Below are 57,441 nucleotides of genomic sequence, written 5' to 3'. Positions count from 1 at the left end.
AGCATAAAGAGGGCTTTTGCGAGCCAGGAACATTGCCTCAGGCACTGAAATTCCTTGATACCATTTTAACGGGTCAGGACGACTGATATATTCGTCAGCATGTGTGATCCAAATCTATTTGTTCGACGTATAACGTGTGTAGAAATAAAAAATCCGTTTTTAAACTTCCATTATGTATGGATGTGAGCTAATGATAGAAAAAAGCCGTCAGCAAAGTACCGAAACGCCACAGGGGTCAGTTATGAAAGACGTTGCTGCTACACAAACTTCGGAGCAACGTCTGCTCAGTCCCGAGCAACAGGCGCAGTTGTGCGACTGGATGCACCGCATTGCCAAACAAAGGGACAGAAAAGCATTCGCCTGTTTATTCAAGTGGTTTGCACCCAAGGTGTTGCACCTGGGTCGCCAACGCTTTGGCGATGCAAGCCAGGCACAGGAGCTGCTTCAGGAGAGCATGGCTAACGTGTGGCGAAAAGCCCATTTGTTTAATGCCGAAAAAGGCGCTGTAACCACTTGGATTTATACTCTGGTGCGGAATCAGTCCTTCGATATGCTGAGAAAGATGCAGACCAACCGCGAGGACAATCTTAGTGAGGACATCTGGCAGCAACATAGCAACGAGCGCGATGACAGTGCTGAATTTTCCGATCATTTGTTGGACAGGCAGCTCGTAGAGTATGTAGAAAAGCTACCTGAAGAACAAAAAAATGTAGTGAAAGGCATTTATTTTCAGGAGTTGAGTCAGGAAGAGCTGGCAAATCAACTTGGCATACCTTTGGGCACCGTAAAATCCCGACTGAGACTGGCACTGGGCAAACTGAAAGCACATATGGGGGAGCACCATGATTAAATATCACCCATCCGAACACATTCTTCAATCTTATGTTCAGGGAGAACTGTGCGCGTCACTCAGTGTGGCTGTGAGTATGCACGTGGCTATGTGCCCGCAATGCCAGCTGCTGACTAGTCAGTTTGAAGCAAGCTGTGCGCATAGCTTTGCTGGTGAAGATATGGATCTGCAAGGTGACGAAAACTGGGACGATTTAATAGCTCAGATTACAGAAGACACGCAGTTTACAGACCAGCCTGCTCCTGCACCTCTTGAAATTGAAGTGAAAGGAGAGCAATTTGTGTTGCCATCCAGTCTGCAGAATGTTGGATTGAGTGGTTGGTTGAAGTTGGGCAAGCTTTCTCGCTCACGGCTCAATCTGGGCGACGGTAAGCTGCATGCCAGTTTGTTGCACATTGAAAAGGGCGGCAGTGTACCTCAGCATACCCACAAGGGCTTTGAGCTGACATTACTGCTTTCCGGTACATTCAAAGATGAAATGGACAGTTACGTTCCGGGCGACTTTATTATGCTAGATGGTAGCCATGAACATTCACCTGTTGCGACTGAGTCTTGCTTGTGCTTTACACTTGCCGACGATGCGTTGCACTTTAGCCAGGGCCTGAGCCAATTGTTTAACCCCATAGGTAAGTTGATCTACTAAATCAGCATTAAGTCTTATTTTAATTCCTCCTTCGACTTGAGCACAAAGCCAGCCTTTGTGCTTTTTTCATTTATAGGGTGCTGATTTCAAGCGCTTTATCAGAAAAGCTGCTAATGTTCTAGGAATAACTTGTGCGTCCATCTGATATCAGCCGGTATCAGCGTAAAAGGTTACCCCAGACTCAGAGAGTTTGATCTGATGTCAGTCTGACCCCGTATAACAAGGCATAGTATCAAAAAGGACAAAGTAATGACCGAACAACCAGACTGGCTAAGCAACTTTGTAAGGATTTACAATAAGCTGGACAAAGAAACCTTGCACTTGCTGGAAGAAATTTATCACCCTGATATCCAGTTTAGCGATCCGCTACATGGCATTAATGGACTGAGCAACCTCAGCACATACTTTTCCGATATGTACAGCAATGTGATCAGCTGTCAGTTTGATATTCACCATAGTCTGTCGCAAGGCGACCAGGCCGCGCTTTACTGGACCATGCGCTATCGGCATAACCGGTTGGGAAAAGGCCGGGAGATAAGCGTAGAAGGCCATTCTTACCTAAAAATACAGGACGGCAAAGTGATTCTACATCGAGATTACTTCGATGCAGGCAGCTTGCTGTACGAACATATCCCATTGATGGGAGTGGGTGTACGTTGGCTCAAAGCCCGTATTTCTGGTGAGCAAACCAGCGGTGTAAACAACAAAGGAGCACAGGCATGCCCGAAATTTTGATAACGGGGGCAAGCTCCGGAATAGGGCTCGCGCTCGCCAGACGCTATCTTAATGCTGGCTACAAAGTGCATGTGTGTGGTCGTAGTAAAGAAAAACTTCAATCGGTTCTGCCTGAATCTGAACAAGTCCGACATGTATGTTTTGACCTTAATGATAAGGCTGCCATTTTTGAGGTGGCAGACAAACTGCCACACCTGGATGGGATTATCCTTAACGCCGGTGGCTGTGAATACATAGACGACGCGAAACAATTCGATTCTGAACTGTTCGAGCGGATCATCCGCGTTAACCTGATCTCAGTCGGCTACTGTCTGGATGCCTGGCTTGGCAAGCTACGTGACCCTTCCTTTTTGGTGTTTGTCAGTTCATCGGCAAGTTTCCTGCCTTTACCTCGTGCTGAGGCTTACGGTGCTTCAAAATCGGGACTTACCTATCTTGCTAAGACACTCGATGTGGATTTGGCCGGAAATGGCATTCAGGTCAGCGTCGTACACCCCGGCTTTGTTGATACCCCGCTAACACAAAAAAACGACTTTCCAATGCCTTGTCAGATAACCAGCGAACAAGCCGCGGAGCGTATCTTTCAAGGGGTAGAAAACAAACAGTTTGATATTCACTTTCCTCGCAGGTTTACCTACCTGCTTAAATTTTTTGGTTGGTTGCCGCATAACGTTTGGCGACATGTTGCGGCAAAATGGATAAAAAGATGAAAAAAATAGCCGTCATTGGTAGTGGCGTTTCAGGTATGGTCTGTGCACGTTTGCTCAGTACCCAACACGACGTACATTTGTTTGAAAAAAGAGACCGCCTTGGTGGCCACACTGCCACAAAAGAGGTTGAGTACCAGGGCCAAACCTATCAGGTTGATACCGGGTTTATTGTTTATAACGACCGAACTTATCCAAACTTCATTAAGTTAATGGACAAGCTGGGGATCCAGGGCAAGGCCACTGAAATGAGTTTCAGTGTGCATAATAAAGACACCGGGTTGGAATACAACGGTCACGACCTTAATACCTTGTTCGCCCAACGGCGTAACTTAGTTCGCCCTAAATTTTGGCGCCTGATCCGCGAAATCGTACGCTTCAATAAAACGGCCAAACAGCGCTTCGCGGATGATGACTTTTCTGCGAACGAAACACTGGGTAGTTTTCTTGACGAGCAAAACTTCAGCGAATTTTTTGCTGAACATTATATTTTGCCGATGGGCGCTGCTATCTGGTCTACCAGCTTACAGAAAATGAAGGAATTCGAGCTCAAATTTTTTGTCCGCTTTTTTTATCATCACGGCTTACTCAATATCAGCGACAGGCCCCAGTGGTATGTGATCCCAGGTGGCTCCAAGCAGTATATTGCGCCGCTGTTAAGTGGCCTGGAGGCCAATATCCATCTTGATGCAGACATCAAAAAAGTGACCCGAGAAAACGGCCGTGTTCAGCTGCACTTCGCTGATTCCGTCAGTGAGTTTGATGAGGTGGTACTGGCGTGTCATAGCGATCAGGCGCTCAACTTGCTCGGCGATGCCAGCGCAGAAGAGCGCAGTGTGCTGTCGGCGATCCCTTACGCAAAAAACAGCGTGATTTTGCATACTGATACGGGATTGCTGCCGAAGCGTCGTCTAGCCTGGGCTGCCTGGAACTACTTGCTCGACAACAATGAATCTCGCCCTGCGGCAGTGACATATAACATGAACATATTGCAGGGTATCGAGGCGCCATGCACCTTTTGTGTGACGCTGAATCAGCCGATCGATGAAGACAAGGTGATCGGTCAATATCAATACGCGCATCCGGTGTTTAATACCCAAAGTATGGCGGCTCAACAGCTTCGCAAGGAAATTTGTGGACTTCAGCATACTCATTTTGCGGGCGCCTATTGGTACAACGGTTTTCACGAAGACGGCGTGCGCAGTGCGGTTGATGTGGCAGCACGGTTCGGCATTAGCCTGGATGACCTGTAATGAGTGACACGCAGCACAGTTCGCCCTTATATGTAGGCCAGGTCAGGCATCGGCGCTTTGCTCCTGTGCCTCATGGCTTTTCCTATCGCCTTTATATGCTGTGCCTGGATCTGGATGAAAACACCTTTGTGCAAAAAGGTAGAGGACTCATTGGTCCCCAGTGGTATCGGCCCATTCGTTTTTGCCAACAAGACTACCTAAAAGGTGATCCTGGCACACTGCAACAACGTATAAAAAACAAAGTCATAGAACTTGGCGGGCAATGGCCCGGAGGTCGCGTAAAAGCACTGGTTCAGGGGCGTTGTCTGGGATTATATTTCAGCCCGCTTAATGTGTACTTTTGTTACGACGAACAGGGCAAATGTAACCTGATGCTGGCAGAAGTAAGCAATACCCCATGGAATCAGCGACATTATTATCTGGTCGATATCAGTCAGGCACACAGAACCGACAAGGTATTTCATGTGTCGCCATTTATGACTCTGGATATGCAGTATTTGTGGCGTGTTAGTGCACCGCCAGCACAAGGGTCGGGGCGATTACTTGTGCACATAGAAAACCACGCTACGGCCGAACATGAGTATAAGCAAAAGGGCGCTTTACAAGACGACAAGCTGTTTGATGCCACTATGGCACTCAAGTCAACACCTTTGTCGGTTAAAAGCCTGTTGGGTCTGGGCCTGTGTTTGCCCTCTATGACATTGAAAATATGCCTGGCGATTTACTGGCAGGCACTCAAACTTTGGGTGAAGCGTGTACCTTTCATACCGCACCCTGAAACGCATTCTAACTGTAATAAAGCGAAGTGATACATGGAACAAAATAGCCAAACCATCTCTAAGCCTGCCACGGTATCTTGGTGGCACCAGTTGATGATTAATAAAGCCAGAGCGTTCATTTTTAAGCTACTGAAAAATCTCGAGCATGATCGGCTAGAGATCATAGAAGGAAGCGAGAAAGTGTTACTGGGTGCGATGCAACCACGGCTCCAGACGACCATCTTCGTGAGCGATCCCAGCTTTTATATTGATGTGCTCAAAGGGGGGGGGATCGGTGCGGCTGAAGCTTTTATCGATGGAAAGTGGGACGCCCCGGAGCTGACCAAAGTGATCCGTATATTTGCCTGCGCTCAGTCTCAGTTAGATGAGCTAGAGGGGAAAATGTCTTGGCTTACTTCGCTTAAAAATAAGGTATTTCACCTTGGCAACCGCAACAGCGAATCAGGCTCTAAGCAAAATATCCTTGCCCATTATGATTTGAGCAACGATTTGTACCAGGCTTTCCTGGATCCAACCATGATGTACTCCAGTGCTGTGTTTGAGACGTTGGATCAGTCGCTTGAGCAGGCCCAGCACAACAAACTGAAGGTCATTTGTGACAAGCTTGAACTGAGCCCTGAAGACCATCTGTTGGAGATTGGCACTGGCTGGGGCGCACTGGCCATATTTGCAGCACAAAATTACGGCTGTAAAGTTACAACCACTACCATCTCAGATGCCCAGCACGATTTTACCGCACAGCGAATTAAAACGGCCGGTCTGGATGCGCAAATTACTTTGCTGAAGCAGGATTACCGGTTGCTGGAAGGTAAATTCGACAAACTGGTGTCTATTGAGATGATAGAAGCGGTCGGACATAGTTATATGGCGGGCTTTTTTGCCAAGTGTAGTAGTTTGCTAAAAGACGATGGCTTAATGTTACTTCAGGCTATCACTATTTCAGATGGGCGCTATGACCACTACCGAAACAACGTCGACTTTATTCAACGCTATATTTTTCCTGGTGGGTGTCTTCCGTCAGTTGCGGTGATGTCTGCGCATCTGGCTACTCAAACAGACATGGTTGTGCGCGACATCGATGACATTGGCCTGCATTATGCGCAAACACTTAAGCGCTGGCGATTGCAGTTCGAGCAAAACTGGCAACAGATCCGTACCTTTGGTTTCGACGAGCGTTTCAGGCGTCTGTGGCTCTTTTATTTGCAGTATTGTGAGGGCGCCTTTCTTGAGCGAGTGATCAGCACGCATCATTTCGTTGCCCGTAAGCCCAGATATGTTGGGGTCAACGATGCGCAATTTCTGGTTAATTAATCTTGTCATTTTTCAATCTGTCTGGTGGCTGAGTGCACTGTTCACTCACCAGGCAGTCATCGCAGTAGTCGTTATCATGGCACTGCATTTTGCACTTTCACCTAGCAAAAAAGCAGATGTAGTCAGTTTAACGATTTTACCTGTGGGGTTAGTGGCCGACCAAACGCTTGCCGCTTTTGGAGTTATCTCCTTTGTTGGTGGTCAGCTTTGGCTACCACTGTGGTTAGCGTTATTGTGGGCGCATTTCCTGTTAACTTTGAATCACAGCCTTAGTTGGCTGGGGCGCTTTAATGTGGGCGTTCAGGCCATGATAGGCGCGGTTTTTGGTGCCCTAAGCTATATCGGTGGCATCAAGTTGGGGGCACTCAACAGTCCATTGTCTCTTATTGATGTGTTTTTAGTGTTCGCTGTTGTTTGGGCGATTGTTTTACCCCTTGTGGTTTATCTAAATACACGCCTGAATACGCAATCGGGAGTCCAACATGTTTAGACGATCATACACAAAGCTATTGGTGTCAGCGGCCATATTCGTATCGGTACAGGCGAGTGCATCAACAGCCACGCAACTGCCAAAGCTTGAGCTAAGTGGCACTGCAGAATTGCGATATCTGTTTTGGGACATATACTCCGCTGCGCTTTATACATCAGGGGGGACGTATCAGGAAACAGAGTTTCCGCAAGTACTCAAGTTGACCTACAAGCGTGATATTGAGGCGCAAGAGCTGGTCGATGCAACCCGAGAGCAATGGCAAAAACAAAAACTTGAGCTGGATAACCGCGAACAATGGCTCAGACAGCTTGGTCAACTTTGGCCTGATATCCGCAAAGGGAATCAACTGATCTTAGTGGTTGATGCTGACCAACAGAGCCGTTTTTACTTTCGCCCTGCGCCACCAGAGACGTTGACACCATCTCTGTCAGAATCTGCACTTAAAGAATCTGCTCGATTTCTTGGTGCGATTAATGACCGTGCTTTTGGCCCTGCATTTTTGGGGATCTGGTTATCTGAAAAAACCACAGAGCCCAAGCTGAGAAAACAGCTTATAGGGAAAAGGTAAATTACAATGAAATTACTAACGACTATTGTGCTGATGTTGCTATTGAGTGGTTGCACCAGCAAAACGATTGCGGACTACAGTGATACCAAGCCTGAACTCGCATTAGAGCAATTCTTTGAGGGAGAGCTGACAGCTTATGGGATAGTGCTGGACCGCAGTGGTAACTTGACCCGGCGCTTTGAGGCCGACCTGATTGGTACCTGGCAGGGTAATAAAGGCGAGTTAAAAGAGTGGTTTCGATTCGACGATGGAGAGAAATCGACGAGAGTATGGCAGCTGGAGAAAACCGCAGATAATCGCTATAAAGGCACTGCGGGAGACGTTATTGGTGTTGCGCAAGGCGAAACAGCTGGCTCTGCTTTGTACTGGCGATATCAACTGGAGATCCAATATCAGGGCAAGCCACTGGAAGTCACCCTGGATGACTGGATGTATCTGATCAACGAAAAACGATTATTCAATCGTACAGAAATTATCAAATGGGGCTTCAAAGTTGGCGAAGTGATTCTGATCATCGAAAAACATGAAATCTAGTTTTTAGCACCGCTTCATTTGTCACCATGTAATTAAAAAGGCCTGCGTCTGCAGGCCTTTTGCTTTTACTATACAGCAAAGTAGTACAGGCCATATCCGACAAGCAGCGCGGGTATAGCGGAATAAACTGTTGCCAAAACAGCCGCCCCTGGTGCCAGCGCAAGGGCAGGAAACAGCGCGTCACCATCGTTTGCAACCGCATTTGCCGCCAGTGCACTGAAAGGTAAAATCCCCTGAATGTATAGAGTGGTCACCACTATTTGTGGCCCACAGCCAGGTAGCAACCCAATGGCAACCGCGATAAGGGGGGCAAATACTGCGTATTCAGTAAACCAGGCAGCCAGATCCAGGCCAAACAGCGCCACAGACAGCTCGTAGAGCATAAAGCTGGCAACAACCCAGGCGGTGACAAAGTGGGTGTCGTGTATGACTTTAGCCAGTTTGGATGGGGGATCCTGTTCATCATCTTCAGCTGTGACTTCGCGGTAACTTTGCCCCTTTGAAGAAAGTGCCCAGATAGTGAGGGCAAATATGGCTAAGGCAGCGCCAGCAAGTTCTACAGGCTGTGTGAAGACGCCCAGGTTTGTGTTAAACGCAATCAGCAACGCAATGATTAGACTGGGTATAAGCGCCCAGCGCCAGACTGGCTCACTAAAGCGAATGGCAGCAGAAGGTGCTTTGCATTGTATGGCGTTTTTGCTTTGCAAGTTTGGCTGGCAAAACTCAGGCTTATGGAGCAAGTTTACAGTCAAACCACTGGCAATGCCTACAGCGATACCTAAAGCGATAATTATCAACCCTTCGAGAGGTTGTTTTGCCAAGAGTAAAAAAGCAGCATCCCCCATGGTGGCCGTTAGTACAGCAACCACAGAAGCAAAGCTTGCCTGTCCTTTGGTAAACTGCGTGACCACTATGATTGCGCCGCCGCAGCCCGGCAGTGCACCCAGCACCGCTGCCATTGCAATTTCCAGTACAGGGGACTTGGCTTTCAGGTAACTGAGTTCCAGTTGAGGTAATCTGTCGATTAAAAAATAATAGATTGCCAGTGTAACTGCAACAAACACACTTACCTGAAAAAATGCGTCGGCGAGTGTTGCGATAGTAAGGGCGCGCAGAGGCTCAAAGGCGACAGCCAGGCAGAGCAAAAATGGCAGTAACAATCGTTTGTTAGCCAGCAAGGAGGAGAGTGCGGATCTGCTTCTGGTTGTTACAGAATAGGATTGTGAGAGCATAAAAGTGCAACCGATTGAAAACACAGTTGCACTTTAGAATGATATTAAATGAAAATCAATATCATTTGTATTTATTTGTTGCGTTGGAACTCAGAGGTTGCTTTCCACGTAGGCCAGTCGCTCTGCTGAGAAATGTCGTAGCCAACCTGGAAGAATAACTGAAGATCCTGTACGGCACCGCTTAAGTCCCACTCATCACGGTAGCGATCACAAGGTTGGTGATAGCAGCCACGTAGCACTAAGCTCATGCGCTTACGGTATTGTGCTGTGGCTTCGTCACGCGCTTCTGTACCACCACCGGCATACATGGCCGGAACACCCATGTTGGCAAAGGCAAAGTGATCAGAGCGGTAGTAGCCGCCAGCAGCTGGGCGTGGATCGCCAGAGACAACGCGGTCTTGTGCTTGCGCTGCGGTTTCCAGCATTTCGTCCAGTGATGATTTACCAATACCCACGACGCTGATGTCTTTTACTTTACCCAGCAAGTTAAGGCTGTCCATGTTGATGTTGGCAACCGTTTTATCGGCTGGAATAACCGGGTTTGCGGCGTAGAACTTTGAGCCCAGCAGGCCTTGTTCTTCGGCGGTAACAGCCAGGAACGTGACTGAACGGTCTGGTTTAACGGGCAGCTTGCTGAACGCTTCAGCTACTTCGATCATGCCACCTGTGCCGGTTGCATTGTCGTGAGCACCGTTATAAATTTTATCGCCTTTGCGGTTAGGATCTGTGCCTAAGTGATCCCAGTGAGCTGAATAGATGATGTGCTCGTCACTGTGCTTTGCGCCAGGCAAAGTCGCGATGAAGTTATAAGACGTTGAAGTGCTGATCTTACTTTTTACAGTAACAGACGCTGTTAAATCGCCCATGTCGACATGGTATGCACCAGCAGCGGCTTTTTCTTTAGCCTCGGCAAAGTCCAGGCCAGCTTTTGCAAACAGCTCTTTGGCAACATCACTGGTTACCCAGCCCTCAACAGCGACGCGGTCCATGTTGTTGTTTTCTTTCTGGAAGCCAAACTGAGGACCACTCCACGAATTCTCAACGACGCTCCAAGGGTAAGAGGCTGGTGCGGTTTCGTGAACGATAATAGCACCTGCAGCGCCCTGACGGCTTGCTTCTTCATATTTGTAAGTCCAGCGACCATAGTAAGTCATGGCCTCACCTGTGAACAAAGCAGGGTCTTTACGTGCAAAGCCCGGGTCGTTTACCAGCATGACCACAGTTTTGCCACGTACATCCAGACCTTCGTAATCGTTCCAGCCATATTCAGGTGCATTGACACCATAACCGACAAACACCAGTTCAGAATCTTTAATCGACTCTAATTTACTGATACGGCCTGTGCCCATTACCATGTCTTTTTTATATTCGTAGTCTTTACCACCAATACTTAGCGTCATGTTAGGGTCGGCTTCGATAGATACCAAAGGGACTTCCTGGAAGAAGCTGTCACCATTGCCAGGTTGGAAACCCAACTCGGTGAAATGCTTTTTCAGATAGGCCAGAGTCAGTTCTTCGCCTTTGGTGGAAGGGGCACGACCACCAAACTCGTCAGAGGCCAGAGTCTTAATGTGGGTAGCCAGTTGGTCGGCATTGATGCTGTTATAAGCGGCGGTTACATCGCCAGGCTGATTGGTTTGTGTTGCCATACAGCCAGCTAACACAGCAACAGACAGTGCGCTTAGCGCTAGTTTTAGTTTCATAGTGTTATTTATCTTCGCTTGTTGTTATATGCCGCTAGTATAACGTTTTTTACACTGATATTTCGACTTTTGGCGATAATTGACGAAATTGGCGGTTTACTAAACAAAGTAGGCTTGGGGTATTGGGTTCGGGTGAGGTAAAATGCCAGCTTTGAACACTGCCTGAGAAAGACATATCGGCAATATGAATAAATTCACCGCGCCAGAGCACTGGCATGCAGACCTGTTCAGTCAGGCACCATTTGAACATTTAGAAGAGCTATTTTCGCTCAGCCACCACACTGACTGGCCGTCATTTGACTGGCTGAATGGCCAAAAAGATCAGCAGCACAATCGGGATGTGGTATTTACACCCAACAGTGAACTGGAAGGCGAAATTCTGTATTACGAAGAGATCATTGCTCAGACAAATCGTATTCCCACCCGCGAAAATAACTGGCATGATTTTTTTGGTGCCCTTATCTGGTGCCTGTTTCCACAAACGAAGTCTTTGCTGAATCGTTTGCATATGCAGGAAATCGGCGAACATGGCCTGAAGCAGCGTAGTAAAAAGCGCAATGCGCTGACATTATTCGACGAATGCGGCGTGGTATTGGCGGTACCTGATATTAGCTGGCAAACGGCATTACGCGGCCACCAGTGGCAGGAAGTATTTTATGAATACAGCGCGATGTGGCATCACAACCTGCTACCCTTTGTATTTGGTCATGCAAACTACGAAATGCTGACCAAACCTTTTATTGGTCTTACAGGCAAGGTCATATGCATCGAAGTAGATGAAGCTTTTTATCACTTGCCTTTAAAGCTTCAGTATCGTCATTTAGACCAGAAACTGGTCGATATGATAGAACGTCAGGGGTTGCTGGACAACAATAAGCACATGTCACCTTTACCGTTACTTGGGATACCCCAATGGCATCAGGGTCAGCAGGACCTGGCTTTTTATAGCGATACCGATTATTTCCGCCCCAAACGACTACCGGCAGCAAAAAAGGACACACAGTGATACAGGTTGAGGGTTTAAAAAAACGCTTTAAGCTCAGCAGGGAGCATAACAAAAATAAAACCGGTGACGACCCCAGAGAAAGAGACGGTTACTTTCATTCGGTTGAATCTGTGTCGTTTCAGTGTCAAAAAGGGGAAGTATTGGGGTTACTCGGCCCTAATGGGGCTGGTAAAACAACCACGCTCAGGTTGCTGTCCACGGCACTGTCTCCTGACAGCGGGGCCATCATTGTCGCCGGGCAAGATATCGTCAAAAACCCGCTACATGGCAGGCGTCATATCGGCTTTTTGTCTGGCACTACCGGCTTGTATGGGCGCCTGAGTGCAAAAGAAAATGTCGAGTACTTTGCCAGATTACATGGCCTTAGAGGCAAAGAGTTAAAGGCCCGCTGTGAACTATTGTTCGAAACACTGGATATGACTTCGTTTTTGGATAAGCGTTCAGACAGCTTATCTACCGGTATGAAACAGAAAACCAGCATTGCTCGTGCGGTAGTTCATGACCCACAGGTGGTCATTCTGGACGAGCCAACAACCGGTCTGGATATTATGACCAAGCAAACGTTACTGTCTTTTATCAGGCAACTAAAAGAGCAGGGCACGCCGGTCATATTCTCTACGCATCACCTTGATGAAATCGATATGTTATGTGATCGGGTGTGTGTGATTGACAAAGGCATCAGCTGTTTTGAAGGCAGCCTAACCGCTTTTCGCGAGCAGGGGCAAAACGGCGAACTCAATCAGGCGTTTTTAACTATCATTCAGGGAGAGCAATATGTTTGAGGTCATGATCAAGGAGCTGCGTGAATTACTAAGAGACCGCAAAACATTGTTTTTTGTGATTGCGCTTCCCATCGTTATCTTCCCTGTTTTATTAGCTTTTGTCGCTTTTCTGACTTCCAAGGCAGCCTTAGAGGCAGAGCAAAAGGTTCATACGTTTTATGTGGTTAACGAGGACTTTGCCCGTCCTTTCGCCGAGACCTTGTTCTATCATCGCAGTTTTAAACGCTATGAGGGCGATACTAAGCTCGACAGTGTTGACGCACTCAGTGATGCTGTCAGAAGAGGTATTATTGACGTGGGGATCTACATTCCGTCAATTCCCCAGGAACAGTTGACTCAGGGTGAACAAACCCGGTTTCAGGTGGTCTTTAATGATGCGCAGTCTATTAATTTTATTTATGGCCGGATAAAAAAGGCCATTGACGAGTATTCGGCCAAACTGACAGAGCAGGCTCTCACTGAACTGGGTGTTGAAGCGAATAAACAAGCGGCTGTACTTAAACCTGTAATAATGGAAAAGGTGGACACGGCTGACAGGCGCGAAAACATTGGTGAGAAAATCGGTGCGTTTATTCCCTACATGCTGATCCCGCTGGTATTGATGGGCGCCAGTTACCCGGCAATTGATCTGGGTGCTGGTGAGAAAGAGCGCGGTACGCTGGAAACCTTACTACTGACACCGCTGACTCGCACTCAATTGGTGCTGGGCAAGTTTCTGACCATTCTTATTAGCTCTATTGCCTGTGCCTTGGTCACTGTGTCTAGCATGGCCATCTGGATTGGGATTGCCAGTGGGTTTGGTACATTGGATCCTATTCTGAGTGCATTTTCGAGTGTCACACAGTGGGATTTTCTGCTGATTTTTGCCCTGTTATTACCCGTTGCCATGATGCTGTCGTCTCTGGTACTGGCGATTTCCATTTATGCTCGCAGCTTTAAAGAGGCGCAAAATTACATGGGACCGCTGAGCATGTTAGTGTTTGTGCCTATTGTGGTTTCCGTCTTGCCGAATATGACATTAAATGCTAAAACCGCTTGGATCCCAATCACTAATGTGGCGCTGGCCATCAAGGAAATTGTTAAAGGGACGGTTGATTACCAGGCGGTGGCTTTGATCTTCTTAGCTTCAACTCTGCTCGCTGCGGCTCTGTTGGGTTGCTGTGTACGCTGGTTCAGTCGCGAATCCGTATTATTCAGATAAATTAGTAGCATGGTTAACGCCATGCTACCTCATGCGGTAATTCAGGCTGCCTTGACATCCTCAGGGGAGGCAGCTTCAGGCTCGACCACGGTCAACACCTTCTTAATGTCAGACCAATGCAGTAATTCAATTCGGCCTTGTTCATTTTCTACCAGCGCAGTACAGTTTTCTATCCAGTCGCCATCATTGCAGTACACGATACCATCCATGACAGCAATTCTAGGTTGATGTATGTGACCGCAAATAATGCCATCAACACCACGTTTTTTTGCTTCGTGCACCGCTGCTTGTTCAAAAGCATGGATTGCTTCACGGGCTTTATGAACCCGGTTTTTTAACCACGAAGCCAAAGACCAATAGTGCCCGCCATAAAGCCTGCGCACTCGATTGGTCCAGCGGTTAAGAAACAGCAAGAAATCATAGGCTGCATCGCCTATGATGCTGATCAGCTTGTTATAGCGGGTTGCTGAGTCAAAATCATCACCATGTAATAACAAAAATTGTTTGCCCGCTGATGTGGTATGAATATAGGTTTTGTGTACTTCAACATGAAACAGGGTTTTACCTACGTAATTGCGAAAAGTTTCATCGTGATTACCGGGAATGTAAATGACTTTAGTGCCATTTTCTGCCTTGCGTTGAATACATTCGAGTACCTGGTAATGACTGGAGTGCCAGAAAAACTGCCTTTTGAGTGACCACAGGTCTACGATATCACCGACAAGATATAGGGTGTCGCAACGTGTGCTGTTCAGAAAGTCCAGCAAAAACTCGGCTTTGCAGTCTTTATAGCCCAGGTGTACATCAGAGATCCAAATTGTTGGATAGTAGGTTTGTGTCATAGCCATACTCTCGAGCGTAATAAACCCTAAGTTAGAGACGAGGGATGACAAAAACAGGGCAGTTAAGAGAAGCTATTGTGACAGTGAGGATAAAGCAGAGCACAGCTTAGTGTGCTCTGCCGGAGAAGGGGTTATTTACCCAATGCTTTGGCGATCTCAGCTACCGCAGAGTCAATGTCCAGCATCAGTTTTTCACCAGTACGACGGTTTTTAAGCTCAACCTGATTGTTATCCAGGTTACGCTCGCCGATCACCAGTGTAAATGGCACGCCCAATAGCTCCATGTCGTTAAACATCACACCCGGACGCTCTTTACGATCGTCGAATAGTACTTCAACACCAGCCGCTTGCAGGTCAGTATAAAACTTCTGTGCAATATCCGGGATGCGATGCGATTTATGCATATTCATTGGTACGATAGCCAGCTCAAACGGCGCAATGGCCTGTGGCCACTTAATACCGTAATCGTCATTATTCTGCTCGATGGCAGCTGCAACGATACGCGAAACACCAATACCGTAACAGCCCATGGTCATGACCTGGTTTTTACCACTTTCACCTAGTACGCCAGCACTCATGGCTTCTGAGTACTTAGTGCCTAGCTGGAAAATGTGACCAACTTCAATACCACGTTTGATCTGCAGCGTGCCTTTACCACACGGACTTGGATCGCCTTCAACTACATTGCGCAGATCTGCAACCGTATAGTCTGTAACATCACGATCCCAGTTAATACCGCTGTAGTGAACGCCATTTTTGTTCGCACCTGCAACGAAGTCTGCCATGACAGCAGCGCTGCGATCGACGATAACAGGCATGCTCAGACCAACCGGGCCCAGTGAACCAGGCTTAGCGCCAATGGCTGCAACTATGTCTTCTTCTTTGGCCATTTCCAGCGGCGAATCAACCAGAGGTAGTTTCTCAGCTTTAAGCTCATTCAACTCGTGATCGCCACGCAGAATAAGCGCAACCAGGCCACGCTTATCGTCTTCGTCCGGCGCGCCGTAGACTATCAGAGTCTTCACGCCACGATGTGGTTTAACACCGTGCTTTTCTTTAAGCTCGGCAATGGTGTTTGCTTCAGGCGTATCGAAAGTATTCAGTTCTTTCGAAGGCTCAGGGCGAGACTCAGAGGGCGCAACGGCTTCGGCCTTTTCGATGTTAGCGGCATAATCACTTTCAGTGCTGAAAGCGATGGCATCTTCACCCGATTCAGCCAAGACGTGGAACTCATGCGACACACTACCACCGATAGAGCCTGTATCTGCGATAACCGGGCGGTAATCCAGGCCCAGGCGTTCAAAGATATTACAGTAGGCCTGATGCATTACCTGATAGGTATTTTCCAGACACGCTTCATCCAGGTGGAAAGAATAAGCATCTTTCATGGTGAATTCACGGGCACGCATTACACCAAAACGAGGGCGTACTTCGTCACGTACTTTGGTTTGAACCTGGTATAAGGTTAGTGGCAGTTGTTTGTAGCTGCTGACTTCGCGACGTACCAGATCAGTGATCACTTCTTCGTGGGTCGGACCCAGTGCGAACGGACGATTGTGTCTGTCATTGATACGCAGTAGCTCAGGACCAAATTGCTCCCAACGACCCGATTCTTGCCATAAATCGGCGGGCTGAATGATGGGCATCAGCATTTCAATGGCGCCGGCTTTGTCCATTTCTTCACGGACGATTTTTTCTACTTTACGCAGTACTTTCAGGCCGGAAGGTAACCAAGTGTATAAACCGGAGGCTAATTTGCGGATCATGCCCGCGCGTAACATCAGCTGATGGCTGATCACTTCTGCATCTGCAGGCGTCTCTTTTTGAGTCGCTAAAATATATTGACTGGTACGCATACTTGTTCCGTTCAATTGATGATTACTCAGGCCTCGGCCCAAGTAGTCATACGTTGTTGTAGTATTTTTGTCGGGTTAGTTTAACAGTGCTAAAACCGCTTAAAAAGCTTTATTTATCGCGTAAAAAGCGACAGTTCAGGTGGCTGAGGGATTTTTGTTCAATCCGACTCCGCCTGGGCCACTTCAAGCACATGATTGTGTTCGCCATCTACTTGCCAGCGAATATTAAAGTCATACAGGTTCATGCCATAGTTTTGCGGATTTTCCTGTTTTTTCTTATATGCAGGGCGAGGGTCTTGTTTGAGCACGTTACTAATAAAGTCCCTTAAATTCGGGTAATCGCCCTGTTTAGAGATAAAATCTTCGGCCTGTTCACTAAAGGTGACCGTCATTTGCGTCTCAGGGCGGGTGTCTGCAAAACCCGCGGCAGCATCTGTTAGGGCATCTGAATAGGGCAAATAGGGTTTAATATCGACAATCGGCGTGCCGTCGAGTAAGTCTATTCCAGATAACAGTAGTGCGAGTTGACCATTTTTGTACTCAACACCTTCAAGCTTTACGGCACTCATACCAATGCCATTTGGTCTGAAGGTGGCGCGGGTCGCGAATACGCCTTTGCGCGCATTCCCGCCTAACCTTGGCGGTCGTACCAAAGCAGAATACCCTTTGTCGGCGGTCTCGTGAAAGCGGAATAACAACCACAGGTGGCTAAACTCCTCAATACCGCGTACAAACTCTTCTCGGTTAAAGTCTGCACAGAATACCAGCTTAGCTTTGGCTTCTGGTACCAGGCGAGGTTGTCTTGGAATGGCAAACTTTTGTTTGTAGGGTGAATGGATCACACCAATGGGCTGTATATCGAAGTGCACACAATATTCCGGCTAGTAAATTTGCGCGTATTGTAGCGATCTAAAAGCGTAGTAACAAATGGAACTGACTCTGAGCTGTAATCCTGTGTAATTCCCCAGTTTGCTGTTTGTAGCTAGGATCGGGTTATTACATAATGTATTGGTTTGAAAATGTTTAGTATAGAAAGTGCTCCGCAGTCTGAGCAAAAAGGTCGCCTTGTCTCCAATATGATGGAGCCGACATACAGTCGTCTGGTCAGTAGTATTTGCCGTCGGGTTTTTACCGAGCAGTCTCCGGTCATGCCTTTAGTCGTGGAGCAGCTCTGTAAACGTCGTGTGTTTTTACAACCATTATTTGCAGGAGTAGGAGATGGGACGGTCCGGGCTACTCAACTCAATTCGGCACTGCAATGCGAAATCGAGCTGGTTGTGAGTAAAGTCATGTCGCAATGTGATATGCCGCGCCACGAGCTTATCAGGCAAACAAATACAACAATGTTCGAGCTGGCCAGGCAAGCTATCTAATTATTATCTACAACGTCCGGGGCTGCGTTATCCAGGTGTATCATCAGTTTGTCCAGGTTCTTACGAACCTGCTCGCTGCATTTATCCAGCTCAAAGCGCACGCCCAGCAAACAATCTTGCTCAGGACCCTCGTTTGCTTCTATACGCACAATCGACCCATACAAAGGGGAAATACTCAAAGCGTGAGAGCCGTTAAAGTTGTCAAAGCTCAGGTTGAATTCGGTGGTTTTGTATAGTTTAAGCGCGTCCACATAATCTGAATAAACCTGCATACCGGTGTGGCTGATGTTATTTACCTTGGCCTCAAGCAGGGCGTCGGATGCAACAATACGCAATGCGTGTGATGGCAAGGCAGAATGGCGCACCGAGTTACGTTTACAAGCACCATTCCAGGATTTATTTACCGCAGCTTCAAGTTTTTCTGCCCTAAACGGTTTGACGACAAAGTGGCTAACGCCATTTTTAATCGCGGTGATCACAAAATCGCGCTCACCGTTCGAGGTCATCATGATAAAAGGCAGGTCTTTAAATTTGGCGCTATTACGGACCCGGTAGAGCAGCTCTTCGCCATTCATTTCAGGCATTTGCCAGTCAGAAATAATAATGTCGATGGGTTTTGACTCGAGGATCTGAAGTGCTTGCTTGCCATTAGTTGCCATGATCACCTGATCTGACCCCAAACGTGTCTTTATGATATTGCGTACGACATTGCGCACTGCGGTACAATCGTCAACCACTAAAAACCGGACATTTCTCACTACTATTTGCTCTTTATTTGACCATAATTTAAGTCGGCGGCAATCATAGCACAGCTCTTACCAGCTGGTAAGAGCTAGATTGGATAAATTTAAACCGTTCCAAAGTGAGTGACTTAAATACAAGAAGTTACCCGAAATGTGAATAACTGTTGTGATATGGCGCACAAAGTTACAGTTGCTCACAAGGCCCTCACTGAGATTTGCATGTTTTTATCACATTATGAGTACGTGGAGTTCAAGGGGAAGTCAGCGCATTCGCTTAGCTGTTATCGGCAGCCTCCCGAACTTTCAATCTCAGCGCAATAACACTTTTAGAGACTAGGAGCTCATAATGATCGGGATATTTAAAAACTCAGTGGCCATGGCTGGCGGTTTATTTCTGGGCCTGGCAAGCATGTACGGTAACGCCTCCGAACAAGGGCAGGATGATTGGGAAGTAAAAATTGGTGCAGGTGTTTTAGTGGCAGATTTGCCCTGGAAAGGAGTTGGCAACGAAATGGCGATAGTGCCCATGGCCGACATCAAAAAAGGTAACTGGTTTTCCAATGAAAACAGCACCATCGGTTATCAGTTTCTTAATTTGAATGATACTTTTACCGCCTACGCAGGCCTTGGCTATCGCAACGAAGGGTATGATAGTCTGTTTGGTAACACCAGCTCAGATAGCAAGGTGTTTGACGGCTATGACGCACCTGAGGGTGAGGTAGTGTTGAACTATGGCGCCAGGTTCTTATGGTTTGGCGTATCTGGACATACCGATTTGTCCAACGAATCAGACGCCACCAATTTTGCACTCAGTGCGGAAGTTCCATTGTATGAGAGTGCCTATGGATTTGGTATTTCGGCGCAGGCACAGGTACGCTGGTTGGATTCCGATTACGTGAATACCGTATACGGGATCAGCGGTAAAAATATCAATGCATCAGTTGGACGGACAGCGTATCAGACTGATGACAGTGCGGTGAACGTCACGTTTGGTTTAAATGCTTACTACCAGCTGACGCCAGAAATCACTCTGATAGGCAGCGTAAGCAGAACAGAACTGGATAGCGTCATTAGCAAGAGCCCTCTGGTGGGTGACGATACGATGGATGTGGCCTTTATCGGCGCTCTGTACACCTTTTAAGCGTACTTATCACACTTGCAAAACGCCACACACTGGATCAGTCACCCTGGTCCAGTGTGTTTTGTAATAACGACTCAGTTTGAATCGCAATTTCTTTCATTTTAATGGCATATTGCTCCAGCGCTTTTTGCTCCTGGGTTTTAGCTTCATACTTGGCAACCGGAATAGGGTAGCCGGCTTGGTCCATGGCAATAAAGCTGATGATGCAATGATTGGTTTCGACCATGTGTTGCTTTTGTGGGTCGCCACAACGTACCTGAATAAATATCTGCATACTGGTTTTACCGGTATGGGCAATGCGTGCAGAGACTTCAACAATCTGGCCAACCAAAATAGGGCGGTGAAAACGCACGCCCGCGACGGAAACCGTAACACAATAGGCGCCACTCCAGCCTGCAGCACAGGCATAGCCCGCCTGATCTATCCATTTCATTACTACGCCACCGTGCACTTTACCACCAAAGTTCACGTCGGTTGGCTCGGCTAAAAAGCGAAACACCACTTCAGATTGCTGCGCCATAAGGCACCTCATCTTTTAAAAAACGTTTGCTTAAGTATAGAAAAAAAGGGGCATTTTGCCCCGGCAATTTAGGATAAATAGCATTTGTGGCAGGTTAGAGACACCTGCCAGCATCAATTACATGTTGGGATAGTTAGGACCACCAGCGCCTTCTGGCGTCACCCAGGTGATATTTTGACTCGGATCTTTGATGTCACAGGTCTTACAGTGAACACAGTTTTGCCCATTAATCACAAACTGTTTATCACCGTTTTCATCTTCGTTGACCTCGTACACACCTGCCGGACAGTAACGCTGTGCAGGCTCAGCATACTGCTCAAGGTTCACCTTGATAGGAATAGAGGCATCTTTAAGTTGCAAATGACAGGGCTGCTCTTCTTCATGGTTGGTGTTGGATAAAAACACCGACGACAGCTTGTCAAAGCTCAGTTTACCGTCCGGTTTGGGATAGTTGATTTCCTGAGAGTCTTTTGCCAGCCTGAGAGAAGCGTGGTCCAGCGTGGTATCTTTGAGTGTAAACGGCAGTGAGCCGGAAAACAGGTTTTGATCAACCATGTTGTAGGCGCCACCTAATATCCGGCCAAACTTGTGCATGGCCGGGCCAAAGTTACGCGACTGGTAAAGCTCGTCATACAGCCAGCTACTTTTAAAGTTATCGGCAAACTCGCTTAAATCTGCGCGATGGTTTTCTTCTGTCAGTGCAGCCAAAATGGTATCCGCAGCTATCATACCCGACTTCATCGCTGTGTGATTACCTTTGATTTTGGCAAAGTTGAGCGTACCTGCATCACAGCCAACCAGTAAACCGCCAGGGAAGTGCATTTTGGGTAACGCATGAAAGCCGCCTTTGGCAATCGCTCGGGCACCATATGCAACGCGCTCGCCACCTTCCAGCGTTTCTTTAAATACTTGCTGATGTTTCATACGCTGAAATTCGTCAAACGGGCTAAGGTAAGGGTTTTTATAGTTCAGGTCGATGATTAACCCGACGACCACCTGATTGTTTTCACCGTGGTACATAAAGGAGCCGCCATGGGTTTCATTATCGAGCGGCCAGCCCGTACCATGAACGACTTTACCTTCCTGATGTTTGGCAGGATCAATCTGCCAGATCTCTTTAAAACCAATACCATAATGTTGTGGGGTCGCGTCTTTATCCAGAGCAAATTGACTAATTAGCTGTTTGCCCAGATGGCCACGACAACCTTCGGCAAATACTGTGTACTTGGCTCTGAGTTCCATACCTGGCATGTAACTGTCTTTTGGCTGCCCCTCTTTGTCTACGCCCATATCACCGGTGACGATGCCTTTAACTTCATCGTTTTCAACGATCAAAGAGTGCGCACTAAACCCGGGGAAGACTTCAACACCCAGTTGCTCTGCCTGCTCAGCCAGCCAGCGACAGACATTGCCCATGGAGACAATATAATTGCCTTCGTTTTTAAAGGTCTTGGGAACAGCAAAATGTGGGATGCTGGTCGCTTTATTCTGATCTTTAAACAGGTAGATTTCGTCTTCAGTCACTTTTGCTGTAATCGGGGCATTTTTTTCTGCCCAGTTCGGGATTAATTCGTCCAGCGCTTTAGTTTCAAAGACAGCTCCAGACAAAATATGTGCTCCGACCTCTGAGCCTTTTTCAACGACACAGATCATCAGTTCTTGTTGTTTTTCCTGTGCCTGTTGTGCAAGTCGGATCGCGCACGATAAGCCCGCAGGGCCCGCGCCAACGATCACAACATCAAATTCCATGGTTTCGCGTTCGACCATTTTTACCTCACATAGATTGACGGTAGTTTAACTAAAACGAGGCTTTAGTTTTGTTAAGGTTATTTTAGGTTGACGTTTACGTCAACAGGAAGTAGTCTGGTTTCATTAAATTGTTTTGTTGACGTGTACGTCAGCCCTATAGAATAACCAGATGATGGAGTAACCATGAAAGTACTTGTGCCAATCAAACGCGTGATTGACTACAATGTCAAGGCAAGAGTCAAGGCCGACAACAGTGATGTTGATCTGACCAATGTAAAAATGGCAATGAACCCGTTCTGTGAGATAGCGGTAGAAGAAGCAATCCGCCTTAAAGAAGCCGGTACAGCCAGCGAAGTAATCGCAGTATCAATCGGCGATAAAGCGTGCCAGGAACAACTGCGTACGGCACTTGCTCTGGGTGCTGACAAAGCCATTCATATTGAAACAGATGCCAAGCTGGAGTCGCTGCACGTTGCTAAATTGCTAGCAAAACTGGTTGAGCAGGAAAGCCCTGAACTGGTTATTCTGGGTAAGCAATCCATCGATTCTGACAACAATCAAACTGGTCAGATGTTAGCTGCATTGACTAAACGTCCGCAGGGCACCTTTGCGTCTAAAGTCGAAATCGCTGACGGTAAAGCGGTTGTTACGCGTGAAGTAGATGGCGGTCTGCAAACGGTAGCACTTAACCTGCCTGCGGTTGTAACCACAGATCTGCGTCTGAACGAGCCGCGTTATGCATCTCTTCCTAATATCATGAAAGCCAAACGCAAACCACTTGATGTAATCGCCGGTGACTCGCTTGGTGTTGATCTTGCGCCACGCGTTGAGTTGATCCGTGTTGAGGAGCCAGCTAAACGTGAAGCGGGTATTATGGTAGAGAGTGTAGAAGAACTGGTCAATAAACTAAAAACTGAAGCTAAGGTGATCTCATGAGCGTACTAGTCATTGCTGAACACGAAAATGGTGTATTAAAGCCAGAAACGGCAAAAGTGGTTCATGCGGCGAGCAAGCTTGGCGCAGAGATCCATGTTCTGGTCGCGGGTCATAACGTTGGAGCTGTGGCTGAGGCTGCGGCACAAATCGCAGGCGTAACGGCGGTTAAGGTGGCGGACGACGGCGCACTTGATCATCAGTTGGCTGAAAGCACAGCGGATTTGGTTATCACACTTGCTGAAGGTTACAGCCATATTCTGGCTGCGGCATCGACTACAGGTAAAAATATCATGCCTCGCGTTGCGGCATTGCTGGATAAGTCGCAAATTTCTGAAATTGTAGACGTGGTAGATGCAGACACCTTTATGCGTCCCATCTATGCTGGCAACGCCATTGCTACGGTTAAATCATTAGAAGCACAAAAAGTTATCACCGTGCGTGCCAGTGCGTTTGACGCGGCCGGTGAGCAAGCCCCTGTTGCTGTTGAATCACTTACTACGTCGGTTGAAAACACCAGCAGCAGCTTTGTAGGTGTTGAACAAACTGAATCAGAGCGTCCTGAGCTGACAGCGGCACCTGTGGTTATTTCCGGTGGTCGTGGCATGCAAAATGGTGAGAATTTCTCTTTACTTGAAGGAATTGCCGACAAACTGGGTGCTGCCATTGGCGCATCACGTGCTGCGGTAGACGCAGGCTTTGTACCAAACGACATGCAAGTCGGGCAGACAGGTAAAATTGTCGCACCGGACCTGTATATCGCGGTGGGCATTAGCGGTGCCATTCAGCACCTGGCCGGTATGAAGGATTCAAAAGTCATTGTCGCCATCAACAAAGATCCGGAAGCGCCGATCTTCCAGGTGGCTGACTATGGCCTGGTGGCTGATTTGTTCGAGGTTTTACCTCAGTTCGAACAAGCCCTGTAACGACAAATTCTGGTTGTTAAAGCCGTGAGTACGCAGGTGCCGCGGCTTTTTTCGTTTATTACGGAGTTACACCAAGTCACACTGCGTGTTTTTTGCCGTCCAGGCGTGATATGCACCTACCTAAACCCAGTCAATGCAAAATGTCAGTAGGAGCAGGCCAGCTTCCTGTAAGAAAACATCTGTGTTGAACAAACATATCTGCTTGTTTATTTTGGCACCGGGTCAAAATAGCTCATACAAGTCAGCAAGCATGCGACATATGCGCATTTATTTCAAAAAAACCACAGTGTTACCGCACTGACAGGGGTCATTTTAGCTCATTGTGGTGTAAAAACATTCAATTTGGTGGCATATGAGTCGTGTTCTCTATCAGGCTGCAATAATTCGTTCATTGAGCACCGTTAAGGTCGTCCCGAAATTTATTAAAACCCCTTTTCTGTGCGAGAAAAAACATGAAGAACACTCTACCGACTGGTATATCGAAAATCTGTGCTGGCGTTGCCATTGCACTGGGCCTGCTGAGTACGTCTGCCTCAGCGAATACATTACAGGGCGAATTGACTGATGCGCAAAATAAGGCGCGTTTTGAGGGGGCAAAGGTCATCATCAAGGAATTGGGCCGTGAAGTCAGCTCTGAGCGAAATGGTGAGTTTAGATTCATCAACCTGCCTGCCGGAACTTACACGCTGGAAGTTCGCTATATTGGCGCACAATCTGTCACTCAGCAAGTCGTGATTAAAGACCAAGAGGTTACTCAGACACGAGTTGTGCTGAGTGCCTATCAGGGCGAAATGGATAATATTATTGTCAAAGGGCAGCGTGCAGGACAGGCCGGAGCCCTGAACAGACAGAAAAATGCCGATGGCATTAAATCTATTGTCAGTGCAGATAGTATTGGTCAGTTACCTGATCAGAATGCTGCCGAAGCGCTGCAACGCTTACCGGGTTTATTCATTGAGCGAGATCAGGGGGAAGGGCGTTTTGTTGGGATCCGAGGCATTGATCCTAACCTGAACAACGTCACCATTAATGGGGCTGCTGTACCCTCACCGGAAGGTGGTGTTCGCAGTGTGGCCATGGATGTGCTTCCGAGTGAAATTATTCAGAGTCTGGAAGTGAGCAAGACAGTCACGCCTGATATGGATGCGAATGCGATTGGTGGCAGTATTGAAGTGAAAAGCTTAAGTGCGTTTGACCGCGAAGGGGAAAGCTACAGCTTTAACGTTCAGGGGGCATATAATGAGCAAGTTGAAAAGAGCAGCCCCAAATTGTCAGCCAGTTATAGCGATATCTATGAATTAAACAACCAGACTCAATTAGGGGTTGCAACGGCTGTTTCCTGGTTTGAGCGTAAGTTTGGCTCTCACAACATGGAAACAGATGGCGGCTGGATGGCGCTGGAAATGGACGACGCCAATACTGGTGAAGAAGTGACATTATTTGGCGCCGAAGAAATTGAGCAGCGTCTGTATACCATCACGCGTGAACGTCTGGGGGCTGCACTGAATCTGGATCTGCACCAGGGTCTGTTCAATAAGTATTACCTGAGAACCATGTACAGTGAATTCTCGGATAACGAATTCCGTCTGCGTAACGAATACAAGTTCGACAAAGGCGAGTATCTGAGCGAACAATCTGGCGATACTATGGCCTACTTCAGTGGTGCCGAAATGGATCGGGACAGCAAAGACAGGTATGAAGAGCAAAGCATCTTGTCTGTGGTGGCCGGTGGCGAGCATTTGGTCAGCGATTGGTTTATAGAGTACAGCCTGGTGTACTCAAAGTCAGATGAGCAGGAGCCTGACCGTTTAGATATGGCATTTGCGGCTGAGGATTTGACGTTAGGGTATGCCAGCCTCGGTGATACGCCTACTTTGTCTCGCAGTGAAGGCGCTCATCAGTTAAATGGCTTCGAACTGGATGAAATCGTTCATGAAAATAACCTGAGTGAAGACGAAGCGACCAGTTTTAAGCTGGACCTGACAAAAGACTTAGTGATTTCAGGTCATAATGCAGAGCTTAAATTTGGTGTTAAATATCGCGACCGTGAAAAGCTCAACTCAGTCAATGCGGTCGTCTATGACGGCGGATTTGATGATGTGACGGCAGAGCAATTCAAGTCCGTCGCACCTGAGTATGACCTGGGTGACTTTGGTCCGGGTCTGTCTGAGCAGGGCCTGCAAAGCTATTTTGCAAATAACAAAATTGCCTTCGAGCGCAATGACCAGGAAACCAGCATAGAGTCTAAAGGACGCAGCTATCGCTCTGAAGAAACGGTCAGTGCGCTATACGCCATGATTAACATAGATTTTGGTAAACTTAATTTGATCACCGGTGTGCGATATGAAGACACCGACTACACTACCCGTGGCTATCGGGTTTCACTCGAAAAAGACAAACTAACCGACAGCGAACAGGTCAATATCAGTTCCTGGGAAGTAGATAAGTCGTATGATCACCTGATGCCAAATCTGACTCTGCGTTACGAGCTGGCTGACGATGTGATTTCACGGTTTGCTTATACACAAACGATTGCCCGTCCAGGGTTTGAGGAAGCCGCGGCTTATCAACTACTGGAAAGCGAAACGGATGAAGACGACGGACAGGTCGTGACTGAGCGAGAGGGTGAGGTAGGCAACCCCGATCTGGACCCTTACGAGTCTCACAACTTAGATTTATCTGTTGAATACTACACAGGCAGCATTGGGGTTATGTCAGCGGGTTTGTTCTACAAGCAAATCGATAACTTCATTACTGAACAGGAAGTACAGGATCAGGCCCAATGGTCAGGTTATAAGAAAGTCATGCAGTACGTTAATGGTGGCGAGGCAGACCTGACAGGTATTGAGCTGGCTTACAGCAAAAACTTTAAAAATGGGTTGATGCTTTCTGCCAATACCACCTTAATTGATGCCGATGACAAGCTGACCCGCCAGTCAGACACCGTGGCGAACCTGATGGTGGGATATGAAGATGACTCCGTGAGTGCGCGTCTGAGCGGCAACTACAAAAGTAAAGCTTACCTGAGCACAGAAAACGATGCCCGTGTATATCAGGACGACCATATGCAGCTGGACTTAAGCGTTAAATACTTTTTCACTGAGCAAATGCAGGTGTACTTTAATGCCATTAATCTGACCGATGAGCCGCTATACATTTATCACGGCGAGCAAAAGTACAACTTCCAGTATGAACAATATGGCCGCTCTTTCGAGCTGGGCTTTACATACACTTCTTTCTAACCCGTTTAGCGGAGCGTGCCGGGGAAACCCGGCACTGTGTTCTATTTATGACTTTAAAGCGATTTGTCGTTTCCTGCCTGAGTGTGTCTGCTCTGGCCTCTTTTGCAGCCCAGTCAAATAATTCGGTGTCCTTCCTGGCATTTGGTGACGGCGGCTATCACCCGAACTACCCCAAGCTAAAACACATCCACAAGCCAAAGAACAAAGCACAATTCATTGCTGCAGAGCGGGCAGACTGGATAGCGGAGCATCGACCAGTTGAGGAGTTTAATCACGCGCCGGTTTACGTTTATCCGGGCACAGACATCGCCACGGAGCAAACTGGTGCACTTGCAACTGGCAAAGCGATGGCTAGTTTATGCGAACAGAAAAAATGTGACTTTGCTATCCAGTTGGGCGACAACATATATCCGGACGGTGCCGGTGCCAACGATGGCAAGGATGATCAACAGCGCATGAACGACCTGATCCTAAAACCGCTGCGTCCGTTGTTTGAGCAGCAACCGGATCTGGTTGTCTACTCCGCATTGGGCAACCATGACTGGAAAACGTCACGAAAAGGCGTGAAGCTTCAGACAGAATGGATGGCAAAACAACCAAATTTTTATATGTCGCCCAAGGGCTATTACAGCTACACCATAGGTGAACCTGGCAACGATGTAGAGCTGTTTGTACTGGATACCAATATGCTGCTCTCAGGTCAGCACTATTACGAGGTACCGTTACGCCTCGATGGCAGTGAGCAGAGCTTAGCCAGCGCGCTTGCATCCGGCCAGGCAGAGGTTGAAGAGATCGAACGTCATGAGGTCCCAGTCAACGGCGAAGATCATCGGCAGCTTGCCTGGTTGGCAGATGGATTAAAGCACTCTAAGGCTAAGTGGAAACTGGTGTACGGGCACCATATTTTGTGGTCAATCGGTGGTTCCAAATATGACGAGGGCCATGTACTGAGAAGGCTCATTTTACCAGAACTCTGCCAGTATGCTGATGCTTATATTGCAGGGCATGAACATGATCTGGAGCTGCTCACAGACGATTGTAGTCGTGTGATGCCAGGCAACGCTAAACCAAAGCTCCCCTTGATTATCAGCGGAGCGGCAGCAAAAATGCGCGGAACACATACACCGTTTGCACAGCAGCAGGAGAAGCGCTATGCAGAATACGATCTGATATGGTCAAAAAGTTTCATCTGGGGTTTTGCCCATATTGAGCTGGATAACAATCAGGACAAACTGAATGTGTCTTTTTACACGACACCACATGACCAAAGTGGCAAGCTTAAGGCTGAACAGTCATTTAGTTTTGCAAAACGCAGTAACTGATAAGCAAAGGGATAGCACGGTAGGCCAGTGCTGGGGCTATCCCACTCAAGCTGTCAGTGTTTCAGAGCAAAAAATTCATGGTATTCGGTAATTTGCACTATAGTTAAACTCACGCAATCAGACATGCGTTCACCACTTACTGCCATCAGGCGAGCTAGGTACTGTTATTGTCGAATATGAGTTGAGCTGCCAATGAATACCAATGATCCTTCCATGGAAGAAACCTTATTTTTCGGCCAGTTATTGGAAAACTCCTCTCCAATTGAGTTACTCAAACAAGTGTTAATGCGCTCGCAGCACGCCATAGTCGTCACTGACGCGAATCGTGATGAGGGTTACCGTATTGTGTATGCAAACAGGGTATTTTGTCGTCATACCGGCTATGAACTTGCAGAATTGGTCGGCCAGTCAACTGCCATATTACAGGGGCCCAAGAGCAACCGCAGAGTATTAGCCAGGTTAAGTCCTACACTGGAAAAAAACGGCTATTTTTATGGTTCTTCGGTCAATTACAGAAAAGACGGCTCTATGTATCCGGTTGAGTGGAATATCTCAGCGATAACAAATGAAGCGGGGGAGGTGACACATTACATTTCCCTGCAAAAAGATCTCACTAACATGCGCCGTCTGGTGCGGCAGATCAGAGAATCGACCAACGTGTTTAAGCAGTTTTATCAGGAATCGGCTCGCCAGGGCAGCCGTTTTGGTAAAGGGGCCGATTCTGTTCTGAATGCATTGAAAAGAAGTGCGAAGCTACTCAATGGCCGATTGCATCTCAAAGACAATGTTGAGCTTTTTCAGGAAGCGTTTCCGTATCAGGAGCCAGATGAAAACAGCTTCGATGAACTGTTTTTTGATCTAGATGAAGATTCAGGTAATGGTGCTGATCAGCGCCTGAACAAACAAGCTATGTCTGCTGAGGCGTTCTGGGCAGACAGCCCAATCGAAGAGGAAGATGTTGAATCCATTGTTGGGGCTCTGAACGAGCTGGAATCCGAAACAGGTTTAATAGAACTGAACGGTTATTCTGAAGCGCGATTTAAGAATGTCGCAAGACTCTATAAAGAACTGGCCAATACCTTGTACTTTTGTATTGAGTTCAACGACGGGGCATTGATGATTGATGAGGTAGCGGATCGTATTGAGTCTCAGGCTGCGGACTCCACCTTTCCTATTGAGTTTTTGCTGATGTTTAATAAAGACATTAACAGCTGGCTTAACGATGTGTTTGTCGAAAAAGAAACTGACAATGTTTTTGGTGGCGAAAGCAATGCGATTATGGCCGGTGAGCAGTTGTTATCTCTTATCGGTGAAAGCTAATTGGCTGACCGGTGCCATCGGGGCGATTGCTGATGTTAACTCAGAAGGAGTCCTGCTCTGAGCATACAAAGGCCACCCAACCTAACCTGTTATCACATCCCCAGTGATGAGCTCTGAACAAGTTCCCGGAGCTCAGTCATTAAATAGTAATAGACAAATTTTATGTAGCACGCTTTTTGCCGAGGCATCGTGAACGGATAACACGCTGTTCTATAGGACTTTTTGTGCCAGTTGGTTGCGGTGTAATTATACAGCGCTTTGTTTTGGGGTTCCTTTACTATATATATTTTTTACTTGCCACTTTGGAAAGTCACTGCTAATCTTTAGTTTCCGTAATGGAAAGTAAAGGGATGACTATGAACAAAGATTCAAATATTGGGGCAGAGGCAGCACGTGCGTCTCTTATTGCGGCGAATGGCGCCAAACGTCAGGCCAATCTTCTTTTAAGGCCGCCCGTTTGGTTAAACGTACTTATTAGCCTGCTGGCCGCACTGGCTACAACGGCAAGCGCTCAGGCAAGTCAAAGTAGTTTCTGGACTTTGATAGCGATAGGCGCAGCACTGAGTGTTATTGCATTGGCACTGGGCTGGTCTCATTATCTGAGGGTGTCAGGTGTAAAAGCAAAACCCCTGAAAGGTGCATCGAAAAAAACGTTAACTACTGTTACTCTGGCGTTCTCGAGTGCCTTTATTGTATTGCTCGCAATCTATCTGACCAAACAGGGGATCTGGCAGTCCGCTTATGTCGCAGGTGCGATGATTTTCCTGTTTAGCAGCTTTGCTTTTTACAAGCTGCCGGCGGGAGAATGGCTGACAAAGGATTCTGGCAATGAGTAAAGCCTGCTTTGATTCGCTTATTCATGCTCATAATCGGCTACAGATCTGTGCGTTACTTCACCCCGTTTCAGAGCTTGAGTTTTCTGTGGTTAAAGCGCAGCTTGAAGTCAGTGATTCAGTGCTATCTAAACACGTCAAGGCACTCGAGCAGGCTAACTACATCTCAGTGGCAAAACGAGCCAGCTTATCTCGCCCGCGCACCTGGCTGTCCTTAACCGAGCTAGGTGAAACAGCTTATCTTGGCCATGTTGCGGCGCTTAAAGAGATTGTTGGCTTGTAAGGGCATCAGCCAAAAATAATTCTGATCCGACCTTTATTTGAGGTGTTTGACTGACACTCATCAGGTTATAGGTTCAACAGCATGGTTGTTGAACCTGAAAAGCCGAGCAGCCATTGCAAATAAGGAAAGTGCTCTGTTTTTGTGACAACAAAGCCTTTGCGCGTGTAGAGTTTTTTTGCTCTGGCATTACTGTCAATCACATCCAGCCGCACTGAGGTGTAACCGCGTGCCTGAGCATGAGAAACTATGCTATCCAATAACCTGGAGCCTACGCCCTGTCCCCGACAGGATTCTTGCACGGCTATACCGTCCATCACCATTTCATTCTTTCCAGGCTGACGTTCATAGAGGCTAAACAACAAACAGGCACGTATGCCGCCCAATATCCCTAAATGCTCGAACAGTCCGCTTGTATCTAGGCCTGCTGTTAACGAGCCACTGACTTCACTAAAACCTGCAATCCCTACCGGTTCATCGTTTTTCAGTGCAACGAATGAATATTCTGGTAAGAAACAGCTTTCCAAGACTTCGAGTCGCTTTGCTTGGCAGGGGATTGCATTGGCAAACTTGTTTCCGAATGCCTGGTCATAAAGGCGAGCAATCGAGTGACTATACTTTCTATCCCATCCATGTTGTATTTTTATTGTCACGGTATTTCTCCAATCAATGCACACTTGTCTGTCAATTTCTTTTATGACATACCAATATGACGTAAAAACGTCTGGCGCCGCATGGAAGGGAGCTGAGCGCTCCCTGAGTTAACGAAACTTACAGTTTTTCCAGGATCACTTCTGCTTTACTGACTTCAAATGTCTTCGGTGCTTCGACCAATAAAGTGGTGACAACCCCGTTTTCAACAACCATAGCGTACCGTTGAGAGCGGATCCCACCAAAGCCTTCTGTATCCATCTCCAGACCAAGTGCTTTGGTAAAGCTGGCATCACCGTCGCCTAGCATCATAATTTCGCTTGCATTGTGCGCTTCACCCCAGGCTTTCATCACAAAGGCGTCGTTCACTGAAACACAGACAATGGCATCGACTCCTTTGGCTTTGATTTTGTCAGCCAGGGTGACATAACCTGGCAAGTGAGCTGCAGAGCAGGTCGGAGTAAAAGCGCCTGGCACGGCAAACACAACGACTTTTTTGTCAGCAAACAGGGTGTCACTCTGGTGTGTGACCATGCCATCAGCTGTCAGTTCACTCAAAGTGGCTTGGGGCAAGGCGTGTCCTTGTTCAATCATGATTTTTCCTCATCGGATGTTATGGAGATTAGCTCTATTCTAGACGTAAAAGCGGTGTTTAAACACGGACAAAAAATAAGGTTAAACTAATTTCTGAGAAAAGGAGAGCAAGGAGTTGGTGATAACCCTGTCGCCGCGAGTTATCACCGGTATAGACAAGCTAATTACTTGATCCATGTATAGAACTAAAGATGTGGCTTACTTTCGCATTCTCAGTTGGACCAGAATAGCCATGACAATTAAAACAGTTTGCAGCTGGTTGCAGATTGTTCGGGCCTGTATAGACAACCTCACCAAACCCTTGTTGTGCATTGGTTTCCATCGTTGTGTTTGCCAACTGTATAGACCCACGCTGATTGTCGCGATTCTTAGAAGATTGACTCACATTATTTAACCACAGCCCGCCAACAAGTTTGTACTTAGCCAGTACTCGTAATGAGTTATAGGTTGGCATACGCTTAAATACTTTGTTTAACTGCTCGTTAAGAGAAATGATATTAGCTCGATTATGCTCTGCCTGGTTGTCTCCCTCGGCCGTACCCTGAGCATAAACCTGACAGACTTCCGTCGGTGTACCTGTCAAAGGAGATTTGCCGGTTTTGGTGGGGTCGATCGTTTTGTTAAACTCACAATTTACATCTGTATTTGGCAAGCTGGCTGCACATTGCTCACTGGCAAAACTCCAGTCAGAGGCTGGCTGATTTGCTTTTTGGCAATCCGGTGCATTGTATTTATGCTCAAAAGTTGCCCAGATAAACTCAGGGTGGTCTTTGGTGCTAATGACCAGATGAAACCCCACCATGCCATACAGTTCATCAGCGTCGATTTCGCCATTGTTGTTGGTATCTGAGCGCACCCACACGTAATTAAGCATGTCCTTTTCAGTGATCTTACGCCACGATGTTTTAATCTCAGTAGTACCGGCGGGTAACGTTGCAGAGCCTTGGGCAACATTACACATACCTCGGTCAAAACGAGTCTCGTAAAGTACGATATTCCCATTTTGGTCATACAGAACGGCGTTATTCAGTGCCTGATTCATCTCATGAGGCGCCGTAAAGTCTTCATTGGTGGTGTGTGGATCTTTATCCCCTCTGACAAACAGTTTGGATTCCAGTGTATTGGGCGCACAAGAGTTCTGATCACTACCGAGATAGATGGCATAGCGGTCCTCATTTAAGAAGGTCCGATCCTTGCCATTTGGTGCGTTGATTAGAGAGATAAACCATTGCCAGGAAAACTGATAGAACTGACACAGATTCTGCCCACCACCCGGAATTTCGTTTGGTGGATGATTGGGGTTCGTTACCCAGTTAATATTTGCAGGGCAAAACAAGGGATCCTGGCTGGCTGTATTGTCAGAGTCAGTCGCTGAACCTGAAGGTTCAGTAGAGCATGCAAGCAAGGTCGTGAGTGCAGCACTGAGCAGAGAAAGCTTGAGGGGGTGCATAACAAATTCCTTTCAATATCGAGACGGTCACCCTAACTCTAGAGCAATTTTAAGAAGTTACCATTACTGGGTATTACACATTACACGCAGCTGACTCTCCGCTATTTAGAAGTACTTGGAGGTGGTTATCTTGTGAGAAGCCTCGGTGGCTGGGTCAACAGATAAGTTGTCGTGGAGGTGCTTAATTAGTTTTTACGCATAAGCGATGTTTTGATGTTACCTTTAAATTTAATTCAGATAAACGATAGGGCCGGTTTACGATCGAGTAAATCAGTAAATCAGTAAATCAGTAAACAGCGTCGGTAATTTTCTTACAGGATATCACTTATCGTATGGTTGGAGTTCCGTATCATGCAATTGACTATTTAGACTCGACAAGTGAGTCGTGTGAAGATGAGACTAAAGTGTCTCTTAAATGTGTTTTTATAACGAATAGGGAGTATTGAATGAAAATTTGGACAAGAGTATTTGCTGCGTTATTAGTCACCGGTTCTGCTCAGGTCAATGCAGAGTCGAGAAGCGGTTATGTGTATCGATTATATGCTGATCCAACAGATGTTGTGATTGTCTTAAAAGACAATAATAAAGTAAATGTGAATGGTGAGTGTGGCTCAAACTTTTACCATATAAGCCGCTCCGCAGTGAATTTTAGCGAGTTTTATAGCTTAGTTCTTTCGGCAGCAGCAGCCCGAAAACCAGTTTACCTGGAAGTTGGGAGTTGCTCAGGTCAAAGGAATATACTTACTCATGGGAGCGTACAGTTTAGCGATTAAAATTGTCTGAAAAACTAGCTATCGAAGTGTTGAGTTATGTGTCACTGCTGTTTTAAGCATGGTACTGAAATGACACAGAATGATGGATACTAGCTAAGATGCCAGTTTTGAGCGGTTGATGCCCATTCAAAACTGGCGTCAGACAATGAGTCGTTTTACTTAAGAGTAGTCATACGTCTCGAAAGACATATCGACTCACATTGTAGATTCACCCTCACCGAAAGGTTACAAGGCTTATCCGGCTTTACCACAAATTTCTGGCAATTTCTTAAGGATTCTTGTGATCAAGTGTTGCGCGGCATGCTCTGCTGAATCAACATACTCATTATCACCATTTGCCCAGTTCGTATCTGAATTGAAGCCTCGGACATGATACTGGCCGGCAGGCTTGCCATTGATAGAATAATCTACCGTTGAAACAGCCATGCCGTTAATGTTTAACTGCTCGTTGTAGGTATAAAGCATGTTTAGTTTAGGTGTCACTTCGACAACAATATCTTTAGATGCAGTAGGGATAAGAGGAGTAATCACATCCTGATGTACGGCATTAAACCATTGTTGAACACCGGTTGCGTTTACTTTCCAGCTAATCGCGTCTTTGTTTTGGCGAATGTCCATAACTGGGTTAACTACATAGGCGCAATTTGAACTGGCTAATTGAGCTGAAATTTCTTGCTGTTCTTTGCTCACTTTTTTAGGCAGCTTACTTACTTTCATCTCGACGTCGACAACGGCCAATGCACTGGTTGAAATAAGCGCAAGAGGAAGTATAAGAGTTGATAGTTTTTTCATTGTTACGCCTTACATTCTTTCGGTAATTCTTTAACAAGTAGATTGTCAGCCAAGTTAATTAACGAACCATTGTTATCTCTGATCTGTATACGCTTGCCTTCGCGCGCAGTAATTTTACCCACGCTATTGAACTCTCCTAAGGCATTGTATCGAGTATATTTTGTACCAGTTAAACACGATTCTTGCTGAGCAACCTTAATATCATGCTGAAGCATCTCTTTGATTTTAGAAAGAGCAGTATTTACTGTTGTTCTATATAGCGCAGCATTTTCGTCATTCCATAGACGGATAGAGTCCATACCACCGTTTCCGACTGTATCGGAAATATAGGTAAATGAATTGCGATAATCAGGTTTGGAAACTGAGACCTTGCCTTCTTTCGCTACATACAGTGTTGCGTTTGTTTCAAACAAAACGACTTTGAAATTGTCGAAAAACTGATAGTGTGTGTAAAGATAAAGAGCGGCTTCGCCATCTTTTAATGTAGAGATTTGCGCTTTAATTTTATCTTCGTCAAGATACTTAGTCTCAGCGCGTTCTTTCGTGTCTTTTGCGTTAAACTCTGAAATAAGTACAGGGTTAAACTCTTCAACGATCAACTTGCGAAAATCCAAATCAAGTGTGTTGTTTAACAGGGGAGCCGCAACACCAAATGCACCGATTGCTCGGTCCTCATTAATTGAGGAGTCAATCGCAGTAGTGATGAGTGCACCCACTAAACCGCCAGCAGCTGCCCCACTGGTACTATTAGAAAGATTTACAGCAGGTCTAACTTCATCTTGAAGTACCAAGTTGTATGTACGGGTTTGTTGGGCGGCGTCTTTGGTCTTTTGTGTCATTGGAATGCTTTTCATTCCAGAACACCCCTGTAAAATCAGGCCTATAGTACCGATAAGTAGTAGCTTTTTCATAAATATTTACTTGTGCAATGTGTTTAAAAGTCGCGCATTATATAGTTGTTTTAAAAGTAGGTAAAGTGAAGGAGCGACGGTTAGTTTGTGTTGGAGTCTTAAGCAAAAAAGGTGCTGTGATATCGCTGTCAATTATTGCAACGGTACCAGGAACGATAAGTCTTTGAGCCATCGAGGCTCTTGAGCGGAACATTGGCCTTTGTATTGATACCTTTTTTCGCGCTGGTTGGCTTGTTATGGCATAGATAAGCTGGCTCAAAGCTCAGGGCGTAGTAATTCCAATTTTACTTAATTGAGCAAATTGGTATAAAAAGCAAGCCCCAAACTCAGAAGCCGTATCGAAACAAAGCGGCCTGTCGGCCGCCAAAAAGTCTCAGGGCTATTTAAACATAGTCTGGATCCGGTCACGCTCTTTGTTTGTCGCATAGCTGGTGAAGTGAGCAAACAGGTTCATTAGGGGCGCTTCCATATGCGTTGCAAATAAAACCATGTTCGGGAATTGATCAGCCAAAGGTGTGGGGGGATAAATTTGGGGGTGCTTTTTACGCACGTCTGAAAAGTGTGCCGTGTATGAGTCTAGTTTGGCTCTTACATCTGGTTTTAGCGTTGCTTCAAATGTTTTATTCGGACCATAGTGAATCAACAGCCACTTAATAGTGCGAGGTTTAATGTTAAACCAGGTATTTTCCATCACCTCTATGGCGTCGTTGAAGTAAACCGCAGGCCTGGTGTAGTTGTCCATGCTGTCCCATAGTTGTTGTAAAAATGGCTGGAAAAGTGCCGAGTCAAATATCTGGTTGTGTCTGAAGTAACGAATGCCTTGCCCCTGTAACTGGGCTTCAGTGAGGTTGGCATATTGATGATAGCCAGTAGGCAGACCTGCTTTATTACCTGTGTGCTGGTAGGGGGTATATCCAAATAAAGTGGGCAGCCATATATCAACCACAATATTCCAACTGTTGTCTGAGTTATCCGGGTCACGGTAAACACTTTGCAGGGCGTTTGAGAACGACAGCACCTGATCAATGTCGTCAAAAGCAAGCAGGTTGGCGATACCATTGTCTTCAATGCCACCGCCATCCGCAAAGCGCGCAGCCACACCCGGCTTTTCCTCAGCAACATCTGCCGCTGACCAGTAATTATATTTAGGATCTATGCCATCCATTCCTTGAATGGCCGTTGCAAAAAACGCGCTGCTATTGGCGGTAATATCAGCCAGCGAAAACGCTGAGACCTGATTGTCATTATTCAGGGGCAGTTTGGCACTGATGCTGGACTTAGCCGAGGAGGTGAGTTGAGTGTCAAAACAATAACTTGACACTAAGCCGCCACCAACCTGTTGTAAATCAGTGGCCGTTGTTTCCACAGTACCTAAGTCGTTAGCAAAGATGCCTGTTGCGATAGCAGTGCACTGGACGGGCGCCAACATATCACCGGTTTGCGGGTTTGTATTCGGGGTAATAAATGCGGCTGTATTGCACAAATGGAACGGTCGTTTTATACGCCCCTCACTTTGCTGATAAGTGTGCACTGTGTCAGGTAACCCCGGGTTCTGTGCTTTTATGTATGCTGCATCTGTCTGACTATACGCAAACCATGCGGTTTCTATGACTGGCGTCATAAGTCCGTCGAAATGAGTGGAAGACAGTCCTGATGGTTCCAGAATGTTCTTTGCTATTTGATAATTCCAGATCCGGTTGTTTGGAAAGTATGGGTTAACAAACAACTTTCCAGCCGAATACGCCATGTTATCCCACTTAATGCCATCCAGAGTGACGGTTGTGCCGAGATAGCCCGATGGTGCGTAATCTAAAGTACTTAATGTCAGCGTGGCAGGATCTTCCACAAAAGGGCCGAGAAAAGTCGCATCGTCGATGTGATCGGGCAGATAAGTAAAAGGTACAACAGCCCAGCTGCCACCAGATACCGTTGAAATTGCCCGCGCCTGACCAAGTACCCCCATATCGTTGAGTGCGCGCATCTGACCGAGTGCTGCAATCATGGCTACGGAGCCGCCACCGGAAAAGCAAATGCCGACGTTACCAGGCGTATTACCCTGAGTAATGAAATCTGTGGTTTTATTACTGGTCTGGGTTGCCAACCACTTACCGTTCACCTGAACGTCAGACCATTTACGTTTGCGCCATGTGGGGTCCGCTTTGGTTTGGTCATTTGGGCTTTGTTCGCTCATCTCAATTCCTCGTTGATTTGGGTTCTACTGCTCGTCGCGCTAAACCATAGTCAAGGTTGGCCATTTTCTGAATTACAGTGGATTACATTTGTTGACCTTATTCTGGGTGAATAACGTTTGGTCAGTTTAGTTGAACATGCCGCGCTGCAACCCTTTGGTTCGTAACGTGGCAGGACTAGGTTGATACTATTGGCTGATGGGTTATAACTGAGGAACTCATACTTAATTCACCGAGCATGTCTGCTTTTACCAAAACTATTTGCTACTTTACGTGAATGCGTTTCTGCTAGTCTAAACATGTACTTATCATTTTGTTTGTGTATAGTTCACGCTCCGTTAAAGTATAAAAATAATAAATATAGAGGTATTTAATGGCCAAGTTTTCCCATCCTTTTTCATCAACTTACACCATCATGAGTGAATTTGATTATCTTTTGGTAGTCGCAAAGCTTTAGTGAATTTGCTACCACTGTTCAGAACGAGTAACCGAAGTGCAGTCAGCTGATCAGTCATTTCAAATATAAATGCGACTGCGCGAAGTTAATTTAACAGTCATATATTGACGATTGCTCAATGCCTGATGAGCCTACTTACTAAAGGACTGAGTTGAAACATGTCTATTGACCTTATTTTAAAAGGAGTTGTAACCGTGAAATTTCAAAGCATCGCAATGATTTGCTGTTTGTTAAGCACAATGAATATCTTTGCCGAAGAAGGCCTGGGGGTGGTTGTCTTTGTGGAACAAGCAGAAGAAGTCGAAAACGGGGCGGTATCGTCTCTCTCATGCGAGTTTATGTCGCAGCGCACCTTTGTGTTATCAGCGGCGGTTGATGCTGAGATAACGTCAATATTGCCCGTTGGCAGCCAGGTTAAAAAAAACCAACTGGTCGCGAGTCAGGACAATTTCTACGTACAAAATGAACTACAAAAAAACCAAATTAAACTAGGGCAAAGACGACATGACCTGGCATTCCACCAAAGTGAGTATGATCGCCGTAAAAACCAAGGTGAGCACGTTTCTCCTTCAGAATTACACCGGCTCAAATGGCAGGTTAAAACCAGTATGGCGGAAATCGCCTTGACAGAGAGTGAAATTGCAACGCTATCCCGGGATAGTGAAAAAGCACAATTGCGCGCACCTGGGGATTTCGAAGTAGAACGTCACTTAAGCAAATTGGGTCAGTTTGTGAGTCGCGGAGAGCCGGTTGCACAATTAAGCCCACTAAACGGCAACGAAGTCGTGTGTGATATGCCGCTTTCATTTGCCACTCACGGCACCTATGAGCAGGCTAGCTTCTCATATAACCGCCAACCACTCACACTTAAGAGAGTGAGTAACGTGGTCAATACAAACACCCAGAGTAAGCGAATTTACCTTAACGAGCCTGACGGTTCAGCACTCGATGTTGGTCAGCGCATGAGTGTTGAAATGGTGCATACCATGCAGCAGAAGTTATTTCGTATCTCTGCCGACGCTTTGAATTTTGACTTTGATGGCAGTTCTTACGTTTGGGCGATTGACGATAACAAGTCTGCATCGCGCGTTGAAGTAAACATGGTCCAGGGTACGTCATTTAATGCCAGGACAACGGTTTCTGGTGCCTTAACCCATGGTATGCGTTTAGTTGTGCGGGGCGCCAACATGTTGTCTGACGGCGAAACGGTTGAACTTGTGAACGGTACTTTGTAGTGGGGCTAATTAGTTAATGAACGCGTTAAAAAAATATCAGGTGCCTATCTTATTTATTGCTGCCCTGTGCTTAGTCATTGGCATTATGAGCTCACAGCGGGTTTCTAAAGTGCTACTGCCTGAAATGAAATTACCAGAGATTGGCCTGGCAGTAACCTGGCCCGGAAAGTCGATCAGCGAAGTGGAAAAGTCTCTGATAATACCACTAGAAAGAGAGTTAGCAGGGATAGCTAACGTGAAGAATACCGTGTCCTGGGTCGAAAAGGGTCAATCCTGGACAAGCGTCACTTTTCACAGTAACACGGATATGGCCAAAGCCTATTCGGAGATCCAGACTAAAGTAAATCAAGTGCCCAATTGGCCTTTGGAAGCGCCTAAACCTTTGATTTTTGACTTTAGTAACGGTGCCAGTTCAACTTTGGCGTCGTTTTTTCTTCATGCTCGCGACGATGTACCTACCGTAGACTTTATTGAAGTCTTCAAAGATGAAGTCGAACCGGCGCTTATCGGCATTAAAGGTGTTGCAGCTGTCAAGGTGCCGAATCAAAGCACTCGCTTACGCTTAAATATCCTGTTTGATGAAAAAAAATTGGTACACAACAATGTGACGATCGATGAGGTAATCACCGCTTTGGATGAGTTGTATGACCAGTCGGGAGACAAATTACACCTGGGTAAACGCGCTTATCAGATGGTGTTTAAAGGAGAGGAGAAACTAGATCAACTCGGTGAAGTGATCATCAAAGCGAACGGGCAACAGCTAGTACGCGTCAAAGACGTTGCCACCACGGAAATCATCGAGGACGAAGAGTGGCTGCCTACTTCCTATAACGGCAGATCGGCCATGTTTTTCTTTATCCAGCCGACTAACGACGTTGATGTGCTTGAAACGGTGAATCTGGTGAAAGAGAAGCTGGTGGAAATGAACCAAAAACTCGAAAAGAGAAATGGCTTTAGAGTGGATCTACGCATGGATAACTCACTGGCCATTATCGATTCGATCAAGTTCATTTCGTTCAGCTCAATGCTTGGCCTGGTATTAGCTTGCATCGCTATCTTTGCGTTTATTCGTAATGTGCCGTCGATTGGATTGGTGTTTGCCAGTGTCCCATTCTCCCTGTCGATTGTCTTCATCGCGATGTGGGTTGCGGATAAACAATTGCATTTGATCTCGTTAGCCGGGATCTCCTTATCCGTGGGGCTGATAGTGGATGCCTCCATCATCACTATCGAAAGCGTTCAACGAGAATTAAAGCGAAAATTCAGTTTTGAATATATGTACAAAGGCTTGATGAGAGTGCGCTCTGCACTGATCTCTTCAACATTGACCAGTGTTTTAATCTTTATCCCCATCGTGCTGATGAGCTCAAAAGAGGGGCAGTTGTTTGAAGATCTCGCTTTTGTGATTTCAATTGCGTTAGTGGCTTCTTTGGTTTATTCACTCTATGTACTGCCTGCTCTGTGCACCGCATTCAATATTGAGAATCGATATGAAATTAAATCGCAAGAGGCAAAGTCATACAAGTTTGTGACCTTATTGAGCAATCCCGCTTTGGCGATGGGGTATATTGTACTTGGTGTGCTTTTCACTGTGTGTTCGGTGACGTTTTTCAGACCTGAACTCGATGTTCTGCCAAACCCGCAGGTGAGAGATGTGACTGCGTTTGTTCGATTTGAAAAGAACTTATCGGCCAGAGCCATCGAGCGCCAAGTGGCAGACCCTATTAACAAGGCCATTCTGAGCTCCATCGAAAATAATACGGCACCGGAATTTGATTATTTCACGCAACGCTGTGTTGCCAGAGGTTGTTTCTTGAATTTTGCCACAAATAAGAATATTCCCGTTGAGATTTATGATGACTGGCTGAATAGCAAGATCCTCGCATCGATTGTTGGGGTCAGTGGTAGCGCTGAAAAAGAAGCACTACTTGAACTTGCTCTACCTAACCACAGAGCCATTGAAGTTGATTTAGTTGGCCCTGAGCTGTCGACCTTAACCCGTGTCGGTGTTGAACTCATGGCGTACTTGACTGAAAAGTTGCAAGGTGCCGAAGTCTTTGAGAATAGTGAAATTGTCAAAAGCGATGTAGTGATTGAGTTCACGCCAGAAAAAGAGAAACTGGCATTTATAGACATGAGTGTTCAGCAACTTAATAATTACTTGGTGGCCATGAGTTATGGGTATTACATAGGTGATTACTTTAACCAAGGCCGGGCAGTTGCTGCCTATGTTAAAGGTCGTGAGGTGACATCAGTTGATGACTTGCTGAGTCGTCAGGTGATCACCCCCGATGGTAACTTGCGAAGGTTAGGTGAATTAACGCAAGGGGCAATGAAGCCAACGGATTCATTGATCATGCGTGTTAACAGCGAGCAGGTTGCTTCGCTGTATATTGAAGCGCCAGAGACAATGCCAATTGGCAAGTTTATCACCATTCTAAAAGGCCATGTTGCGGACTTTTTCGAGCAAAAACAAATTTTTGATGTCGCTGTACAATACCGAGGCAGCACCGATGATATGGGCACATTCATGAGCGAATTTGCGCAGATATTGGCTATCTCAATTGTGATCTTATTCGGTTTGATTTGGTGGTTTATTAAGTCCGTTAAAGCAACGCTTGTGGTGATGCTCAGCTTGCCAATTTCAATGGCGGGTGGCCTGTTAGCCGTGTATTTATTTGGCCTAATTCGGTATCAAAATTTGGATATGATCACCATCATTGGCTTCATCATGCTTATGGGATTGGTGATCAATAATGGCATCCTATTGGTGTCTTCCTTTATGGATAATTTGGCTTTGTCCGCATCCCGAGTCGAAGCCATTGGCAGCGCTATCACACATAGAAAGAGAGCGATTCTGTTAAGTACGCTGACCAGTATTTTGGGCATGATGCCCTTGCTACTGCCTGGCGCGACGAGCTCCGAAATATACCAAGGTTTGGCGGTTGTTATCATAGGCGGCATGTTGACCAATATAACGTTCGGCCTTCTGCTTATGGTTGCTTTGCTTTCCTTACCCTGGGTTAGAAACCATCAGGACGCAACACAGCTAATACGCAAAAGCGCTTGATGACCTCATTTGTTGCGGTGATGGGATGCGTCAGTGGGTTAGAAAAAGGCTCACTGATGGCAACTCGTTCATGTGATGGTTGTATCTATGATATGGTTATTGTTATGTCTGGTAATAAGGGTGAGTTGTGAGCTATATACAGGTTTATATGTCGGTTATGCTCTTTGCGTTTTTGGTCTACTTTGTGGTCACATTGTTTAAAAGGCAAGCTCAGCCACCTAAATCTGAGTACAATGCTCAGGCAACCAAAGACGAAAACCAAAAGCCGGCTATCATGCTGGGCTATGATGAAACTCTTGCCAGAAAATTAGAACACAACCCATTATTTCAGTCTGTGTATAGTGACTGTGAAAAAGCGCGGACAGAGTTTTCCAGAAACCCTGGCGCTTTTTCTGCGCTGATTATGGATATTATGTATGTTGTAAATCGCCACGCAATTAGGCACAGAGAAATCGACGCAAATCTATGGTCAGGCATCATAATAAGAAAAATGTTTCCTGAGCAGTATAAGTAGCTCGGATTATCTCGCGCATAGGCAATGGCCAGCTTGGGCTACTGTGCTGCCAGTGGAGTCTCATAAGGAGAAAATTTGTTAGTCGCATTTGTTATCGCTATGGCGGGGGTAGTCATCTTATTGGTCATGGAAAAGGGGTTTTCCAGGCAGTCTCAGCCAAAGCCAAACAATGAACTTACGACCCTGTCTGTTGCTTCGAGAACGATAACCAAACGCATTGTGAGCATAACACCCAATGAGTCAGGGGAGTTGATTATACAATTTCCAGATAATGAGTATCGCTTGCTTAGCTTAAGTATCCCCGGGGAGGCTTTTGGCTGGGAAGCACTTGCCTATCCCTGTAACGCAAAGAGATTTACGTTTACGCCAGAAAAAGTCTCCTTAGAATTTGGCGGTGAGCTGGATGCGGACTATCTGTTTCTTAATTCTAAGCTTATAGAGCCTGAATTGCTTGAAAAACAGTGGCTCGGGCTTTGCCGCAGAAATCAAGCACCGACGGATCGTCACCCTACCCATCATGTTTTTTCTGTGTCTATAGCGCCTTTCAGTGAAAAACTCTTTGCTGTCAGCCAGTCAATAGGAGGAGGGATCGCAGACACCGGGGGCGGACGAAGTTACACACTGGAGGAGCTGTTAACCTGGCAGAACTGGAAAATTCACTTTGAACTTTCGGGCTGTTCATGGGCTATCCCAGTCATCGAAAATAGCCAAGATAAAAAAGCCATGATAAACACGCTGATTACAGAGGCCTGCAAAAGAAAGGGCATGTAAACATGGTGCAAGGGCAGAGTATGCGCCGAGCTAATCGGACTTCCTTTTCCTGCAAAGCCAGTTATAGTGCGGGTATATAACAAAGTCAGATGTGGGTTCACATCAAGGAGCTAAATTCATGAGTAACACCTACACAATCCGCACTATGACACGCGCTGAGGTTGACTTCGCGGTTGACTGGGCCGCACAGGAAGGCTGGAATCCGGGGCTGGAAGATGCTCAGTGCTACTATCAAGCCGATCCTGAAGGGTTTCTCGTTGGTACTGTAGATGATGAACCAATCGCAGTCATCTCCGCTGTCAAATATGATGATACATTCGGGTTTATCGGATTTTACATAGTAAAACCTGAATATAGAGGACAGGGTTTTGGTTTGAAAATCTGGCAGGCAGCTATGGCCAGGCTGGCGGGGTGTAACATTGGTCTGGATGGTGTAGTTGAGCAGCAGGAAAACTATAAAAAGTCAGGGTTTGTGCTGGCTTATTCAAATCGTCGCTATCAGGGCCGTAGTGATAAGCTCGCTGCTCAAAGTACCGTAGATTTGGAAGATCTGAACGCGTTACCACACAAAACAATAGAGCGATTTCTTAAGCCGTTTTTCCCGGTACAAAGAACCGGGTTTTGGCATGCCTGGCAGGCACAGAGCAATGCAAAATCTCTTGGTGTTCTGATTGGAGGCGAATTACAGGGGATCGGGGTTATCAGACAGTGCCGCGACGGCTATAAAATAGGGCCCTTGTTTGCCCAAAACGCGCAGCAGGCTGAGGCTATAATTGGTGCATTGAGCTCAAAAGTTGAGTGTGATTGTGCCGTTTATCTGGATGTGCCGGCATGTAATTCATCGGCGGTTGAACTTGCAGAAAAACTCAACATGACGCCGGTGTTTGATACGGCACGAATGTACACGCAAATGGCGCCTGATATTGGTATAGACAAAACGTTTGGCGTAACATCGTTTGAAATTGGTTAGCCAAAAAGCAAAAATGGCACACATCAGTAATGTCAAACGCGCTTGTATTCAAATGACAAGCGCGTTTTCATATTAGGGAAACTTAAGTTTAATGTCTAATTAAAGCTTTATCTGCTTTTCTTTTTGGTGCTTAAAAGCGAAATTGATGTTGCTTCAATCTGGATCTTTTCCTGTTTGAACAAACCGCCAATGGCCTTTTTAAAGTTGGCCTTACTGGTGGAGAAGGTTTTCTTGATCAATTCAGGATCTGACTTATCGCCCAATGGTAAAAAGCCGTTGTTCTCTTCCAACTTTTTAAGGATCAGCTCGCCCAATTCTGAAATCTTATCCATACCAGGTTTTTCAAGTAAGATATCAATCTTGTCGTCTTCATGGACCTGTTTAACATAACCTGTCATGCGCTGGCCGATGTACATACGTTTAAATACGGTATTAAAAAACACCATGCCAAAATGCTGTTCATTAACAATAACCTTATAGCCCAGGTCAGTTTTGGCTGCGACAATCAGGTCAACTTGCTCAAACTTTTTGTACTGAGCAGGCGTTTTGTTCAGAAATTTTCCCAGGTTGCTTGAGGCACATAAACGCTTGCTGGCATTATCGAGGTAAAGCTTAACCAGGTAGCTGTAGCCTTCGCGCATTTTTGGCTTCTGTTCGTTATAAGGCGCTAATACATCCTTGCTAATCCCAAGATCTAAAAACGCACCGACCTTATTAATTTGCTTGGCACGGAGCAGGGCAAACTCACCTAATTGAGCAAGTGGCTTTTGGGTGGTTGCGCAGGGGTGTCCCTGGTTGTCGCTGTACACAAACACTTCAACGTTATCACCTGCTTCCAGGTGATCGGGCAGCTCTTTGAGTGGCAAAAAAACGTCGCCATGCTCTTTGCCATCCAGGTATGCACCTTCGGCACAAATCTCTTCGATCATTAAAAATTGAGTAGTACCTAGCATGTTTATTCCTCGGTTGGCTTGTTAGGTTTTCTTCTTAGTGGCGCGTGTCCGTCGACATCAAACGGTGCCGGAATGGCTTTTTTCGCTTGCTGTGGCTTACGTTTAAGTGGCCGTTTTGCCTTTGCTTTTGTTTCTGTAGGCTTGCGCTTGGCACCAGGTTTAGGTTTAGCCACTTTGGGTTTAAAGCCTTTAAACTTTGCTTCAAGCCCTTCAACGGACTGAAACTGAACTGACTCCTTAAGATAAGCTGCAATGGCTTCGTAGCTCTTCCAGTCTTTAGGCCCAACAAATGAAATCGCATCGCCTTTAAACCCAGCCCGGCCAGTACGCCCGATCCGGTGAACATATTCTTCCGCTTGTTTTGGCAAGTCGAAATTGATGACATGAGAAACATTAAGTAAGTCCAGACCGCGAGACGCAACGTCTGTGGTGACTAAGACCTTATACAGGCCACGGCTAAATGCGTCCATGATATCAAGACGTTTACTTTGGGCCAGATCGCCTGCCAGTGCAACAGCTTTGATGCCAAGTCCATTAAGCATTTCACTGAACCGAGTCGTGTCCTGCCGCGTTGCCGTGAAAATAATGCATTGCTTCACGTTATCCTGTTGTACGAAGTGCTTTAACAAAGCCTCTTTGTGCTCCAGGTGGTCGGCAAAATACATTGCCTGACGAATATCATCATGCTTTTCGTTGCTGCCACTGAGCAGGATGCGCTTGGGTGATTTGAGCAGATCTCTGGACGTGATCTCAATCTGAGCATGCTCAAGCGTTGCTGAGAATAGTAAGGTCTGACGAAGTCGGTGATCGGCCGCCTGGTTAATGGTCGACAGTTGCTTTTCAAAGCCCAGGTCCAGCATACGGTCGGCTTCGTCGAAGATCAGTAGCTCAAGGCCATGAAGCTGCAAGCTACGTTGTTCTATATGGTCCGTGATCCGGCCCGGTGTACCAATCACAAAGTGGGGGTCTTTGCGAAGCGCTTTAACCTGATCATTAAAGTTCTCACCGCCGAGTACTTTGGTGCACGACATAGCGGTGCCGGCAATGAGTAACCGGCACTGGTTAAACACCTGAGTCGCCAGTTCTCGCGTTGGTGCAACGATCAACACACGAGGATCTCGCTTGCTAAGCGCTTTTTGTTTCATCACGCGCTGAACAGCTGGGAGCAAAAATGCCAGAGTTTTTCCTGAGCCGGTTTTTGACTGTGCAAAGGTATCGTGCCCGGCAAGGGCGGTTGGGATGGCCTGGGCCTGGATCTCGGTAGGAGTGGTGATCCCCTGGTGTTCTAATTGTTTTTCAAAGCGCAGGTCAAGACCCAGTTCGGAAAATCTCAAGGTACTCTTCTCCAGTAATTATTTTCTAAAACGCAGCATTATAACAAACTAACTCTCCCAAGAACCATAACTTTACAGTGCTTAATGTCAGTTCTGTAACGGGCGCGCTCAAACGGTTTTGCAATTATCCTTAAAATCCGTAAAATATCGCGCCTGGCGCCGGATTTACGATCCGGTTATGTGCTTACACGTCGTGCTTAAGTGTAGGCTGTTTTAAAGCTTATCGAAGAGAAAGTTATGAATAACCATTTTGTTGTATGTGCAATGTACAAGTTTGTGTCTTTGCCGAATTATCAAGCGATCCGTCAGCCTTTGCTAGATGTGATGGAAGCCAATGAAGTGCGCGGTACTTTATTGTTGGCAGAAGAAGGGATCAATGGCACGGTTGCGGGTAAACGTGAAGGCATTGACGCCTTGCTAGCGTGGCTGGACAAGCAGCCAGGCCTGGACAACATTGTATATAAAGAGTCATACGACGAAACCTGCCCGTTTTACCGCACTAAGGTTAAACTGAAAAAAGAAATCGTCACCATGGGCGTTCAGGGCATCGATCCTAAAGAAGTGGTGGGCACTTATGTTAAGCCACAGGACTGGAATGCACTGATTTCTGACCCAGACGTGGTACTGGTTGATACCCGTAACGATTATGAAATCGAGATTGGCACATTCAAAAACGCCATTGACCCAAATACTAAAACTTTCCGTGAGTTCCCGGCGTGGGCCGAGAAAAACCTCGACCCGGCAAAACACAAGAAAGTGGCCATGTTCTGTACCGGTGGTATTCGCTGTGAAAAATCAACGGCATATATGAAAGAGCAGGGCTTTGAAGAAGTCTATCATCTGGAAGGCGGTATTCTTAAGTACCTGGAAGATGTGCCAAAAGAAGAGACCATGTGGGAAGGCGAGTGCTTTGTATTCGACAACCGCGTTGCCGTTGATCACGACCTGAACAAGGGTTCTTACGAGCAGTGCCACGCTTGTCGTATGCCAATTACAGAAGAAGAAATGCAGCGTCCTGAATACATGGAAGGGGTGTCATGTCACCACTGTTACGAGAGCGTGACTGAAGAGCAAAAAGCCCGTTTTGCTGAGCGTCAAAAGCAAATTAAGTTAGCGAAACAACGCGGCGAGGGGCACATTGGTCATGAAGCGCAAGAAACGTTGCGTGCCCGCAAAGAGCAAAAGCAAGCAAAGAAAGAAGCGCAGCGAGCTAAATCAGCTTAGTGAATTGAGCTAACTAAAACAAAAGAGCCAGCATAATGCTGGCTTTTTTGTTTTTCGAACACGAGCAATACTGTTGTCTATTAATGAGTATTGCCTGTTCTATATAGTAATAAATACTTATCATTTCACTTTGGGTAAATGAAATAGGATTGAATTAAGTCAAGGTTTTAGTGGATAATATATGCTTAAATTTAGCCAATAGTTCATTTTTAACAAAAAAATTCCCATAAGGGAAAATGTTTTACTTGATTATTACATACAAAGGACTTTTATATGTTTAATAAAACACTTCTTACGTGCTGTATCCTGGCTGGTGCTTCTGCACAGGCATTTAACCTTGGCGAACATACTGTGACAGACCAGAGTATAGCGATAGCTAAAACTGCACAACAGGTGCTGATTACTGGTGTAGCAAGCTTAAACGATGCTGAGCCCGGCAACGTATTGGTTTCTGACAATGGTGATGGGTCAGTATCGGTACGATTTGCTGAGTGGGATTATCAAGATGGTAACCACCAAGGCGAAACTGTGTCTACACTCACTTTAGAGAAAGGTCGCCATGAAATGGCCGACGGCTCAGTGTGGGAAGTGGGTAGTATTGTGCTTGATACAGCAGATAAAGAGTTTCGCTTTTTACAGCAAATGCCACAGATGCCTTATTTATTTCTGAGTGGTCAGAGCGACACTAACCAGTCTTCTTATGTTACTCGTGCGAGTAACGTCAATCAGCTTGGCTTTAGTGCCTACGTGCAATATCAAGAGTTACCAGTTTCGGGTCGCGTTACTACGCAACAGACAGTTGCGTATTTGGCTATTTACGCGCCTAATAAAGAGGGAAGGCTTGATTCAGGCGAAGAATACAGCGTAGATCAGGTTGTCGTTGACCATACTGGTACTGTATTTAAGCAGCACGAGCTGACATTATTGGAAGAGCAATCCAAAGACACAGAACTGACACATATTGAAGAAATCGCCAACGTACTCACAATTGACGGTCACTTGTTTGCCCAAGATATCACTTCTCATGGATCTGATACAGTGAGTATTCGTGCAAATAAAGATGCTGTTGTTTTACCTAGCCCTTACTATACAAGCTGTAACGAGTTGTTACAGAATGAGCCGCAGACTCCAACTGGCTTTTATGTCCTAGATCAGGACGGTAACGGCGCAATGCCAGAGTTTACCACTTATTGTAATATGGATGAACATGGCGGAGGCTGGACACTGGTCGGTTTACGCCGAGTGGTTGGTTACGATTATGCAAATAGTAACACCATGTTGGATGGATGGTTTGAAGAAACACAAAATATCACAAGTTTCGATGCAAACTACCACCTGACAGACGCCCAGTGGGTAAACTATAAAAATAGCATGCAGGAAATGTACATGGTGATGCCGGCTATCAATAATTACGCCATAGCAGATATCAGCGTGTTAAATACGGCAAACTGTATTCCTCTTCAAGATACGCTTGGCCAAAATACAGATCGAACTGGTGAAGCCAGATTCCGTTTATTCTGGCACGAATCTTCAGGCTGCTCTGGTGGTGGCCAAGATTACACTATGCTTAACTACGCAAATATCTATAACTTTAATAGCGCTATGTACAAACAGACAAACGTTAATGGCTACGCACATAGCCAGGTTACCTATATCTATGTCAGATAATTACAGCTTAAAGTATATTGTGTGCTGAATGATAGCCAGATTTTACTTGCAGTCTCTGTAACCATAAAAGCCAGCATAATGCTGGCTTTTTCCTTTTAACTCGTGTTCATTGAGCTATTAGTGCAGCAGGTCGTTACATACCGTGTAAGCTTCGCGAGAATAGCAAAACTGAGAGTCACAGGTGATACCATCTGATGCACAATTTGCGGTTCCGCCTGCCACCTGAGGTGTTGCCGCCGCATTAAGAGACTGTGATGACTTTGAAAGCTGTTTCATTTTTTTTGCTTTTAATTTGATTTTCATTTTCAATTTCCTTTTATAGATACAATGCAATTGAAAAATAACAGTATTGTTCTTGGGTATCAAGTAATAAGCTGTAAAAATTGATGCGTCCGCGGTTTCATATATTCAGTTACAGAAGCACGCACAGATAAACCGATACACCTACTTAGGACTATCTAATCGCATTTCTTCAACCAAAGATTTTATCCAAGATGGAGCATTCCGTCGATATATAGCGCATACTTGCTCAGTATGGCTTTTTTTATCACACTGAAGCGTTAATTTATGTAGTTGCCAGGCTGAGATCATATAATCGGGCAGGTAGGCGACTGCAAGTCCATTTTTGACTAACTCGCATAGCGCGGCGTAATCATTGACTATCCATTTTATTTGTCTGTTCATCGTATCATCATACCAGCCATCACAACTTGACCCGCGAAATTCACCACAAAACGGTGACGTATTAGGCACCGCGAAGGGGTAACTCGATAATTCTAAGGGAGTTACGCTATATTTGCATGCAAGCGGATGAGTTTTGCCAACTGCCAGGTCGAGGGTTAACGCTCCAATTGGCATCGCTTCGAGATCTTCATTCAGGTGGGGCCGGACCAGGCTGGTTGCGAGTGCTACATCGACCAGGCCCTGTTTGACCTTATTGAGTGCCTCCATTTCGAAGTCGGTCTCATACTCAATTCTTATCCCACAGCTAGTGGCACCGAAGAGGCCAATCCAGCGATATTGAAGGATTGCAGGCGCGGAGATTCGACATGTGAATACTGAGTTCGTCGGCGCCAGTTCAGTTTGTACATTGCGTGCGATATCAAGAATCTTAATCGCTTCAGGAAGTAAGCCTGTGCCATTTTCATTTAGCACAAGCTGCTTCCCAACTCGGTCGAACAACAAGACACCTAATGATGACTCTAGCTTTTTTAATGATTTAGAGAGCGCGCCGGGCGTTGTGTTTAATTCAACGGCAGCTAACTGTAGATTTTGTGTATTTGCTATAGCGACAAATCTCTTTAACTCTATAATTTCCATGTTGGAACTAATAACTTCTATTGGTCGATGATATGGAACTAAATATACCTTAAATTGATCAACTTCGATGTCATATTTGAGGAGTATTTAATGATTAGGTGGTTTTTGTTGTTTATAAGTCCGGTTTTGCTGGCACATCAGGAACATAGCACATTCGGCGTTCACGGTTTGGTGATGATGCAAGTAGACAGCAAGGTCATTGCGTCACATCTACCTATGCCCAGAGGAATGCATGCGAGACAGTTTTTATTTGAGATCAAACCAACGCCCGCACTGGCCGCTATTCTTGACAGGCTTTTTAAGTCTCAAGTATTGGTTACCTTTTCGCCAACGCCTTTTGAACTTGATAAATTGCGCCATGGCGAAATATCGGTTCTTTCTGGCAGTGTATATCAAGGTCATTTTGAGCGTGGTGGAAATTTATTAGGAACAAATGTGACATTCGAGGTGGGAAAAGTCATCTTAGATGAGCCTGTAGCGCCTGCTACTAATGGACACTTCTATGTCAGACCCATTACTCAGGAACATTGTTTATTTATTCATAGAATTGGCCATTTATCCAGCTTTGATCAAGTGGTTCAGGTTAAGTGTCACCACCGAAAATCAGCTCCGGTTCTGATAGATAGCGGGGCAAGTTTGCCTCTGAATGAACAAGTTCCGATGCCATATAAATTTGTCAAAACACTCTATCTCGAAACTCAGGATTTCGCTGAATAATCGCAGCAACTCAGGGCTTAATACAAAACTGATTTGCCTTTAACCAAGCTGGTGTGGGCCTAACGAGCTGGGCTGGGCTTTTACTCGGGGTTACATCTACTTGTACTTTGGGTGCGAGATAGTGTTTTATTAAGACTTGCAGCTTGACGCTTTCAAGGCGGTCAAATGCTAATATCAACTCGTCTTTTGTACTTTGAGACAGGGGCTTGCCCAAGTTTGTTTCGTTTGCATTGACTAACCACAGCAGCAGGGCTTTTTTTGATTCGTCAGGGTAAGCGTCGATTAAAGCTGAAATTGGGCTTATCAGACGCTGGAAGTTGAGTGTATGACCCTGAATTGCAAAAATGAGCAATAAATTAGTGCCAGCGGTAATGTTACCGCTGCGCTTATCACTGGACTGGTAGCCGATAAGTGCCTGTCGATAGTATTTTTCTGCTAACTCGATATCACCTTCGTCTAAAGCTAAGGTGCCAAGATTGTTGTTCACGTTTGCAAGGGCACGTTCATGATGAAGCCTAAGCGCTATGTCTCGGGCCTCGTGATAAGAGTTTTTAGCCAGTGGATAATCATTCATATGACGAGAGAGTACAGCCAGGTTAATGAGCAAAGCCATTCGCTTCTTGTCCGGCACATCAAGCTCTAGTGCACAGGTATACAAAGATTTGGCCTGAGAAAAGTATCCAAGACGCCTCAACGCTATACCCATTGCGCTTAATATGCTTGCAAGACGCTTTTGGAAATATTCATGATGCTGAAGCTTCAACAGTGCAACGAGCTCCGCTTCTATATCGCCAAAATTATTCGTGGCTATCGCTGAGCGTACCTTGATTAAATGCCAGCGGATCTGTTGTGATGGCGAGAGGTTAGTGATAGTTGTAACTTGCCTGAGTAGCCGATAAGAATGAGAGGGTTCAACAATGATATAGTCTTCGGCCTCTCTTAGAATATCAGCTGAAGACCTTAAGGTGATCTGAGGTGTTGCTTTTGCGGGCATGATATACAAAGTGCAGAGAAGCACGAATAAGGTGTATTGCAATTTATCTCCCATTGTTGAGCATACCCTGTAATACTTTTTAAGATAGCGCAACAATGACAGGGCGTCTACAAATCAGGTATTCGCAGGGAGCACTGTGAAGGGGGAGCGACCGGATAAAGCTTTAAGACAGGGCTGCCTGTGATAGCGGTATTTCCGGGCGCTATTTGAGTGGCTTACCGATGCGCATTATCTGAATTAAGATAAGCGCAAATTTGAAGAAAAGCCGATGCGAAAATTAAAGTGAGGTGTTTGGTGCGGCTCTGGTTGGGCCAAATGAAGCACTGTGGAGCCTTGTGTAACTTCCTCGGTGTGAAAAGATAGTTTGGTATAAGCATGTTTAAGTGCTACGCCTAAACTTAAACCCAGGCACAGCATCAGAATAAACAAACCACTTTGTTTTACTCTTTGTTTCATAATTTTCCTTATTATTCTTATTTTTATGATGGTGCAAACTAGCACGGCTCTAAATTACAAAACGCTAATGAATGTGTCAATTATTTTAACAGGTTATTATTGGGAATAGTGTTTCTCTGTCTTTCCGATTGTGATGTCGTTACTTTCCCACCAGCATGACGCGGTTTTCTATATGTTAAGAAGGTTATCCAGGTAAGTAGAGAAGCCAGGAACAATGCCGCACAGGTGGAAATCGCTGCGCCAGTAATGCCATGATCCGGAATAAGTAGCCAATTCAATATCGCGTCGGTAACTAATGTTAAAAGCCCAATAAATACGACATACTTTCCTTTGCCTGTGTATTGAAGCCAGGTTGAGATAAATGCTGTCACCGCCCAGAAGCAAGAGCCTAGTATCAAGTACCTCAGTGCCCCATTCGCCGTAAAAAAGTCTTCACCAAACAATTGTAAAAGGTGCGAACCAGATACCATCAAAACAATGGAGAGTAATACAACGATCACAACCATGACGCGCTGAGCTTGCCAAAGCACATGCTCGGCATGTTCTTCGCCTTTCTCTAAGGCCTGGCCGAGCAAGGGGACAAATAAAGCTATGATGCTTACCTGAGCGACTGGAAGCATATGAGCTGTTGTCACTGCACCGGCATAGTGACCAACTTCATGTTCCAAAGCCAGTAGCTCCAGCATATAAAGGTCTAACTGAGAAATCGCGATTGTGACTAACATGGCGAGCATCATGGGAACGGACGTCTTCAGGAGTTTTGTACCATCATTGACGGGTGTTAAAGGAGTGAAAGACATTAGATTTTGTTTTCGTAAAACACTTAATTGCCAGAAAGTTATTATAAGCAACAGCCCAATACCTGCGGCAATTACCTGCCAAAGGTGCACTTGTTCCAGCAAAGCAGCCAGTGTAATGACGGCGATTGTTTTGCCAAGCGGCAGGCCAATTCGCCAGGGCAAGTTGGCATAAACCAGCATCTTTGCGCTTTGCAATACACGACTCAATATTGCACCGATGGCAATAAGTGGTATGGCAGCAGATATCCACAGTAATGCATGATGCTCTTCCAGCGACCAGCTACCTAAGTGCCAATAGCCACTTAAATAAGTACAGATAAAAAGTACCAAAGACAAGCCGACTGCAATTTTAGTGAAGAACAGGACGAACCCGCCGACCTGACTGGTTGCATTGTCCGCCAATGGTTTAGCCAAAACCTTTGGGGCGACGCGATCTCCTCCTAAAAGTACCAATACGCCGCAAATTGTGGCATAAGCGTAGGCGACTTTATAGTCGCCGTATTCATGAGCGCTGAGATTGCGACTCAGGCTGAGGTTAAATGCATAATCAACGATAAAGCCAATTATAACCGAGACACTGAGTGTCAGGGCGCCATGTTTAAGGTAGTTATCTTGTTGCATGGTTTGTCTGACCACAGCATGCAGTGAGTATTAATACGGGCATTATAGTGCATTGTGCATGAGGGTTAAATTTCACCAGATTACACCCCGAATGCTGACTGAGCGTCGTACGCTAGTGCAATGTCGATACAACGAGAAGCAGCCTGCTTGTCACCCTGGACAAAGGCTGACACCGTCGCTCCTTCTTTGAGTAAACACAAGACATCAACCAACCTGTCATCCGGCCGGGGCAAGCTTTGTGTGATCAGGTGTCTCACCGCTGTTTTATGTCTGGCACAGCTATCCATGATTTGTGCGTTCAGTGTCGCTGATTCACTGGCGGTGTTAATGAAAAAGCACCCTCTGAATGGACCAAGCTCAGGTGCACGATCGTGAAACCAGTCACTTAATGCATGAAACAGTAGCTCGATGAGTGCTGCATTACTTTCAGCGCCAGACAACTTACCTCTGAGCCACTGCAAATATTTTTGACCCCGGAGTGACAATGCGGCAAGTACCAGATCGTCTTTGGAACTAAAATGATGATAAAGGGTTTTCTTAGCGACGCCACTGTACGAGATGAGCTCGTTGATTCCCACGGCACATACCCCTTTTTGATAGAACAGCTCCAGCGCTTTGCTTAATAACAACTCTCGTTTATCTGACATATCAGCCTCCCATTATTTGTGTCTATCTTGACACGGGTAGACAAATCTGTCTACCATGTCTAGTAGAACGATTGGTCTACTTAAGGAGGTGTTGTGTTAAACTGGATTGTCTATTTTTCTGCTGGGCTAGGTTCTATGCTGGCAATTACTGCTCTGGCTCTGGTTGGGCAGCATGAGCAAGAGTACTGGCTTTTAATGGCAGCCTTTGGCGCGTCTTGCGTGCTGATCTTTGTCTTGCCCGAAAGTCCACTGGCCCAAGCGCGCAATGTGATTGCAGGTCACTGTATTACTGCACTGGTGGGAGTCGCTTTTGTTGAACTTGCCCCACTAAATGCATTCTCGCTGGGGACTGCAACAGGATTAGCAGTAATGCTAATGATGTATACGAAAACGGTGCACCCGCCAGCAGGTGCAAATCCATTATTTATTATGCTCACCGGTCAGGGCTGGACATTTTTGCTATTCCCAGTATTGACTGGTGCGATTTGCCTGGTTTTGTTTGGCCGTGGCTACCACCTGATCTGTGCTCATGGACTGTATAAAAACAAAAAGGCCGAGCGTAGCGATTAGTTTATTTTGCCAAGGTAAATAATAGTGATTATCAATTCTGTTTGTGTATAATGCGCGGGTTATTGTAAAAATAAATACAGGGAGGGATAGTGCTCAATTCATTTCAGGTACTGCTCTTGATTGCAGGTACCTTGTTATTTTACCTCAGCAATAAAAACCAGCAACTACTGCCTAATAAGCTAAGTGACGGCTTCCGAGTGGCGTCTTACCTGACACTGCTCTGTGCATATGGCTTTATCTTCTCACAAATGAAAGGGCCTTCAGTGATTTTCCAAAGTATTATCGTGGTCATGCTGGGGCTAATGATTGCTCCTTTTGTTGCGTTATTAATGAGTAACAAAAGGGGGAAGTCATGAACAGCGAGACACGTATTCAACCACATTGGTTGAGCAAATCTCTGGCTGGCATTCTAGCCGGGGGATTGCTGAGTTTTGCGTTTGTTGGCCTGGTCGTATGGTTTGGCCCGGATGGTCTCAAGGGGACGCTCACAAGTTCAGAGCTATTATGGAAAACTCAGTTTAATATGTGGCTCATTGCGCCTGTCTGGCTATTGATACTCAGCATGACTTTTTTGTTCAAAACGGGGAAGCAGGCCTGGGGCTGTCTATTACTGGCAACTGCGGTGTGCTTTGCGCTACAAGCAGGTTTAAGGAGTGTGCTATGAAAGTGAGAGCAGATGTTTTGCGCACCTATCAAACACTACACACCTGGACTGGTATAACGACCAGTTTACTACTATTCATCGGCTTCTTTGCTGGTGCATTGGTAATGTTTGCTCCGGAGATCGACCGATGGGCGACGTCTCCGGAAAAACATATGCCTGCAATAGCAACCGAGCGCTATGATGAATTGCTACAAAAAGTGCTAATGGAGTACCCCAAAGCCG

Annotated in this window: 58 protein-coding genes (2 of these 58 running past the window's edge); 36 read left to right on the top strand and 22 right to left on the bottom strand. The window is 46.1% G+C overall.

All coding sequences use genetic code 11. The features are described 5' to 3' along the window. From CWB99_RS03365 to CWB99_RS03315, 11 genes are all read left to right on the top strand, one after another. A protein-coding gene (locus CWB99_RS03365) for an LON peptidase substrate-binding domain-containing protein (protein ID WP_138552452.1) crosses the window boundary here: on the top strand, positions 1-86 show its final stretch. 490 nt of this gene lie to the left of the window's left edge; only the last 86 of its 576 coding nucleotides appear in the window; the start codon falls outside the window, past its left edge; the stop codon is at positions 84-86. Positions 87-190: 104 nt separating this feature from the next. Next, positions 191-850 (top strand): sigma-70 family RNA polymerase sigma factor, encoded by a 660-nt coding sequence (locus CWB99_RS03360; protein ID WP_052713104.1) that lies wholly within the window; start codon positions 191-193, stop codon positions 848-850. Next, the gene (locus tag CWB99_RS03355) at positions 843-1,493 is read left to right on the top strand and encodes a ChrR family anti-sigma-E factor (RefSeq protein WP_138552453.1); all 651 of its coding nucleotides are present in this window, start codon (positions 843-845) and stop codon (positions 1,491-1,493) included. The genes CWB99_RS03360 and CWB99_RS03355 overlap by 8 nt, the downstream gene beginning before the upstream one ends. Positions 1,494-1,742: 249 nt before the next feature. After that, entirely contained in the window at positions 1,743-2,228 is a 486-nt protein-coding gene (locus tag CWB99_RS03350; protein WP_138552454.1) for a nuclear transport factor 2 family protein, read from the top strand. After that, positions 2,213-2,938, top strand: coding sequence for an SDR family NAD(P)-dependent oxidoreductase (locus CWB99_RS03345; protein WP_138552455.1), 726 nt, complete (start codon positions 2,213-2,215; stop codon positions 2,936-2,938). The genes CWB99_RS03350 and CWB99_RS03345 overlap by 16 nt, the downstream gene beginning before the upstream one ends. Then, positions 2,935-4,188, top strand: a complete 1,254-nt coding sequence (locus CWB99_RS03340) for an NAD(P)/FAD-dependent oxidoreductase (RefSeq protein WP_138552456.1) — start codon at positions 2,935-2,937, stop codon at positions 4,186-4,188. The genes CWB99_RS03345 and CWB99_RS03340 overlap by 4 nt, the downstream gene beginning before the upstream one ends. Then, positions 4,188-4,997: a DUF1365 domain-containing protein gene (locus CWB99_RS03335; protein ID WP_138552457.1), complete on the top strand. Its 810-nt coding sequence runs from the start codon at positions 4,188-4,190 to the stop codon at positions 4,995-4,997. The genes CWB99_RS03340 and CWB99_RS03335 overlap by 1 nt, the downstream gene beginning before the upstream one ends. A gap of 3 nt (positions 4,998-5,000) precedes the next feature. Continuing rightward, positions 5,001-6,278 (top strand): SAM-dependent methyltransferase, encoded by a 1,278-nt coding sequence (locus CWB99_RS03330; RefSeq protein ID WP_138552458.1) that lies wholly within the window; start codon positions 5,001-5,003, stop codon positions 6,276-6,278. Continuing rightward, entirely contained in the window at positions 6,256-6,768 is a 513-nt protein-coding gene (locus CWB99_RS03325; RefSeq protein ID WP_171045246.1) for a DUF2878 domain-containing protein, read from the top strand. Before CWB99_RS03330 ends, CWB99_RS03325 begins: the two co-directional genes overlap by 23 nt. After that, complete coding sequence (locus tag CWB99_RS03320) at positions 6,761-7,336, top strand: chalcone isomerase family protein (protein WP_138552460.1); 576 nt, start codon at positions 6,761-6,763, stop codon at positions 7,334-7,336. The genes CWB99_RS03325 and CWB99_RS03320 overlap by 8 nt, the downstream gene beginning before the upstream one ends. A gap of 6 nt (positions 7,337-7,342) precedes the next feature. After that, positions 7,343-7,870, top strand: coding sequence for a DUF3833 domain-containing protein (locus CWB99_RS03315; RefSeq protein WP_138552461.1), 528 nt, complete (start codon positions 7,343-7,345; stop codon positions 7,868-7,870). Positions 7,871-7,938: 68 nt separating this feature from the next. On the opposite strand, the gene CWB99_RS03310 is transcribed toward CWB99_RS03315, so the two are convergent. Both CWB99_RS03310 and CWB99_RS03305 read right to left on the bottom strand, forming a co-directional pair. After that, positions 7,939-9,102, bottom strand: a complete 1,164-nt coding sequence (locus CWB99_RS03310) for a putative manganese transporter (protein WP_138552462.1) — start codon at positions 9,100-9,102, stop codon at positions 7,939-7,941. A 71-nt stretch (positions 9,103-9,173) separates the two neighbouring features. After that, a complete protein-coding gene (locus CWB99_RS03305) occupies positions 9,174-10,805 on the bottom strand; it encodes a M28 family metallopeptidase (RefSeq protein WP_138552463.1) in 1,632 nt (543 codons plus the stop codon). A 184-nt stretch (positions 10,806-10,989) separates the two neighbouring features. Here CWB99_RS03305 and CWB99_RS03300 point away from each other — a divergent pair, with 184 nt between their 5' ends. The 3 genes from CWB99_RS03300 to CWB99_RS03290 are packed head-to-tail and all read left to right on the top strand — an operon-like array spanning position 10,990 to position 13,794. Beyond that, the gene (locus CWB99_RS03300; RefSeq protein WP_138552464.1) at positions 10,990-11,811 is read left to right on the top strand and encodes a DUF3025 domain-containing protein; all 822 of its coding nucleotides are present in this window, start codon (positions 10,990-10,992) and stop codon (positions 11,809-11,811) included. After that, positions 11,808-12,593: an ATP-binding cassette domain-containing protein gene (locus CWB99_RS03295; RefSeq protein ID WP_138552465.1), complete on the top strand. Its 786-nt coding sequence runs from the start codon at positions 11,808-11,810 to the stop codon at positions 12,591-12,593. Before CWB99_RS03300 ends, CWB99_RS03295 begins: the two co-directional genes overlap by 4 nt. Further along, positions 12,586-13,794 carry an ABC transporter permease gene (locus CWB99_RS03290; RefSeq protein ID WP_138552466.1) on the top strand — a complete coding sequence of 403 codons (1,209 nt, stop codon included), beginning with the start codon at positions 12,586-12,588 and terminating at the stop codon, positions 13,792-13,794. Before CWB99_RS03295 ends, CWB99_RS03290 begins: the two co-directional genes overlap by 8 nt. Positions 13,795-13,835: 41 nt before the next feature. On the opposite strand, the gene CWB99_RS03285 is transcribed toward CWB99_RS03290, so the two are convergent. From CWB99_RS03285 to tsaA, 3 genes are all read right to left on the bottom strand, one after another. Further along, a complete protein-coding gene (locus CWB99_RS03285) occupies positions 13,836-14,636 on the bottom strand; it encodes a UDP-2,3-diacylglucosamine diphosphatase (RefSeq protein ID WP_138552467.1) in 801 nt (266 codons plus the stop codon). A 131-nt stretch (positions 14,637-14,767) separates the two neighbouring features. Next, positions 14,768-16,492: a proline--tRNA ligase gene (locus CWB99_RS03280; RefSeq protein WP_138552468.1), complete on the bottom strand. Its 1,725-nt coding sequence runs from the start codon at positions 16,490-16,492 to the stop codon at positions 14,768-14,770. A gap of 158 nt (positions 16,493-16,650) precedes the next feature. Beyond that, positions 16,651-17,361, bottom strand: a complete 711-nt coding sequence (tsaA, locus tag CWB99_RS03275) for a tRNA (N6-threonylcarbamoyladenosine(37)-N6)-methyltransferase TrmO (protein ID WP_138552469.1) — start codon at positions 17,359-17,361, stop codon at positions 16,651-16,653. Positions 17,362-17,511: 150 nt separating this feature from the next. Here tsaA and CWB99_RS03270 point away from each other — a divergent pair, with 150 nt between their 5' ends. Next, entirely contained in the window at positions 17,512-17,865 is a 354-nt protein-coding gene (locus tag CWB99_RS03270; RefSeq protein WP_138552470.1) for a hypothetical protein, read from the top strand. Here the strand turns inward: CWB99_RS03270 and CWB99_RS03265 are convergent. Then, on the bottom strand, positions 17,862-18,623 hold the full coding sequence (locus CWB99_RS03265; protein WP_138552471.1) for a response regulator: 762 nt from the start codon (positions 18,621-18,623) through the stop codon (positions 17,862-17,864). The two genes, CWB99_RS03270 and CWB99_RS03265, sit on opposite strands and share 4 nt — an antisense overlap. Before the next feature lie 331 nt (positions 18,624-18,954). On the opposite strand from CWB99_RS03265, the gene CWB99_RS03260 reads away from it, so the two are divergent. Beyond that, positions 18,955-19,749, top strand: coding sequence for a MipA/OmpV family protein (locus CWB99_RS03260; RefSeq protein WP_138552472.1), 795 nt, complete (start codon positions 18,955-18,957; stop codon positions 19,747-19,749). A 37-nt stretch (positions 19,750-19,786) separates the two neighbouring features. On the opposite strand, the gene CWB99_RS03255 is transcribed toward CWB99_RS03260, so the two are convergent. Together CWB99_RS03255 and CWB99_RS03250 are read right to left on the bottom strand one after the other, a co-directional pair. Beyond that, positions 19,787-20,269 (bottom strand): acyl-CoA thioesterase, encoded by a 483-nt coding sequence (locus CWB99_RS03255; RefSeq protein WP_046004474.1) that lies wholly within the window; start codon positions 20,267-20,269, stop codon positions 19,787-19,789. Positions 20,270-20,386: 117 nt separating this feature from the next. Continuing rightward, positions 20,387-22,036, bottom strand: coding sequence for an electron transfer flavoprotein-ubiquinone oxidoreductase (locus tag CWB99_RS03250; protein WP_138552473.1), 1,650 nt, complete (start codon positions 22,034-22,036; stop codon positions 20,387-20,389). Positions 22,037-22,201: 165 nt separating this feature from the next. On the opposite strand from CWB99_RS03250, the gene CWB99_RS03245 reads away from it, so the two are divergent. From CWB99_RS03245 to CWB99_RS03215, 7 genes are all read left to right on the top strand, one after another. Further along, positions 22,202-22,954, top strand: coding sequence for an electron transfer flavoprotein subunit beta/FixA family protein (locus tag CWB99_RS03245; RefSeq protein ID WP_138552474.1), 753 nt, complete (start codon positions 22,202-22,204; stop codon positions 22,952-22,954). After that, positions 22,951-23,877 carry an electron transfer flavoprotein subunit alpha/FixB family protein gene (locus CWB99_RS03240; RefSeq protein WP_138552475.1) on the top strand — a complete coding sequence of 309 codons (927 nt, stop codon included), beginning with the start codon at positions 22,951-22,953 and terminating at the stop codon, positions 23,875-23,877. The genes CWB99_RS03245 and CWB99_RS03240 overlap by 4 nt, the downstream gene beginning before the upstream one ends. Before the next feature lie 452 nt (positions 23,878-24,329). Beyond that, on the top strand, positions 24,330-27,119 hold the full coding sequence (locus CWB99_RS03235; RefSeq protein ID WP_138552476.1) for a TonB-dependent receptor: 2,790 nt from the start codon (positions 24,330-24,332) through the stop codon (positions 27,117-27,119). Between the two features lie 47 nt (positions 27,120-27,166). Beyond that, on the top strand, positions 27,167-28,441 hold the full coding sequence (locus CWB99_RS03230) for a metallophosphoesterase (protein WP_138552477.1): 1,275 nt from the start codon (positions 27,167-27,169) through the stop codon (positions 28,439-28,441). 192 nt (positions 28,442-28,633) lie between these two features. Next, entirely contained in the window at positions 28,634-29,761 is a 1,128-nt protein-coding gene (locus CWB99_RS03225; RefSeq protein WP_249331646.1) for a PAS domain-containing protein, read from the top strand. 356 nt (positions 29,762-30,117) lie between these two features. Continuing rightward, positions 30,118-30,597, top strand: coding sequence for a hypothetical protein (locus CWB99_RS03220; protein WP_138552478.1), 480 nt, complete (start codon positions 30,118-30,120; stop codon positions 30,595-30,597). Beyond that, positions 30,590-30,877 carry a transcriptional regulator gene (locus CWB99_RS03215; RefSeq protein WP_138552479.1) on the top strand — a complete coding sequence of 96 codons (288 nt, stop codon included), beginning with the start codon at positions 30,590-30,592 and terminating at the stop codon, positions 30,875-30,877. Before CWB99_RS03220 ends, CWB99_RS03215 begins: the two co-directional genes overlap by 8 nt. Before the next feature lie 65 nt (positions 30,878-30,942). Here CWB99_RS03215 and CWB99_RS03210 read toward each other — a convergent pair whose 3' ends face one another. The 3 genes from CWB99_RS03210 to CWB99_RS03200 all read right to left on the bottom strand — a co-directional run bounded on the left by CWB99_RS03210 (position 30,943) and on the right by CWB99_RS03200 (position 33,569). Further along, positions 30,943-31,527, bottom strand: a complete 585-nt coding sequence (locus CWB99_RS03210; protein ID WP_138552480.1) for a GNAT family N-acetyltransferase — start codon at positions 31,525-31,527, stop codon at positions 30,943-30,945. A 118-nt stretch (positions 31,528-31,645) separates the two neighbouring features. Beyond that, positions 31,646-32,119, bottom strand: a complete 474-nt coding sequence (locus CWB99_RS03205; protein WP_138552481.1) for a peroxiredoxin — start codon at positions 32,117-32,119, stop codon at positions 31,646-31,648. Between the two features lie 160 nt (positions 32,120-32,279). Further along, on the bottom strand, positions 32,280-33,569 hold the full coding sequence (locus CWB99_RS03200) for a hypothetical protein (RefSeq protein ID WP_138552482.1): 1,290 nt from the start codon (positions 33,567-33,569) through the stop codon (positions 32,280-32,282). Positions 33,570-34,015: 446 nt separating this feature from the next. On the opposite strand from CWB99_RS03200, the gene CWB99_RS03195 reads away from it, so the two are divergent. Next, entirely contained in the window at positions 34,016-34,342 is a 327-nt protein-coding gene (locus CWB99_RS03195; protein WP_138552483.1) for a hypothetical protein, read from the top strand. Between the two features lie 234 nt (positions 34,343-34,576). On the opposite strand, the gene CWB99_RS03190 is transcribed toward CWB99_RS03195, so the two are convergent. The 3 genes from CWB99_RS03190 to CWB99_RS03180 form a co-directional block, all read right to left on the bottom strand. After that, positions 34,577-35,134: a hypothetical protein gene (locus CWB99_RS03190; protein WP_138552484.1), complete on the bottom strand. Its 558-nt coding sequence runs from the start codon at positions 35,132-35,134 to the stop codon at positions 34,577-34,579. Positions 35,135-35,136: 2 nt separating this feature from the next. Then, positions 35,137-36,045: a hypothetical protein gene (locus CWB99_RS03185; protein WP_138552485.1), complete on the bottom strand. Its 909-nt coding sequence runs from the start codon at positions 36,043-36,045 to the stop codon at positions 35,137-35,139. Between the two features lie 379 nt (positions 36,046-36,424). Continuing rightward, complete coding sequence (locus CWB99_RS03180) at positions 36,425-38,236, bottom strand: hypothetical protein (protein WP_138552486.1); 1,812 nt, start codon at positions 38,234-38,236, stop codon at positions 36,425-36,427. A 649-nt stretch (positions 38,237-38,885) separates the two neighbouring features. Between CWB99_RS03180 and CWB99_RS03175 the strand changes: the two genes are divergently transcribed. The 5 genes from CWB99_RS03175 to CWB99_RS03155 all read left to right on the top strand — a co-directional run bounded on the left by CWB99_RS03175 (position 38,886) and on the right by CWB99_RS03155 (position 45,251). Then, the gene (locus CWB99_RS03175; protein ID WP_138552487.1) at positions 38,886-39,926 is read left to right on the top strand and encodes an efflux RND transporter periplasmic adaptor subunit; all 1,041 of its coding nucleotides are present in this window, start codon (positions 38,886-38,888) and stop codon (positions 39,924-39,926) included. Between the two features lie 16 nt (positions 39,927-39,942). Continuing rightward, a complete protein-coding gene (locus tag CWB99_RS03170; RefSeq protein WP_138552488.1) occupies positions 39,943-42,996 on the top strand; it encodes an efflux RND transporter permease subunit in 3,054 nt (1,017 codons plus the stop codon). Between the two features lie 127 nt (positions 42,997-43,123). After that, positions 43,124-43,510 carry a hypothetical protein gene (locus tag CWB99_RS03165; protein ID WP_138552489.1) on the top strand — a complete coding sequence of 129 codons (387 nt, stop codon included), beginning with the start codon at positions 43,124-43,126 and terminating at the stop codon, positions 43,508-43,510. Positions 43,511-43,585: 75 nt separating this feature from the next. After that, a complete protein-coding gene (locus CWB99_RS03160) occupies positions 43,586-44,281 on the top strand; it encodes a hypothetical protein (RefSeq protein ID WP_138552490.1) in 696 nt (231 codons plus the stop codon). Between the two features lie 118 nt (positions 44,282-44,399). Beyond that, entirely contained in the window at positions 44,400-45,251 is an 852-nt protein-coding gene (locus tag CWB99_RS03155; protein ID WP_138552491.1) for a GNAT family N-acetyltransferase, read from the top strand. 107 nt (positions 45,252-45,358) lie between these two features. On the opposite strand, the gene CWB99_RS03150 is transcribed toward CWB99_RS03155, so the two are convergent. Further along, the gene (locus CWB99_RS03150; protein WP_138552492.1) at positions 45,359-46,204 is read right to left on the bottom strand and encodes a CvfB family protein; all 846 of its coding nucleotides are present in this window, start codon (positions 46,202-46,204) and stop codon (positions 45,359-45,361) included. 2 nt (positions 46,205-46,206) lie between these two features. Next, positions 46,207-47,538, bottom strand: a complete 1,332-nt coding sequence (locus CWB99_RS03145) for a DEAD/DEAH box helicase (RefSeq protein WP_138552493.1) — start codon at positions 47,536-47,538, stop codon at positions 46,207-46,209. A gap of 237 nt (positions 47,539-47,775) precedes the next feature. Here CWB99_RS03145 and CWB99_RS03140 point away from each other — a divergent pair, with 237 nt between their 5' ends. Together CWB99_RS03140 and CWB99_RS03135 are read left to right on the top strand one after the other, a co-directional pair. Then, complete coding sequence (locus tag CWB99_RS03140; RefSeq protein ID WP_138552494.1) at positions 47,776-48,762, top strand: rhodanese-related sulfurtransferase; 987 nt, start codon at positions 47,776-47,778, stop codon at positions 48,760-48,762. 273 nt (positions 48,763-49,035) lie between these two features. After that, positions 49,036-50,430, top strand: coding sequence for a fibrinogen-like YCDxxxxGGGW domain-containing protein (locus tag CWB99_RS03135; RefSeq protein WP_138552495.1), 1,395 nt, complete (start codon positions 49,036-49,038; stop codon positions 50,428-50,430). A 117-nt stretch (positions 50,431-50,547) separates the two neighbouring features. On the opposite strand, the gene CWB99_RS03130 is transcribed toward CWB99_RS03135, so the two are convergent. Both CWB99_RS03130 and CWB99_RS03125 read right to left on the bottom strand, forming a co-directional pair. Continuing rightward, entirely contained in the window at positions 50,548-50,733 is a 186-nt protein-coding gene (locus CWB99_RS03130; RefSeq protein WP_138552496.1) for a hypothetical protein, read from the bottom strand. Positions 50,734-50,874: 141 nt separating this feature from the next. Further along, positions 50,875-51,750, bottom strand: coding sequence for a LysR family transcriptional regulator (locus CWB99_RS03125; protein ID WP_138552497.1), 876 nt, complete (start codon positions 51,748-51,750; stop codon positions 50,875-50,877). A 90-nt stretch (positions 51,751-51,840) separates the two neighbouring features. Here CWB99_RS03125 and CWB99_RS03120 point away from each other — a divergent pair, with 90 nt between their 5' ends. Continuing rightward, positions 51,841-52,467, top strand: a complete 627-nt coding sequence (locus CWB99_RS03120) for a hypothetical protein (RefSeq protein ID WP_138552498.1) — start codon at positions 51,841-51,843, stop codon at positions 52,465-52,467. 10 nt (positions 52,468-52,477) lie between these two features. On the opposite strand, the gene CWB99_RS03115 is transcribed toward CWB99_RS03120, so the two are convergent. The 4 genes from CWB99_RS03115 to CWB99_RS03100 all read right to left on the bottom strand — a co-directional run bounded on the left by CWB99_RS03115 (position 52,478) and on the right by CWB99_RS03100 (position 55,985). Further along, positions 52,478-53,515: a tetratricopeptide repeat protein gene (locus CWB99_RS03115; protein WP_138552499.1), complete on the bottom strand. Its 1,038-nt coding sequence runs from the start codon at positions 53,513-53,515 to the stop codon at positions 52,478-52,480. A 183-nt stretch (positions 53,516-53,698) separates the two neighbouring features. Beyond that, complete coding sequence (locus CWB99_RS03110) at positions 53,699-53,917, bottom strand: hypothetical protein (RefSeq protein WP_138552500.1); 219 nt, start codon at positions 53,915-53,917, stop codon at positions 53,699-53,701. 80 nt (positions 53,918-53,997) lie between these two features. Next, a complete protein-coding gene (locus CWB99_RS03105; protein ID WP_138552501.1) occupies positions 53,998-55,338 on the bottom strand; it encodes a polysaccharide biosynthesis C-terminal domain-containing protein in 1,341 nt (446 codons plus the stop codon). Positions 55,339-55,418: 80 nt separating this feature from the next. Continuing rightward, the gene (locus tag CWB99_RS03100) at positions 55,419-55,985 is read right to left on the bottom strand and encodes a TetR/AcrR family transcriptional regulator (protein WP_138552502.1); all 567 of its coding nucleotides are present in this window, start codon (positions 55,983-55,985) and stop codon (positions 55,419-55,421) included. 93 nt (positions 55,986-56,078) lie between these two features. On the opposite strand from CWB99_RS03100, the gene CWB99_RS03095 reads away from it, so the two are divergent. From CWB99_RS03095 to CWB99_RS03080, 4 genes are all read left to right on the top strand, one after another. Beyond that, a complete protein-coding gene (locus tag CWB99_RS03095; RefSeq protein WP_349304476.1) occupies positions 56,079-56,555 on the top strand; it encodes an HPP family protein in 477 nt (158 codons plus the stop codon). Positions 56,556-56,644: 89 nt separating this feature from the next. After that, entirely contained in the window at positions 56,645-56,911 is a 267-nt protein-coding gene (locus CWB99_RS03090; RefSeq protein WP_138552503.1) for a hypothetical protein, read from the top strand. Continuing rightward, positions 56,908-57,219, top strand: coding sequence for a hypothetical protein (locus CWB99_RS03085; protein WP_138552504.1), 312 nt, complete (start codon positions 56,908-56,910; stop codon positions 57,217-57,219). The genes CWB99_RS03090 and CWB99_RS03085 overlap by 4 nt, the downstream gene beginning before the upstream one ends. Continuing rightward, positions 57,216-57,441: the 5' portion of a PepSY-associated TM helix domain-containing protein gene (locus CWB99_RS03080; protein WP_138552505.1), read on the top strand. It continues 1,388 nt past the right edge of the window; 226 of the gene's 1,614 nt are visible here — the first part of the coding sequence; the start codon lies at positions 57,216-57,218; its stop codon lies off the right edge, out of view. The genes CWB99_RS03085 and CWB99_RS03080 overlap by 4 nt, the downstream gene beginning before the upstream one ends.

This window comes from Pseudoalteromonas rubra (assembly GCF_005887095.1).
GTDB classification, from domain to species: domain Bacteria; phylum Pseudomonadota; class Gammaproteobacteria; order Enterobacterales; family Alteromonadaceae; genus Pseudoalteromonas; species Pseudoalteromonas rubra_E.
This window is presented reverse-complemented; position numbering and strand designations above follow the sequence as displayed.

Bases quoted from the DNA above. Each gene is read 5' to 3' on its own strand.
- CWB99_RS03220 (WP_138552478.1), top strand. From the start codon at position 30,118: ATGAACAAAGATTCAAATATTGGGGCAGAGGCAGCACGTGCGTCTCTT.
- CWB99_RS03315 (WP_138552461.1), top strand. From the start codon at position 7,343: ATGAAATTACTAACGACTATTGTGCTGATGTTGCTATTGAGTGGTTGC.
- CWB99_RS03170 (WP_138552488.1), top strand. From the start codon at position 39,943: ATGAACGCGTTAAAAAAATATCAGGTGCCTATCTTATTTATTGCTGCC.
- CWB99_RS03205 (WP_138552481.1), bottom strand. From the start codon at position 32,119: ATGATTGAACAAGGACACGCCTTGCCCCAAGCCACTTTGAGTGAACTG.
- CWB99_RS03305 (WP_138552463.1), bottom strand. From the start codon at position 10,805: ATGAAACTAAAACTAGCGCTAAGCGCACTGTCTGTTGCTGTGTTAGCT.
- CWB99_RS03215 (WP_138552479.1), top strand. From the start codon at position 30,590: ATGAGTAAAGCCTGCTTTGATTCGCTTATTCATGCTCATAATCGGCTA.
- CWB99_RS03185 (WP_138552485.1), bottom strand. From the start codon at position 36,045: ATGAAAAAGCTACTACTTATCGGTACTATAGGCCTGATTTTACAGGGG.
- CWB99_RS03250 (WP_138552473.1), bottom strand. From the start codon at position 22,036: ATGGTCGAACGCGAAACCATGGAATTTGATGTTGTGATCGTTGGCGCG.
- CWB99_RS03130 (WP_138552496.1), bottom strand. From the start codon at position 50,733: ATGAAAATCAAATTAAAAGCAAAAAAAATGAAACAGCTTTCAAAGTCA.
- CWB99_RS03120 (WP_138552498.1), top strand. From the start codon at position 51,841: ATGATTAGGTGGTTTTTGTTGTTTATAAGTCCGGTTTTGCTGGCACAT.
- CWB99_RS03115 (WP_138552499.1), bottom strand. From the start codon at position 53,515: ATGGGAGATAAATTGCAATACACCTTATTCGTGCTTCTCTGCACTTTG.
- CWB99_RS03285 (WP_138552467.1), bottom strand. From the start codon at position 14,636: ATGACACAAACCTACTATCCAACAATTTGGATCTCTGATGTACACCTG.
- CWB99_RS03290 (WP_138552466.1), top strand. From the start codon at position 12,586: ATGTTTGAGGTCATGATCAAGGAGCTGCGTGAATTACTAAGAGACCGC.
- CWB99_RS03310 (WP_138552462.1), bottom strand. From the start codon at position 9,102: ATGCTCTCACAATCCTATTCTGTAACAACCAGAAGCAGATCCGCACTC.
- CWB99_RS03270 (WP_138552470.1), top strand. From the start codon at position 17,512: ATGTTTAGTATAGAAAGTGCTCCGCAGTCTGAGCAAAAAGGTCGCCTT.
- CWB99_RS03230 (WP_138552477.1), top strand. From the start codon at position 27,167: ATGACTTTAAAGCGATTTGTCGTTTCCTGCCTGAGTGTGTCTGCTCTG.
- CWB99_RS03235 (WP_138552476.1), top strand. From the start codon at position 24,330: ATGAAGAACACTCTACCGACTGGTATATCGAAAATCTGTGCTGGCGTT.
- CWB99_RS03300 (WP_138552464.1), top strand. From the start codon at position 10,990: ATGAATAAATTCACCGCGCCAGAGCACTGGCATGCAGACCTGTTCAGT.
- CWB99_RS03195 (WP_138552483.1), top strand. From the start codon at position 34,016: ATGAAAATTTGGACAAGAGTATTTGCTGCGTTATTAGTCACCGGTTCT.
- CWB99_RS03255 (WP_046004474.1), bottom strand. From the start codon at position 20,269: ATGGCGCAGCAATCTGAAGTGGTGTTTCGCTTTTTAGCCGAGCCAACC.
- CWB99_RS03280 (WP_138552468.1), bottom strand. From the start codon at position 16,492: ATGCGTACCAGTCAATATATTTTAGCGACTCAAAAAGAGACGCCTGCA.
- CWB99_RS03335 (WP_138552457.1), top strand. From the start codon at position 4,188: ATGAGTGACACGCAGCACAGTTCGCCCTTATATGTAGGCCAGGTCAGG.
- CWB99_RS03225 (WP_249331646.1), top strand. From the start codon at position 28,634: ATGAATACCAATGATCCTTCCATGGAAGAAACCTTATTTTTCGGCCAG.
- CWB99_RS03110 (WP_138552500.1), bottom strand. From the start codon at position 53,917: ATGAAACAAAGAGTAAAACAAAGTGGTTTGTTTATTCTGATGCTGTGC.
- CWB99_RS03085 (WP_138552504.1), top strand. From the start codon at position 56,908: ATGAACAGCGAGACACGTATTCAACCACATTGGTTGAGCAAATCTCTG.
- CWB99_RS03320 (WP_138552460.1), top strand. From the start codon at position 6,761: ATGTTTAGACGATCATACACAAAGCTATTGGTGTCAGCGGCCATATTC.
- CWB99_RS03360 (WP_052713104.1), top strand. From the start codon at position 191: ATGATAGAAAAAAGCCGTCAGCAAAGTACCGAAACGCCACAGGGGTCA.
- CWB99_RS03125 (WP_138552497.1), bottom strand. From the start codon at position 51,750: ATGGAAATTATAGAGTTAAAGAGATTTGTCGCTATAGCAAATACACAA.
- CWB99_RS03180 (WP_138552486.1), bottom strand. From the start codon at position 38,236: ATGAGCGAACAAAGCCCAAATGACCAAACCAAAGCGGACCCCACATGG.
- CWB99_RS03105 (WP_138552501.1), bottom strand. From the start codon at position 55,338: ATGCAACAAGATAACTACCTTAAACATGGCGCCCTGACACTCAGTGTC.
- CWB99_RS03350 (WP_138552454.1), top strand. From the start codon at position 1,743: ATGACCGAACAACCAGACTGGCTAAGCAACTTTGTAAGGATTTACAAT.
- CWB99_RS03100 (WP_138552502.1), bottom strand. From the start codon at position 55,985: ATGTCAGATAAACGAGAGTTGTTATTAAGCAAAGCGCTGGAGCTGTTC.
- CWB99_RS03355 (WP_138552453.1), top strand. From the start codon at position 843: ATGATTAAATATCACCCATCCGAACACATTCTTCAATCTTATGTTCAG.
- CWB99_RS03340 (WP_138552456.1), top strand. From the start codon at position 2,935: ATGAAAAAAATAGCCGTCATTGGTAGTGGCGTTTCAGGTATGGTCTGT.
- CWB99_RS03200 (WP_138552482.1), bottom strand. From the start codon at position 33,569: ATGCACCCCCTCAAGCTTTCTCTGCTCAGTGCTGCACTCACGACCTTG.
- CWB99_RS03345 (WP_138552455.1), top strand. From the start codon at position 2,213: ATGCCCGAAATTTTGATAACGGGGGCAAGCTCCGGAATAGGGCTCGCG.
- CWB99_RS03260 (WP_138552472.1), top strand. From the start codon at position 18,955: ATGATCGGGATATTTAAAAACTCAGTGGCCATGGCTGGCGGTTTATTT.
- CWB99_RS03245 (WP_138552474.1), top strand. From the start codon at position 22,202: ATGAAAGTACTTGTGCCAATCAAACGCGTGATTGACTACAATGTCAAG.
- CWB99_RS03140 (WP_138552494.1), top strand. From the start codon at position 47,776: ATGAATAACCATTTTGTTGTATGTGCAATGTACAAGTTTGTGTCTTTG.
- CWB99_RS03150 (WP_138552492.1), bottom strand. From the start codon at position 46,204: ATGCTAGGTACTACTCAATTTTTAATGATCGAAGAGATTTGTGCCGAA.
- CWB99_RS03240 (WP_138552475.1), top strand. From the start codon at position 22,951: ATGAGCGTACTAGTCATTGCTGAACACGAAAATGGTGTATTAAAGCCA.
- CWB99_RS03190 (WP_138552484.1), bottom strand. From the start codon at position 35,134: ATGAAAAAACTATCAACTCTTATACTTCCTCTTGCGCTTATTTCAACC.
- CWB99_RS03155 (WP_138552491.1), top strand. From the start codon at position 44,400: ATGAGTAACACCTACACAATCCGCACTATGACACGCGCTGAGGTTGAC.
- CWB99_RS03325 (WP_171045246.1), top strand. From the start codon at position 6,256: ATGCGCAATTTCTGGTTAATTAATCTTGTCATTTTTCAATCTGTCTGG.
- CWB99_RS03135 (WP_138552495.1), top strand. From the start codon at position 49,036: ATGTTTAATAAAACACTTCTTACGTGCTGTATCCTGGCTGGTGCTTCT.
- CWB99_RS03330 (WP_138552458.1), top strand. From the start codon at position 5,001: ATGGAACAAAATAGCCAAACCATCTCTAAGCCTGCCACGGTATCTTGG.